Source organism: Burkholderia aenigmatica (assembly GCF_048627025.1).
Classification (GTDB): Bacteria; Pseudomonadota; Gammaproteobacteria; order Burkholderiales; family Burkholderiaceae; genus Burkholderia; species Burkholderia aenigmatica.
On sequence record NZ_CP184468.1, the window covers coordinates 2313873 to 2371126 of the forward strand.

The window sequence follows — 57254 nt, forward strand, 5'->3', positions numbered from 1 at the left end:
CATGCGCAGCGCGGACTGCACGCGCGCCTCGATGCCGGCGTGGCGCATTGCGTCCTGCAGCGCCAGCGCGTTCATCATCGTCGCGAGCATCCCCATGTAGTCTGCCGTCGCGCGATCCATGCCGGCCGCGCCACCCGCGACACCGCGGAAAATATTACCGCCACCGATCACGACCGCGAGCTGCGTACCGAGACGCACGACTTCGGCGATATCGGCCACCATCCGTTCGATCGTCGCGCGATTGATGCCGAAGGCATCGTCGCCCATCAGCGCTTCGCCGGAGAGTTTGAGAAGGACGCGTTTATAGGCATTGGACATAGGGGCTTCCGAGCGACGAGAGGATGACAACCACGAACTGTAGGGGCGAAATACTGATTCGGGCAAGCGCCGACGGTCGGACCGGGTTTCCCGGCCGGCCGGCGGCGGCGCCGACCGCGGCGGAGCGGACGCCCGCCGCGGATACTGCCTGACTGCTTACGGCTTACTGCTGCTTTGCTGCTGCGACTTGCGCGGCCACTTCGGCGGCGAAGTCGTCCTGGCGCTTCTCGATGCCTTCGCCGACGACGAACAGCGAGAACTTCTGCACAGCGGAATCCGCTGCCTTCAGCATCTGCTCGATCGTCTGCTTGTCGTTCTTCACGAACGTCTGGTTCAGCAGCGACACTTCCTTCAGGTACTTCTGGACGCTACCGTCGACCATCTTCGCGACGATCTCGGCCGGCTTGCCCGATTCCGCAGCCTTCTGCTCGGCCACGCGGCGTTCCGTCTCGATCAGTTCTGCCGGCACGTCAGCCGACGACAGTGCGACCGGCTTCATCGCCGCGATGTGCATCGCGACGTCCTTGCCGACCTGCTCTTCCGCACCCGTGTACTCGACGATCACGCCGATACGCGCGCCGTGCAGGTACGTTGCGATCTTGTTTGCGGTTTCGAAACGGACGAAACGGCGGATCGAGACGTTCTCGCCGATCTTGCCGATCAGTGCCAGGCGCACTGCGTCGACCGTCGAACCTTCGAGCGGCAGTGCCGACAGCGCAGCCACGTCAGCCGGGTTTTGCGTCGCAACGAGTTCTGCAACCGTCTTCGAGAATGCGAGGAAGTCGTCGTTCTTCGCGACGAAGTCGGTTTCGCAGTTCAGTTCGACCAGCGCGCCTGCGTTGCCGCCGACGAACGATGCGACGACGCCTTCTGCCGTCACGCGCGATGCCGCCTTGCTCGCCTTGTTGCCGAGCTTGACGCGCAGCAGCTCTTCAGCCTTGGCCAGATCGCCATCAGCTTCCGTCAGCGCCTTCTTGCACTCCATCATCGGTGCGTCGGTCTTTGCGCGCAGTTCTGCCACCATGCTTGCGGTAATTGCCGCCATCATTCGCTCCTTGAGTCTGTATTCACAACGCCGCCCGCTTGGACGCGAACGGCCGAGATTCGTTTCCGGACCCGCACCAAATCGGCGCGATCAGGTCCGGCGCACAAGCTTAAAAAAAGGGGGCCTGTTGAGAGCCCCCTTTTTGCGCCGGCTCGGGGCCAGTTACGCGTTTTCCTCGACGTACTCGTCGTCGCCGCGTGCAGCCTGGACCACTTCGTTGACCGCGTTTGCACGGCCTTCGAGGATCGCGTCGGCCACGCCTTCAGCGTACAGTGCGACTGCCTTGCTCGAGTCGTCGTTACCCGGGATCACGTAATCCACACCTTCCGGCGAGTGGTTCGTATCGACCACGGCGATGACCGGCACGCCCAGCTTATTCGCTTCGGTAACGGCAATCTTGTGGTAGCCGACGTCGACGACGAAGATTGCGTCCGGAATGCCGCCCATGTCCTTCACGCCGCCGATCGACTTCTGCAGCTTGGCGATTTCGCGTTCGAACAGCAGCGCTTCCTTCTTGCTCATCTTCTCGAGCTCACCTGCCTCGACTGCCGCTTCCATGTCCTTCAGGCGCTTGATCGATACCTTCAGCGTCTTGAAGTTGGTCATCATGCCGCCGAGCCAGCGTGCGTTGACGAACGGCATGCCTGCGCGCTGCGCTTCCTGAGCGATCGTGTCACGCGATTGACGCTTCGTGCCGACGAACAGGATCGTGCCGCGGTTCGCTGCCAGCTGGCGCACGTACTTCTGTGCGTCCGTGAACATCGGCAGCGTCTTTTCGAGGTTGATGATGTGAATCTTGTTGCGGTGACCGAAAATGAACGGAGCCATCTTCGGGTTCCAGAAGCGCGTCTGGTGACCGAAGTGGACACCCGCTTCCAGCATTTGGCGCATCGTAACTGCCATGTAAATTCTCCACGAGGGTTGGGTCTTAAGCCGGCCGCCGTACCGCCGCGCGAACCTGCCCCGGAGGGTCCGATTCCACGCGGCCGGCACCCTGGTTGCGCCGGCTTGCGATTCGACACGTGCAAAACGCCCGTGCCGTAAGCCTTTCACCGCCATGCCACCCCAAAACGGGGCAAGTGCGGCATTTGGATATCGACTTAGCCAAAGAGTATAGCACGCCGATTTGTCCGCTCTCAAGTCGCTCACCACTTTTGCTTGCCGCGCGGCGACGGGGCGGACAATCCGCGAAAACCCGCATCCGCACCGCCGGCAGGGGCTGCGACGCCTGCCAGAAGGTGCGATAATCCGTCAATTCACCGCATTCCAGGCATACCTCGATGGCTATTACGCTCAAAAACGAACACGATATCGCCGAGATGCGCGTCGCCTGCCGTCTCGCGAGCGAAGTGCTCGATTTCATCACCCCGCACGTCGTCGCGGGCATCACGACCGCCGAACTCGACCGCCTCTGCCATGAGTTCATGCTCAACGAGCAGGGCACGGTCCCCGCGCCGCTGAACTACCAGCCGCCCGGCTATCCGCCGTACCCGAAGGCCACCTGCATCTCGGTCAACGACGTGATCTGCCACGGCATCCCCGGCGAGAAGGTGATCAAGAACGGCGACGCGCTGAACATCGACATCACCGTGATCAAGAACGGCTACTTCGGCGACACGAGCCGGATGTTCATCGTCGGCGAAGGCTCGATCATGGCGAAGCGCCTCGTGCAGACCACCTACGAATGCATGTGGCTCGGCATCGACCAGGTCAAGCCCGGCGCGCACCTCGGCGACATCGGCTACGCGATCCAGAAGCACGCGGAAGCGCAGGGCTACAGCGTCGTGCGCGAATACTGCGGCCACGGCATCGGCACGGTGTTCCACGAGGATCCGCAGGTCGTCCACTACGGCCGTCCGGGCACGGGCATCGAACTGAAGGCCGGGATGATCTTCACGATCGAGCCGATGATCAACGCCGGCAAGCGCGACATCCGCACGATGCCCGACCAGTGGACGGTCAAGACGCGCGACCGCAGTCTGTCCGCGCAGTGGGAGCACACGGTGCTCGTCACCGAAACCGGCTACGAAGTGCTGACCGTATCGGCCGGCACGCCGGCGCGCCCCGTGTTCGCGCAACCGGCCGCCGCGGTCTGAGCGCCGCCGCGCCAGCCCGCCCTGCCCGCACCTGAACAGCCGCCCATGAGCGCTCACGCCGCCCCTTCGCCCGACGCGCTGTCGCGGCGCGCCGAATTCAAGGCCGCCAAGACGGAGATGCTCGAGCGCTTCCGCCGCGCGACGAACGTCGCATCGCTGATGCACGCGCTGTCGAAACTCACCGACGATGCGCTGAAGCGCGTATGGGACGACTGCGGGCTGCCCGCGACGCTCGCGCTCGTCGCCGTCGGCGGCTACGGGCGCGGCGAGCTCGCGCCCTATTCCGACGTCGACATCCTCGTGCTGCTGCCCGATGCGCACGACCCGGCGCTCGATGCGCGCATCGAGCGCTTCATCGGGATGGCGTGGGATCTCGGCCTCGAGATCGGCAGCAGCGTGCGCACGGTCGCGCAGTGCATCGAGGAGGCGTCGCAGGACGTCACGGTGCAGACCTCGCTGCTGGAAGCGCGCCGCATCGTCGGCAGCACCGCGCTGTTCGAGCGCTTCACGGTGCGCTACCACGAGGCGCTCGACGCCCGCGCGTTCTTCACCGCGAAGGTGCTCGAGATGCGCCAGCGCCACGCGAAGTTCCAGGACACGCCGTACAGCCTCGAACCGAACGTGAAGGAAAGTCCCGGCGGGCTGCGCGACCTGCAGACGATCCTGTGGATCGCGCGCGCGGCCGGTTTCGGCAGCAGCTGGCGCGAGCTCGACACGCGCGGCCTCATCACCGATCGCGAAGCGCGCGAGCTGCGCCGCAACGAGGGATTCCTGAAGACGCTGCGCGCGCGGCTGCACGTGATTGCCGGCCGCCGCCAGGACATGCTCGTGTTCGACCTGCAGACGCAGGCCGCCGAGAGCTTCGGCTACCAGCCGACGCAGGCCAAGCGCGCGAGCGAACAGCTGATGCGCCGCTATTACTGGGCCGCGAAAGCCGTCACGCAGCTCGCGACGATCCTGATCCAGAACATCGAGGCGCAGCTGTTCCCCGCGACGAGCGGCATCACGCGCGTGCTGTCGCCCGACCGCTTCGTCGAGAAGCAGGGCATGCTCGAGATCGTCGACGACGGCGTGTTCGAGCGCCACCCCGACGCAATCCTCGAAGCGTTCCTGCTGTACGAGACGACCCGCGGCGTGAAGGGCCTGTCCGCGCGCACGCTGCGCGCGCTGTACAACTCGCGCGAGATCATGAACAACGCGTGGCGCCGCGACCCGCAGAATCGCGACACGTTCATGCGAATCCTTCAGCAACCCGAAGGGATCACGCACGCGTTCCGGCTGATGAACCAGACGAGCGTGCTCGGCCGCTACCTGCTGAATTTCCGCCGCATCGTCGGCCAGATGCAGCACGACCTGTACCACGTGTACACGGTCGACCAGCACATCCTGATGGTGCTGCGCAACATCCGCCGTTTCGCGGTCGCCGAGCATGCGCACGAATATCCGTTCTGCAGCCAGCTGATCGGCAACTTCGAGCGTCCGTGGGTCCTGTATGTCGCGGCGCTGTTCCACGACATCGCGAAGGGCCGCGGCGGCGACCACTCGACACTCGGGATGACCGATGCGCGGCGCTTCTGCCGCGAACACGGAATCCCCGGCGACGACGCGGCGCTGATCGTGTGGCTCGTCCAGCATCACCTGACGATGAGCCAGGTCGCGCAGAAGCAGGACACGAGCGACCCCGAAGTCATCAAGCGCTTCGCCGAACTCGTCGGCAACGAACGGCGCCTCACCGCGCTCTACCTGCTGACCGTCGCCGATATCCGCGGCACGAGCCCGAAGGTGTGGAACACGTGGAAGGGCAAGCTGCTCGAGGATCTGTACCGCATCACGCTCGCGGTGCTCGGCGGCGCCAACCCCGACGCGCATTCGGAGCTGAAGTCGCGGCAGGAGCAGGCGCTCGCGCTGCTGCGCCTGGAAACCGTGCCCGACGACGCACACCGCGCGCTGTGGGATCAGCTCGACGTCGGCTTCTTCCTGCGTCACGACGCGGCCGACATCGCTTGGCAAACACGCGTGCTGTACCGGCACGTGAACGCCGAAACCGCGATCGTCCGCGCGCGGCCGTCGCCGATCGGCGACGCGCTGCAGGTGCTCGTGTACGTGAAGGATCGCCCCGACCTGTTCGCGGGCATCTGCGCGTATTTCGACCGCAACGGGCTGTCGGTGCTCGACGCACGCGTCAGCACGACGCGGCACGGCTATGCGCTCGACAACTTCATCGTCACGCAGACCGAACGTGACGTGCGGTACCGCGACATCGCGAATCTCGTCGAGCAACAGCTCGCGTCGCGGCTCACCGAAACCGCCCCGCTGCCGGAGCCGTCCAAGGGCCGCCTGTCGAGGCTGTCCCGGACGTTTCCGATCACGCCGCGCGTCGACCTGCGGGCCGACGAGCGCGGCCAGTACTACATCCTGTCCGTGTCGGCCAACGACCGGCCGGGCCTTCTCTATTCGATCGCGCGCGTACTCGCCGAGCATCGGATCGGCGTCCACGCGGCGCGGATCAATACGCTCGGCGAACGCGTCGAGGACATCTTCCTGCTCGCGGGTGCCGGCTTGTCCGACAACCGCCTGCAGATCCAGCTCGAAACCGAATTGCTGCGTGCGATCGCAGTCTGAATGAATTCCAGCGTTTATGCGCACCAAATTAACCGTCAAGAATCCGAAGCCGGCGTCGCCGACCCGCGCCCCTGTCCGCTCCGGCAGCCTCGTCGCCCGCAAGGCGGTGCGTCCCGCTGCGCCGCCCGCAGGGGACAAGCCGGCCCGCCCGAAGAAGGCCGCCCCGGCCGCCGCCGGCGAACGCACGTTCAAGCCGCGCGCTGCCGCGGGCGCCGAGCGCCCGGGCGCGGATCGCGCGCCGGCCAAGCGTGCGCCGCGTGACGGCGGTGCCGAACGCGGCACGCGTGCCCCTTATCGCGACAACGCGGCCGGCGAAGGTGCGAAGCGCAGCTTCGGCGACCGCCGCCCGTCGTCGGATCGCCCGCCGCGTCGCGATGACGACTCACGTCCGCGTCGCGCGGGTGGCGAAGGTGGCCCGCGCGCGCCGTATCGCGACAACGCATCCGGTGAAGGCGCGAAGCGCAGCTTCGGCGACCGTCGCCCGTCGTCGGATCGTCCGCCGCGCCGCGATGATGACTCACGTCCGCGTCGCACGGGTGGCGAAGGCGGCGCACGCGCGCCGTATCGCGACAACGCATCCGGCGAAGGCGCAAAGCGCAACTTCGGCGACCGTCGCACGTCGTCCGATCGTCCGCCGCGTCGCGATGACGACTCACGTCCGCGTCGCACGGGTGGCGAAGGCGGCGCACGCGCGCCGTATCGCGACAACGCATCCGGCGAAGGCGCGAAGCGCAGCTTCGGCGACCGTCGCACGTCGTCCGATCGTCCGCCGCGCCGCGATGACGACTCACGTCCGCGTCGCACGGGTGGCGAAGGTGGCCCGCGCGCGCCGTATCGCGACAACGCGTCCGGTGAAGGCGCGAAGCGCAGCTTCGGCGACCGTCGCACGTCGTCCGATCGTCCGCCGCGCCGCGATGACGACTCACGTCCGCGTCGCGCGGGTGGCGAAGGCGGCGCACGCGCGCCGTATCGCGACAACGCATCCGGCGAAGGCGCGAAGCGCAGCTTCGGCGACCGCCGCACGTCGTCCGATCGCCCGCCGCGCCGCAACGACGATGACCGCCCGCGCCGCGCAGGCGCCGACGACGGCAAGCGCCCGTCGTATCGCGACAAGCCCGCCGGTGAAGGCACGAAGCGCAGCTTCGGCGACCGCCCGGCCCGCCCCGCACGCGACGGCGAGCGCCGCTCGTTCGGCGCGGTCAAGACCGCGCAACCGGTCAAGCGCGCCGCAGCCGACGTCGACTACGGCGACGAATCGGGCCTGATGCGCCTGTCGAAACGGATGTCCGAGCTCGGCATGTGTTCGCGCCGCGAAGCCGACGAATGGATCGAAAAGGGCTGGGTACTCGTCGACGGCGAACGCATCGACACGCTCGGCACCAAGGTACGCGCCGACCAGAAGATCGAGATCGACGAACGGGCGAGCGCCGCGCAGGCCGCGCAAGTGACGATCCTGCTGCACAAGCCGGTTGGCTATGTGTCGGGCCAGGCGGAAGACGGCTACGAGCCGGCTGCCGTGCTGATCACGCGCGCGAACCGCTGGAGCGGCGACCATTCGCCGGTGCGCTTCTCGCCGCAGCACCTGCACGCACTCGCACCGGCCGGCCGCCTGGACATCGATTCGACCGGCCTGCTCGTGCTGACGCAGAACGGCGTGATCGCAAAGCAGCTGATCGGCGAGCAGTCGGATATCGACAAGGAGTACCTGGTGCGCGTGCGCTTCGGCGAACGGCTCATCGACATCGACCAGCACTTCCCCGCGGAATCGCTCGCGAAGCTGCGCCACGGCCTCGAGCTCGACGGCGTCGCGCTGAAGCCCGCGATGGTCAGCTGGCAGAACGGCGAGCAGTTGCGCTTCGTGCTGCGCGAAGGCAAGAAGCGCCAGATCCGTCGCATGTGCGAACTGGTGGGCCTCGACGTGATCGGCCTGAAGCGCGTGCGGATGGGCCGCGTGATGCTCGGCGCCCTGCCGCAGGGTCAATGGCGCTATCTGTCGGCCGACGAGACGTTCTGACCGCGGGCACGCCACACGCGTGCCACGCAATGAAAAAGCCCGCGCAAGCGGGCTTTTTTCTTGTCGGCGAGAAACGGGGCGCGCCGGGCAATCAGTCGTCGGAAGCCGGATCGAGCCCCGGGAACAGCACTTCCGTGAAACCGAAGCGCGTGAAATCGGTGATCCGCATCGGATACAGCTTGCCGATCAGGTGATCGTATTCGTGCTGGACGACGCGTGCATGAAAACCGTCGGCAACGCGATCGATCTTCTCGCCGTACTGGTCGAAGCCGCTGTAGCGCACCTTCGCGTAGCGGCTGACGACGCCCCGCATGCCCGGCACCGACAGGCAGCCTTCCCAGCCCTCTTCCATGTCCGGCGGCATGTACTCGACCTTCGGGTTGATCAGCACGGTCTCGGGCACCGGCGGCGCATCCGGGTAGCGGTTGTTGTTGCCGAAGCCGAAGATGATGAGCTGCAGCCCGATGCCGATCTGCGGTGCGGCCAGCCCGGCGCCGTTCGCATGGTGCATCGTCTCGAACATGTCCGCGACGATCTCGTGCAGTTCGGGTGTATCGAACCGCTCGACCGGCTTGGCGACTTCGAGCAGGCGCGGATCGCCCATCTTCAGGATCTCGCGAATCATGGCGTATTGCCCTCCAGGAGTTGGTGCAGGCCGTCTTCGTCCAGCACGGGGATGCCGAGTTCCTCGGCCTTCGCGAGCTTGCTGCCGGCTTCGGCGCCCGCGACCACGTAATCCGTCTTCTTCGATACCGAACCGGCCACTTTCGCGCCCGCCGCTTCGAGCATTTCCTTCGCGGCATCGCGCGTGAGCGTCGGCAGCGTGCCCGTCAGCACGACCGTCTTGCCGGCCAGCACGCCCTGCGGCGCCTTCGGCGCGGGCGGCCCTTCCGGCCACGTCACCTTGCCCGGCGCGCGCAACTGCTCGATCACGGTCCGGTTGTGCTCTTCCGCGAAGAACTGGTGGAGCGACTCGGCGACGATCGGCCCGACGTCGTTGACTTCGAGCAGTTCTTCGAGCGATGCGTCCATGATCGGCGTCAGCGAGCCGAAATGCTTCGCGAGATCCTTCGCCGTCGATTCGCCCACGTGACGGATGCCGAGCCCGTAGATGAAGCGCGCGAGCGTCGTGTGCTTCGCCTTCTCGAGCGAATCGAGCAGATTCTGTGCGGACTTCTCGGCGAACCGGTCGAGCTCGGCGAGCGTCGCAAAACCGAGATTGAACAGGTCGGCCGGCGTGCGCACGAGATTCAGCTCGACGAGCTGGTCGATGATCTTCTCGCCGAGCCCGTCGATGTCGAGCGCACGGCGCTGCGCGAAGTGCCACAGCGCCTGCTTGCGCTGCGCCGGACAGAACAGGCCGCCCGTGCAGCGCGCGATCGCCTCGTCCGGCAGGCGCTCGATCTTCGAGCCGCACACCGGGCATTCGGTCGGCATCACGAATTCGGCCGCGTCGGACGGACGCCGGTCGAGCAGCGCACCGACCACCTCGGGAATCACGTCGCCCGCGCGGCGCACGATCACGGTATCGCCGATCCGGATGTCCTTGCGGCGCACCTCGTCCTCGTTGTGCAGCGTCGCGTTGGTCACGGTCGCGCCGCCGACGAACACGGGCTCGAGGCGCGCGACCGGCGTGATCGCACCCGTGCGGCCGACCTGCACGTCGATCGCGACGAGTTTGGTCAGCGCTTCCTGCGCGGGGAACTTGTGCGCGAGCGCGAAGCGCGGCGCGCGCGACACGAAGCCGAGGCGCTCCTGTTCGTCGCGCCGGTTGACCTTGTAGACGACGCCGTCGATGTCGTACGGCAGCGACTCGCGCTTCTCGCCGATCCTGCGGAAGAACCCGAGCAAGCCTTCAGCGCCCTGCACGACCGCGCGCTCGCGGTTCACGGGCAGGCCGAGCGACTCGTACCAGTCGAGCAGCGCGCTGTGCGTATCGGGCATCGGCATCCCGTCGAGCACGCCGATCCCGTACGCGAAGAACGACAGCGGACGCTGCGCGGTGATCTTCGAGTCGAGCTGGCGCAGGCTGCCGGCCGCCGCGTTGCGCGGATTCGCGAATTCGCGCTGCTCGGCCGCACGCTGGCGTTCGTTCAGGCGTGCGAAATCGCGCTTGAACATCAGCACCTCGCCGCGCACGTCGAGCACGGCCGGCACGTGATCGCCCTTCAGCTTCAGCGGAATCGAGCGGATCGTGCGCACGTTCTCGGTCACGTCCTCGCCCGTCGTCCCGTCGCCGCGCGTCGACGCCTGCACGAATACGCCCTGCTCGTAGCGCAGCGAGATCGCGAGGCCGTCGAACTTCAGTTCGCACGCGTACTCGACGGGCTCCGTCACCGAACCGGCGAGATCGGTCGTCTTGTCGAGCGCGTCGGCGACACGCTTGTCGAATGCGGCGATGTCCTCGTCGGCGAAGCCGTTGTTCAGCGACAGCATCGGCGCGTCATGGACGACCGGCGTGAAGCCGCCGGCCGCCTCGCCGCCGACGCGCTGCGTCGGCGAATCGGGTGTCACGAGTTCGGGATGGTCGGTTTCGAGCTGCTGCAGTTCGCGGAACAGCCGGTCGTATTCCGCGTCGGGCAGATCCGGCTGGTCGAGCACGTAATAGGCGTAGTTCGCCCGCTCGAGTTGGTCGCGCAGCCACGCGGCGCGCGCGTCGGGCTGGCTGGCTGGCGGTTCGGCTTGGGTTCGGGCCATGCTGGCGGCAGAGTCGTTCTGAAAAATCGGAATTCCGATTATCTCAGTTTGACGCCGCAGCGGGGGCACGCGATGCGTGCCGCGCGGGCCCGCTGCAGTGCACACAAGCACGGTGCATTGCAGCGACGGGCGACGGCGCCGAAAGCCGCCGCCCGCCGGGCGCGCGTTACTGGCTGAACAGGCGGCGCGTGACCGGCGAACCGGCCGGGATGCCGGCTTCCTCGAGCTTCGCGTACAGCTTCATCAGTTGCTGATCGATCGCGACCAGCGTCGACTCCGGCAGCGGCCGGCGCGAATCGTCGACCACCCGTGCACCGATCCGTTCGGACAGCGATTTCGCGTAGTCGCACATCAGCCGGAACGGCAGGATGTCCTCTTCGGCCACCGGCACGTCGAGCACCAGCGTGATCATGTTGCCGCCCTTGTACGTGAGGTCGTCACGCAGGAAGTTCGTGTCGCCGAACTGCAGCATGAACACGGGGTTCTGCTTCGCGTCGAGCTTCACGAAACGCGTGCCGTCGCGCGACAGCAGCAGCCCGTCCTGCGACGCCACGGCCTGCACGTAGTTCGCCGACCACGGCGCGCCGTCCGACATCACGTTGACCGACAGCTGCGCGTCGCACTGCGCGGCAAAGGCGTCGAGCTCGCGCGCCATCGCGACCGTTTCCATCATGTCCGGGAATTCGGGTGCGCCGTCGATCGCGTCGGCGAACTGCTGGACGCCCGTCACGAATTCGGAGAACTCGAGCTCGTTCAGCGCGCCGCTGCGGTTCGCGAGCTGCGCGGCCGCACGCAGTTCCTCGTAGCGCACGCCGTTCTGCAGCAGCTCCCACTGGCCGCCTTCCGGCTTGCCTTCGATATGCACGGGCTTGCTGCCCGCGCGGCGCAGCCGCTGCGCGGCCGGCAGGATCTTGTCGCCCGGCAGCGGCCCGCCCAGGCGGATCGGCACGATGCAATCGATCCGGCGGTCGACGATCGCCGGCGGTGCCGACGAGATCGTCGTTGCAGCCGGCAGCACGGGTTCGGCCTGCTCGGCCGGTTCAGCGTGCATTTCATGCGCGGCGGCGGGCACGGCTTCGTCGCCGGCCACCGGCTCGACCGACTCGGCCGGCATGTCGACGCCGGTCGCCTCGGCCTGCAGATCGGCCGGCATGTCGGCAGGCGCTGCGCCACCGAACGTCGGCTCGACGCGCGCGACTTCGGCCGTCGTGCCGGCCGTGGCGGCCGCCGCGACCGGGGCCGCGGGTTCACGCCGCACCGGCTGACGCACCGGCTCGATGAACGGCAGTTCCTCTTCGCGTTCGGGGCGGTTCATCGCCTCGGCCGCTTCCTCCGGCATCGGGCGCGGCATCTTGCGCCGCACCTTCGCGCCCTGCCATGCGTTGTAGACCACGACGCCGCCCACCACGACGGCGCCCGCGCCGATCAAACCGAGTGTCAACTCGTCCATGCACGCTCCATCAGCAATTCTTGTTCGTCGGAACCGCGAACGGGCGCCCATGCGCCGCGCGAACGCAGTCCGGTTTCGTCAAACGTCAATTCTGGGCAAAACCCGCGGCGGTTTCCATGTCCACCGCGACGATCCGCGACACACCCTGCTCCTGCATCGTCACGCCGATCAGCTGCTGCGCCATTTCCATCGCGATCTTGTTGTGCGAGATGAACAGGAACTGCGTCTTGTCGGACATCGCGCGCACGAGGTTCGCGAAACGCTCGGTGTTCGCATCGTCGAGCGGTGCGTCGACCTCGTCCAGCAGACAGAACGGCGCCGGGTTCAGCTGGAACATCGCGAACACCAGTGCGGTCGCGGTCAGCGCTTTCTCGCCGCCCGACAGCAGGTGAATCGTCGCGTTCTTCTTGCCCGGCGGCTGCGCCATCACCTGCACGCCGGCATCGAGGATTTCGTCGCCCGTCATGATCAGCTTCGCCTGGCCGCCGCCGAACAGGCGCGGGAACAGGTCGCTGAAGTGACGGTTGACTTCGTCGAAGGTGCCCTGCAGCAGCGTGCGGGTTTCCTGGTCGATCTTGTGGATCGCGTCCTCGAGCGTCGTGATCGCGTCGATCAGGTCGGCCGACTGCGCGTCGAGGAACACCTTGCGCTCGCTCGCGGCCTTCAGCTCGTCGAGCGCGGCCATGTTCACCGGGCCGAGCGAGTTGATCGCGTTGTTCAGGCGCGTGACCTCGCCCTGCAGGTACGACGGCTTCAGATCCGGCGTGAGCTTCGCGGACAGCGCCACCTCGTCGACCTCGGCCGTCACGAGCTGCTCGGCGAACTGCTCGACCGACAGGCGCGCGGCCTGCTCCTTCAACTGCAATTCGGTGATGCGATCGCGCAGCGGCTGCAGCGAGCGCTCGGCGACGAGCCGCTGCTCGTCCGACGCGCGCAGCTTCGCGGTCAGGTCGTCGAGTTCGATCCGCGCAGCCTGCAGCGCCTCTTCCTTCACCGCACGAATCTCGAGCGCGTCCTGCAGGCCCGTGTGCGCGGTCTGCTCGTTGATCGTCTCGAGCTCGGCGCGCGCGTCTTCCAGCGACGCAGCAACACGCTCGCTCTGTTCGTGCGCGACCTGAATGCTGCGCTTGAGCTCGTCGATCCGCGTCACTGCATTGCGTGCGGCGAAGCGCGCGTCGTTCGCACCGCGCTCCAGGTCGCGTGCTTCCTGGCGCGCCTGCGTCAGCGACTCGTCGAGCGCTTCGAACGCGAGCTGGTTGTCCTCGAAGCGCGCCTGCAGTTCCGCGAGTTCGCCGTCGAAACGCTCGAAATTCGCTTCCGACTCCGCGCGCATCGCGCGCTGCTCTTCGATCTGCGCGCCGATTTCCTCGAGTTCCTCGCGGATCTGCGTGCTGCGCTGCGTGTAACGTTCGTGCGCCTGTGCAAGCTTCAGCACGTCCATCTGCAGCGCGTGCACACGCTGCGTCGCACGCTCGGCCTGTGCGCGCACGTCGCCGAGCGCCTGGGTGGCCTGCGTGTGCGCGGCTTCCGCGCGCACGGCGGCGGTGCGCGCCTCGTCGGCGAGCAGCGCCTGTGCGCGCACCTGGCGCGTCAGGTTTTCGATTTCCTGCTGGCGGGCCAGCATCCCGGCCTGCTCCGAATCGGCCGCATAAAGCTGCACGCCGACACGCGTGACGATATGGCCGGCCTTGACGACGAACGCGCCGCCTGCCGGCAGCTGCGTGCGCGTCGCGAGCGCCTGCGCGACGTCGTCGGCGACATACACGTTGCCGAGCCAGTCGTTCAGCACCGCGCGGATGCCCGCATCGTCGATGCGCACGAGCGACAGCACCGGACGCAGCCCGGCCACGGCCGCGGGCGGTTCGCCGGCCGCGGGCGGCGCGTAGAACGCGAGCTTCGCGGGCGGTGCGTCGGTGGCGAACGCCTTCACCCAGTCGAGGTTCGACACTTCGAGCGCGGCAAGGCGCTCGCGCAGCACGGCCTCGAGCGCCGCTTCCCAGCCGGCTTCGACATGCAGCTTCTTCCACAGACGCGGCAGCGCGCCGAGCTCGTGCTTGTCGAGCCACGGCTGCACCTTGCCTTCGGTCTGCACGTTTTCCTGCAACTGCTTCAGCGCGGCAAGACGCGCCTCGAGCTGGTGGATCTGCGCGGCTTCGGCCTGCACGCGCTCCTGCGCGGCACGGCGTTCGCCATCGAGGCGCGGCACCGTTTCCTGCGCGTCGGCGAGGCGCGCCTGCGCTTCGGCCAGGATCTCTTCCTGCTCGGCGAGCTGCATGCGCTGCTCTTCGAGCTGGGCCTCGTCCGGCGCGTCGAGCCCGCCCGCTTCGCTCTTCAGGCGCTCATGGCGCTGCTGGAGCTGCTGGAGCTGCTGGTCGGCGTTGCGCTGGTGCGCGGCTTCGAGCTTCAGCGACTGTTCGGTCTGCGCGATCCGCGCGCGCTCGTCGTTGAGCTGCGCCTGCGCATCGCGCCATTTGGCTTCGAGCGCCGGCAGCGCGTCGTGCTTCGCGGCTGCGTTGTCTTCGGCGAGCGCGGCCTTCTCGTCGGCCATCGCACGCGCCTCTTCGGCGTCCTCGAGCTCGTCCTGCGCCTTCTCGGCCTGCGCGCGCCATTGCTCGCGCTGCGCATTCAGCGCGGCGATCTGCGCCTGCACGCGATTGCGCGATTCGACGATGAACTTGATCTCGGCTTCGAGGCGGCTCACCTCGGCGTTCGCTTCGTAGAGCGAACCCTGCGCGCCCTGCATCGCATCGCTCGCCGAGTAATGCGCCACGCGCAGCGTCTCGAGCTGCGCCTCGACCTCGCGCAACTTCGCGGTCTGCGCCTCGAGGTCGATCTGCGCCTGTTCGATCGCGCGCTGCTGCTTCTGCTGCTCGCCGGCCGCCTCGTTCTTGCGCAGCAGCCACAACAGGCGCTGCTTCTCCTCGCCGTCGGCGACGAGTTCCTTGTACTTGGTCGCAACGACGGCCTGCGCCTCGAGCTTCTCGAGGTTCGCACCGAGCTCGCGGACGATGTCCTCGACACGCGTCAGGTTCTCGCGCGTGTCGTGCAGGCGGTTCTCGGTCTCGCGGCGGCGTTCCTTGTACTTCGACACGCCCGCGGCTTCCTCGAGGAACACGCGCAGCTCTTCCGGCTTCGCCTCGATGATCCGCGCGATCATGCCCTGCCCGATGATCGCGTACGCACGCGGCCCGAGGCCGGTACCGAGGAAGATGTCCTGGATGTCGCGGCGGCGTGCCGGCAGGTTATTGATGTAGTAACTCGACGTGCCGTCGCGCGTGAGCACGCGCTTCACGGCGATCTCGCCGTACTGGCCCCACTGGCCGGCTGCGCGGCCGTCGGAGTTGTCGAAGATCAGTTCGACGCTGGCCCGGCTGCCGGGCTTGCGGGCGGTCGAGCCGTTGAAGATCACGTCCTGCATCGACTCGCCACGCAGCTCGGACGCGCGCGACTCGCCGAGCACCCAGCGCACGGCGTCGATGATGTTGGACTTGCCGCACCCGTTCGGGCCCACCACGCCGACAAGCTGGCCCGGAACCTGGAAATGCGTGGGATCGACAAAGGATTTGAAGCCAGCGAGTTTGATCGAGCTCAGACGCACGGCGGTATCGGATGTGAAGAAGGTGTGAAACGGACGGAGCCGCACTGCGCGAGGCCGGACGGCCCATGCGCGCGATGCGCCCCGGAATTCAAAAGCGGGGCCGCGCGCATACAGCGTTGGGCCCCGCAAACGGCTTCCATCATACCATCGCGCGTGCACCGTCCCGACCGTCGCCGGGTTTGTCCGGTGCCGGCGCGGCACGATGGACCCGGCTCGACAGCAGCGTCGCCAGCACGATGCACACGCCGCCCGCCCACTCCCGCGCGGTCGGCAGCTCGTTCGCGAACACCCACGCCGACAGCGCGGTGATCACGATCTCGAACAGCATGATGATCGACGCACGGTTGGCCGGCACGCGCGCCAGCCCGTATTGCACGAGCAGGTTGTTGGACGCCATCGTCACGCCGATCGCGACGATGATCAGCGCGGCCGTACCGAGGTGGCCGCCCGCCGGCGCAGCCGGTATCCCCTCGAACAGCGACGCGATCGCGCCGAACACGGCCGCGCCGCCGAACAGCGTCGCGGTGCGCATTTCCGCACGCATCTCCGGCAGCTCGCGGCTCGCCTTGATCACGAGCACGTTGCTCATCGCGAAGCTCAACCCGGCCGCGAGCCCGGCCCATTCGGCCGGGCTGGCCGGCAGCGGCAGGCCAAGCTTCGGCGACCACAGCATCAGCATCGCGCCGCCGATCGACAGCGCTGCAAGCCCCGCGCCGGCCCAGGTCAGCCGCTCGCGCAGCAGGAAGTGCGCGTAGATCGCGGTCCACGCGGGGGTCAGGTAGAACAGCAGCATCACGCGCAGCACCTCGCCGTGGATCGTGCCCCACACGAACCCGAGGTTCGTCACGCCGGCCGTGACCGCGATGCCGGGCAGCACCCAGTGCCAGCGCAGCGTCGCGATCGTGCGGTGTCGCGCGACGATCACGAACAGGAAAGCGACGAGGCTCGTCAGCGCGCTCGCCAGCGTGCCCGTCACGCCGAGCGACGCCAGGATCCGCAGCGGATACCAGATCAGGCCCCATACCGACGCGCCGATCAGGATGGCCAGCGTCGGCAGACTGCCGCGTACCGCGTTATTCATTTGGTTCAATACCCTTTATTCAGCCGGCCCGGCCGCCGTTCCGGCAGGCCGTGACCGCATTCCGTCACGCTATAATCGTCCGTTGCGACCCGCGCGCCATCGGCGCCCGTTCGCAGCCGCGCGGCGCGCCCGCCGCTTCTTTCGCTCCAACCGGCCGCGATGGCCGCTTCGCCCGTGAACCCTCGACTCGACTCGCTCCAGCCCTATCCCTTCGAAAAGCTGCGCGCCCTGTTCAAGGACGTGACGCCCTCCGGCGCCCTCAAACCGATCAGCTTCGGCATCGGCGAGCCCAAACATGCGACCCCGGCGCTGATCCGCGACGCCGTGGTGGCCGCGCTCGACGGTCTCGCGTCGTACCCGGCCACCGCCGGCTCGGACGCGCTGCGCACGTCGATCGCGCACTGGCTCGAGCGCCGTTACGGGCTGCCGGCCATCGATCCGGCCACGCAGGTGCTGCCCGTGTCGGGGTCGCGCGAGGCACTGTTCTCGCTCGCGCAGACGGTGATCGACGCACGCCCGTCCGAACAGGGCGAGAAGGCGATCGTACTCTGTCCGAATCCTTTCTATCAAATTTACGAAGGCGCGGCGCTGCTGGCCGGTGCCGAACCCTATTTCGCGAACAGCGACCCGGCCCGCAACTTCGCGTGCGACTACGCATCCGTGCCCGACGAAGTCTGGGCGCGCACGCAACTGCTGTACGTGTGCTCGCCGGGCAACCCGACCGGCGCCGTGCTGACGCTCGACGACTGGCGCGAGCTGTTCGCGCTGTCCGACCGCCACGGTTTCGTGATCGCGTCCGACGAGTGCTATTCGGAAATCTATTTCGACGAAGCGGCGCCGCCGCTCGGCGGCCTCGAGGCCGCGCACCGCCTCGGCCGCGGCTTCGAGCGGCTCGTGATGCTGTCGAGCCTGTCGAAGCGCTCGAACGTGCCGGGCATGCGCTCGGGCTTCGTCGCGGGCGACGCGGCGCTGCTGAAGAAATTCCTGCTGTACCGCACGTATCACGGCGCGGCGCTGTCGCCGGTCTGGCAGCACGCGAGCATCGCCGCGTGGAACGACGAGGCGCACGTGCGCGAGAACCGCGCGCTGTACCTGCAGAAGTTCAATACGGTCACACCGATGCTCGCCGACGTGATCGACGTGAAACTGCCCGACGCCGCGTTCTACCTGTGGGCCAACGTGTCGCGCACCGGGCTGTCGGACACCGAGTTCGCCCGTCGCCTGTACGCCGACTATAATGTGACGGTTCTGCCCGGCTCGTACCTGGCGCGCGATGCGCACGGCACGAATCCGGGCCGCGATTTCATCCGGATCGCGCTCGTCGCGGGCACCCCCGAATGCGTCGAGGGCGCGCAACGCATCGTCGATTTCTGCCGGTCTCTCGCGCGGTAATCGTCCATCCCGAACACTTCATCCATCTCCTGCGAAAACGAACATGTCGCAACAACTTCAGCAAATCATCGATACCGCCTGGGACAACCGCGCCGAGCTGTCGCCGAAGGCCGCACCGGCCGACGTCCGCGAAGCCGTCGCGCACGCGATCGAGCAGCTCGACAAAGGCGCGCTGCGCGTTGCCGAGAAGATCGACGGCAACTGGACCGTGCACCAGTGGCTGAAGAAGGCCGTGCTGCTGTCGTTCCGCCTGGAGGACAACGCGCCGATGCCTGCCGGCGGCTACTCGCAGTTCTACGACAAGGTGCCGTCGAAGTTCGCGAACTACACCGCTGAAGATTTCGCCGCGGGCGGCTTCCGCGTCGTCCCGCCGGCCATCGCGCGCCGCGGCTCGTTCATCGCGAAGAACGTCGTGCTGATGCCGTCGTACACCAACATCGGCGCGTACGTCGACGAAGGCACGATGGTCGACACGTGGGCGACGGTCGGTTCGTGCGCGCAGATCGGCAAGAACGTGCACCTGTCGGGCGGCGTCGGCATCGGCGGCGTGCTCGAGCCGCTGCAGGCGAACCCGGTCATCATCGAAGACAACTGCTTCATCGGCGCGCGCTCGGAAGTCGTCGAAGGCGTGATCGTCGAGGAAAACTCGGTGATCTCGATGGGCGTGTACCTCGGCCAGAGCACCAAGATTTACGATCGCGAAACCGGCGAAGTCAGCTACGGCCGCATCCCGGCCGGCTCGGTCGTGGTCGCCGGCAACCTGCCGTCGAAGGACGGCTCGCACAGCCTGTACTGCGCAGTGATCGTCAAGAAAGTCGACGCGAAGACCCGCGCGAAGGTCGGCCTGAACGAGCTGCTGCGAGGCGACTGATGGCGAAGCGTACTGTGGTCGTCTACGGCATTCCGAACTGCGACACCGTGAAGAAGGCCCGCGTGTGGCTCGACGACCACGGCGTCGAATTCGAGTTTCACGACTTCAAGAAGCTCGGTGTCAGCGTGCCGCTCGTCGAAGACTGGCTGAAGGACGTGTCGCTCGACGCGCTCGTCAACAAGCGCGGCACGACGTGGCGCGGCCTGGACGACGCGATGAAGGCGGCCGCTGAAACGAAGTCCGGCGCGGTCGCGCTGATGATCCACAAGCCGTCGGTCATCAAGCGCCCCGTGCTCGTGGTCAACGGCCGCGTGAAGTCGCTCGGCTTCGCGGCCGATCAATACGCGGCGCTGTTTGCCGCATAGGGCTGCCCGCGCTGCGCCCGTCGGCGCAGCCCGACGTCTTGTCGCTGCCGGCCACCGCGCCGGCATTTTTTATCGAAAGTGGTCCGAACCATGTCCACCACCCTAGCCCTTACCGAACAGCTGATCTCCCGTGCGTCCGTGACGCCCGACGACCAGCATTGCCAGCAGATCATGACCGAGCGCCTTGTCGCGCTCGGCTTCGAATGCGAGACCATCGCGTCGCACGGCGTGACCAACCTGTGGGCCGTCAAGCGCGGCACCGACGGCCGCGACGGCAAGCTGCTCGCGTTCGCGGGCCACACCGATGTCGTGCCGACCGGCCCGCTCGAGCAGTGGAGCTCGCCGCCGTTCATCCCCGCCCATCGTGACGGCAAGCTGTACGGCCGCGGCGCGGCCGACATGAAGACGTCGCTCGCGGCGTTCGTCGTCGCGTCCGAGGAATTCGTCGCGGCCCATCCCGACCACCGCGGCGCAATCGCGTTCCTGATCACGAGCGACGAGGAAGGCCCCGCCACCGACGGCACCGTGAAGGTCGTCGAGCTGCTCGAAGCGCGCGGCGAACGCATGGACTACTGCATCGTCGGCGAGCCGACGTCGACCGCCGAGCTCGGCGACGTCGTCAAGAACGGCCGCCGCGGCTCGATGTCGGGCGAACTGGTCATCAAGGGCGTGCAGGGCCACATCGCGTATCCGCACCTCGCGAAGAACCCGATCCACCTGCTCGCGCCGGCGCTCGCCGAGCTCGCTGCCGAGCAGTGGGACGAAGGAAATGAATACTTCCCGCCGACCACCTGGCAGGTTTCGAACCTGCACGCCGGCACCGGCGCGACCAACGTGATTCCCGGCCACGCCGACCTGCAATTCAACTTCCGTTTCTCGACCGCCAGCACGGTCGAGGGTCTGCAGGCACGCGTGCACGCAATCCTCGACAAGCATGGCCTCGAATACACGCTGAAGTGGTCGGTGAGCGGCCTGCCGTTCCTCACGCCGCGCGGCGAGCTGTCGGGCGCGCTGGAAAACGCGATCCGCACCGAGACCGGCATCACCACCGAGCTGTCGACGACGGGCGGCACGTCGGACGGCCGTTTCATCGCGCGCATCTGCCCGCAGGTGATCGAGTTCGGCCCGCCGAACGGCAGCATCCACAAGATCGACGAGCACATCGAAGTGCGCTTCGTCGACCCGCTGAAGAACGTGTACCGCCGCGTGCTCGAACAACTGATCGCCTGATGGAGCCTCGCATGACGACACCTTTTGCAACTGTTCGCGACCTGCTGCGCTACGCGGTCACGCGCTTCTCGAAGGCGAAGCTCGCGTTCGGCCACGGCTCCGACAATGCGTACGACGAAGCGGCCTACCTCGTGCTGCGCACGCTCGACCTGCCGCTCGACACGCTCGAGCCGTTCCTCGACGCGCGGCTGCTGCCCGACGAAATCGCGGCCGTGCTCGCGGTGATCGAACGGCGTGCGGCCGACCGCGTGCCGGCCGCGTACCTCACGCATGAAGCGTGGATGCACGGCCACCGCTTCTACGTCGACGAGCGCGTGATCGTGCCGCGCTCGTTCATCGGCGAACTGCTCGACGACGGGCTGCAGCCGTACGTCGCCGATCCCGAGCAGGTCGGCGCGGTGCTCGAGCTGTGCACGGGCTCCGGCTGCCTCGCGATCCTCGCGGCGAGCGCGTTCCCGAACGCCGAGATCGACGCGGTCGACCTGTCCGACAAGGCGCTCGAAGTCGCGGAGATCAACGTGCGCGACTACGGCCTCGAAGACCGCATCGGGTTGCACCACGGCGACCTCTACGCGCCGCTGCCCGCGTTCCGCACCGACCCGGGCTCGCGCTACGACGTGATCCTGACGAACCCGCCGTACGTGAATGCGTCGTCGATGGCCGCGCTGCCGCCCGAATACCGGCACGAGCCGGAGATGGCGCTCGCGGGCGGCGACGACGGCATGGACATCGTGCGACGCATCGTCGCCGAAGCGCACCGCTGGCTGCACGACGACGGCGTGCTCGTCGTCGAGATCGGCAACGAGCGCGAAAACGTCGAAGCCGCGTTCGGCGGCCTCGAGCTCACGTGGCTGCCCACCAGCGCGGGCGACGACGCCGTCTTCCTGATTCAGGCGTCGGACCTGCCCCGCAAGGCCTGAGCCGTCCCGGCTCGCCCACCGTGCGGTGCACCGTTGCGCCGCACGGTTGGGTAAGATGCGCGTAGGCGGCCGCCCGGCCGCGCGACCTCAGGAGTCCGTCACGCGCCCATGACCCTCGACTGGCTACATCTCGGCACCCTGATCCTGACCATTCACGTGCTCGGGATCGTCGCGGCGTGCCACGCGATCATGAACACGCGCACGTCGCAAGGCGCGATCGCGTGGGCCGTCTCGCTCGCGGCCATGCCGTACCTGACGCTCATTCCGTACCTGTTCCTCGGCCGCAGCAAGTTCTCCGGCTACGTCGACGCCCGCCGCCACGAGCTGGAAATGTTGCGCATGCACACACCGCGCTCGCCCTGGCTCAGCACCGACGCGACCGACGGGCCGGCCGCCGACGCAATCGGCCAGGCGGCGGTGCTCGCGCTCACGCGGCTCGGCGGCATGCCGTTCCTCGGCGGCAATTCGGTGCGCACGCTCGTCAACGGCGACGCGACGTTCTCGGCGATCCTGGCGGCCATCGACGCCGCGCGCGACTACGTGGTGGTGCAGTTCTTCATCGTGCGCGACGATGCGCTCGGCCGAATGCTGCGCGACTCGCTGCTCGCACGCGCGGCGGCCGGCGTGCGCTGCTGCCTGCTGTACGACAGCATCGGCAGCTTCGACCTGCCGCACAGCTACGTCGACACCTTGCGCCGGGGCGGCGTCGAGGTTCATCCGTTCGCGACCAACCGGAAGTTCGTGAACCGCTTCCAGCTCAACTTCCGCAATCACCGCAAGATCGTCGTCGTCGACGGCAATCGCGCGTTCGTCGGCGGCCACAACGTCGGCGTCGAATATCTCGGCGCGAAGCCGCGCCTGTCGCCGTGGCGCGACACGCACATCGAGATCCGCGGCCCGGTGGTCGCGAGCATCCAGTACGTGTTCGCCGAAGACTGGCACTGGGCGACGCAGAAGCTGCCGCCGCTCGCCCTGCCGCCGCCCGCGCAGCCCGGTGACAACATGCATTGCCTCGCGGTGCCGATGGGGCCGGCCGACAAGCAGGAGACGGGCTCGCTGTTCTTCGTCGAGGCGATCAACGCCGCGCGCGAGCGGGTCTGGATCACCACGCCGTACCTCGTCCCCGACGAAGCCGTGATCTCCGCGCTGAAGCTCGCCGTGATGCGCGGCGTCGACGTGCGCATCCTGATCCCGAGCCGGCGTGATCACTACGTGGTATTCGAAGCGTCGAAGCTGTACGCGCGCGACCTGGTCGAGGCGGGCGTCAAGGTGTTCCGCTACCGGCCCGGCTTCCTGCACCAGAAGGTCGTGCTGATCGACCGCATCGCGGCAGCGATCGGTAGCGCGAATCTCGACAACCGCTCGTTCCGCCTCAATTTCGAGATCATGGTGCTGACCGTCGACCGCACGTTCGCCGACGAGGTCGAGGCGATGCTCGATGCCGATTTCGCGCAGGCGTACGAGGTCGATGCGACCGAATACCGCCAGTCGCCTGCGTGGCGGCGCATCGCGATGCACGTCGCGCGGCTGTTCGCACCGATCCTGTAAGGATCGCGACGACGGCCGCGGTGCGATCCGCCCCGCTGCCGCGAACGCCGCCAGCCGCCGTCACAGCAGCTTGTCGATATCCGCGGCGATTTCGTCGGGCTTGGTCGACGGCGCATAGCGCTTGACGATGCGCCCTTCGCGATCGATCAGGAATTTCGTGAAATTCCACTTGATCGCCTTGAGGCCGAGAATGCCGGGCGCCTCGTCGGTCAGGTAGCGGTACAGCGGATGCGCATGGTCGCCCTTCACGTCGATCTTCGCGAACATCGGGAACGTGACGCCGTAATTGCGCTCGCAGAACGCGCCGATCTGCGTGGCGTCGCCGGGCTCCTGCTTGCCGAACTGGTTGCAAGGGAAGCCGAGCACATAGAAGCCGCGCGACGCGTACTGGTCGTACAGCTTCTGCAGGCCCGCGTACTGCGGCGTGAAACCACACTCGCTCGCGGTGTTGACGATCAGCAGCACCTTGCCGCGATACGCATCGAGCGAGGCCGGCGCGCCGGCAAGCGTCTCTGCGCTGAACGAATACAGGGTGGACATCGGGCACTCCTTTTATGAAACCGGATCGACGTGGAGTCTAGGCGAAATTGCCCCATTGCGGCATCCGCCGAACGGCCAATGCCCGGCGCGAGCGGCGCGCAGTCTAGAATAGCGGTTTTGGCCAGTCATTTCCGCCGTGATCCGTTTCAATCAGTTCAGCCTTGCGCGCGGCACCAAGCCGCTGTTCGAGTCGACCTCCTTCGTGCTCAATCCCGGCGAGAAAGCCGGCCTGATCGGCGCGAACGGCGCCGGCAAGTCGACCCTGTTCTCGGTCCTGCGCGGCGAGCTGCACTCGGACGGCGGCGATTTCTCGATGCCGCCGTCGTGGCGAATCGCCCATGTGTCGCAGGAAACGCCCGCCGCCGATCGTTCCGCGCTCGACTACACGCTCGACGGCGACGCCGCGCTGCGCGAGATCGAGGCGCGCATCGCCGCCGCTTCCGCCGCGCATGACGGCGCCGCCGAAGCCGACGCGCACGCGGCGTTCGCCGACGCCGACGGCTACACCGCGCCCGCCCGCGCCGAGGCGCTGCTGCTCGGCCTCGGCTTCACGCTCGCGCAGACGCGCGAATCCGTCGCCAGCTTCTCCGGCGGCTGGCGCATGCGCCTGAATCTCGCGCAGGCGCTGATGTGCCGCTCCGACCTGCTGCTGCTCGACGAACCGACGAACCACCTCGACCTCGACGCGATCGTCTGGCTCGAGGATTGGCTGCACCGCTACCCCGGCACGCTGGTCGTGATTTCGCACGACCGCGAATTCCTCGATTCGATCTGCAACGTCACGCTGCACCTGGAAAACCGCCAGGTGAAGCGTTACGGTGGCAACTACTCGCAATTCGAAGTGCTGCGCGCGCAGCAACTGGCGCTGCAGCAAAACGCCTACGAGAAGCAGCAGAAGACGATCGAGCACCTGCAGAGCTTCGTCGACCGCTTCAAGGCCAAGGCGACCAAGGCCAAGCAGGCGCAGAGCCGGATGAAGGCGCTCGAGAAGATGGAGCTGATCGCGCCCGCGCACATCGCGTCGCCGTTCACGTTCGAATTCCGCACGCCCGATGCCGCGCCGAACCCGATGATGGTGATGGAAGACGTCCGCTGCGGCTACCACGCCGACGGCGGCGCGGAAATCCCGATCGTCGAGCGCGTCGCGCTGTCGATCCAGAACGGCCAGCGTATCGGCCTGCTCGGCGCGAACGGCCAGGGCAAGTCGACGCTGATCAAGACGCTGGCCGGCACGCTTGCGCCGCTGTCGGGGCACGTCCGCGACGGCAAGGGGCTGACGATCGGCTATTTCGCGCAGCACCAGCTCGAAACGCTGCGCGAGGACGATTCGCCGCTCGCGCATCTGGCGCGGCTCGCACCCGACACGCGCGAGCAGGAACTGCGCGACTTCCTCGGCGGCTTCAACTTCTCGGGCGACATGGCAACCACGCCGGTCGGGCCGTTTTCGGGTGGTGAAAAGGCACGCCTCGCGCTCGCGCTGATCATCTGGCAGAAGCCGAACCTGCTCCTGCTCGACGAACCGACCAACCACCTCGACCTCGAAACGCGTCATGCGCTGACGATGGCGCTCGCGCAGTTCGAAGGCACGCTGATCCTCGTCTCGCACGACCGCCACCTGCTGCGTGCGACGACCGACCAGTTCATGCTGGTGGCGAAGCACCGGCTGCAGCCGTTCGACGGTGACCTCGACGACTACCGCGACTGGCTGCTGCAGCACGCGGCCGAGCAGCGCGCCGCCGCGAAGGCCGACAGCGCGGCTTCTTCGGGTGCGGGCGCCGCAGCCAACCGCAAGGACCAGAAGCGTCAGGCTGCCGAGGAACGCCAGCGCCTGTCGGTGCTGAAAAAGCCGCTGCAGACGCGTATCACGAAGCTCGAAAAGGAAATGGAGACGCTGCACGCGGAGAAGGCGCGCCTCGACGCATTCGTCGCCGATCCGGCGAGCTACGAAGCCGAGCGCAAGACGGAACTGACCGACGCGATCCGCAAGCTCGGGGACGTCAACACGCGTCTCGAAACGGTCGAGGCCGGCTGGCTCGCCGCGCAGGAAGAGCTCGAACAGATCGGCTGAACGCTGTCGCGGCGCAGCCGGCCACTATGCCGATACGCCAGCCCGGCGTACCGGCGGCCTCTGCGCTGCGATACCTTGGTATCGCAGCACCTCAAAAACCATCTGGCCCTCAGTGGGCCCAGATGCGACAAGGCCGGGCGCACGGGCCCGGCCTGTTCATTCACTTACCGTCGTCACACCGCTCGCCGGCTGCTCGCCGCGCTTGCCGGATCAGCGGCGCGGCAACGTGTCGCGCGGCATCTGCTCGTCGTCGCCCATCAGGTGGCGGCGCCCTTCGGTCGGCCGCCGGATCGCGGCAGCGACCTCCGCTTCCGTCACGTCCTCGGACACGACCTTGCGCGCCAGGCGCCCTTCGTCGTCGATCCATTCGACGATCCGGCATCCGCCGCCCCAAGGTTGGCGAATCGGCTCCGACACGCGGCAGCCACGCAGGTTGTAAAGGCGTCCGCTCGGCGCTTCCCCATACGATTTCAACATAGGATCCCTTCGCATTGCGCGGTTCGACAATCCGGCAAAGGATAGGGAAAAGCGATGTCCGGCGGGTTACAGAACCCTACATATTCTTTACAACGAATTACGCGACAGATCGCCGGCAGGCACGGCCCGAGCGCCTGCCGGGCCGGTCACTCGAGATCGCGCACGCGGTCGATCGCCTGTTCGAGCCGATCGACGGCCATCACGTTCAGCCCTTCGATCGGCTGCTTCGGCGCATTCGCCTTCGGAATCAGCGCGGACGTGAAGCCGAGCTTCGCCGCCTCCCGCAAGCGTTCCTGCCCGCGCGGCGACGGCCGGATCTCGCCCGCCAGCCCCACTTCGCCGAACACGATCAACCCCTTCGGCAGCGCCTTGTTGCGCATCGACGAATGGATCGCGAGCAGCACCGCAAGGTCGGCAGCCGGCTCGGTGATCTTCACGCCGCCGACCGCATTGAGGAACACGTCCTGGTCGAAGCACGCGATGCCTGCGTGCCGGTGCAGCACCGCGAGCAGCATCGCGAGCCGGTTCTGCTCGAGGCCGACCGCGAGCCGGCGCGGGTTCGGCACGTGCGCCGTGTCGACGAGCGCCTGGACTTCGACCAGCAGCGGGCGCGTGCCTTCCTGCGTGACGAGCACGCACGAGCCAGGTACGACCTGTTCGTGCTGCGACAGGAACAGCGCGGACGGATTCGCGACACCGCGCAACCCGCGCTCGGTCATCGCGAACACGCCGAGTTCGTTGACCGCGCCGAAGCGGTTCTTGAACGCACGGACGAGCCGGAACGACGAATGCGTGTCGCCCTCGAAGTACAGCACCGTGTCGACGATGTGCTCGAGCACGCGCGGGCCGGCCAGGTTGCCCTCCTTCGTCACGTGCCCGACCATGATGATCGCGGTGCCCGACTGTTTCGCGATGCGCGTGAGCTGCGCCGCGCACTCGCGCACCTGCGCGACCGAGCCCGGCGCCGACGTGAGCGCTTCCGAATAGACGGTCTGGATCGAGTCGATCACGGCCACGTCCGGCCGTTCCGCGTCGATCGCGGCCTGGATCTTTTCGAGCTGGATCTCGGCGAGCAGCTTCAGTTCGTCCGCCACCGCACCGCCGTCGAGCAGCGCAAGCCGTTGCGCGCGCAACGCGATCTGCGCGGCCGATTCCTCACCGCTGATATAGAGCGCGCGCCGCTCGCTCGCGATGTCCGCGAGCGACTGCAGCAGCAGCGTCGACTTGCCGATGCCCGGATCGCCGCCGATCAGCACGACGCCGCCGGGGACCAGCCCGCCGCCGAGCACGCGGTCGAATTCACCGATGCCGGTCGAGAAGCGCGGCACATCGGCCGCTTCGATGTCGACGAGACGCTGGACGGGCGCCCGCTTCGCGAGCGACTGGAAACGATGGGCAGCCGGCGATTCGGAGACCGATTCAACCAGCGTGTTCCAGGCCTGGCATGACGGGCATTGGCCCTGCCACTTCGGGGTCTGTCCGCCGCACTCGCTGCAGACGTATACGGTTTTCTGTTTGGCCACGCGCGACGCCCTTATTCCGCGCGCACGGGCACGCGGCCGGCGACCGCGCACATCAGCTCGTAGCCGATCGTGCCGCAATGGCGGGCGACGTCGTCGATCGACAACGCGTTGCCCCACAGTTCGACGCGCGCGCCGACGCCGGCCTGCGGGCACGGGGTCAGGTCGACCGTGATCATGTCCATCGAGACGCGGCCGACGATCCGCGTGCGGATGCCGTCGACGATCACCGGCGTGCCTTCCGGCGCGACCCGCGGATAGCCGTCCGCGTAACCGCAGGCGACCACGCCGACCCGCATCGGCGCCTGCGCGGAGAACGTCGAGCCATAACCGATGGCCTGCCCCTTCGCGATCGTCTGCACCGCGATCAGCTCGGACGCGAGCGTCATCGCAGGCTTCAGCCCCGTGTCGGCGATATCGGACGACAGCCCGGACGGCGACGCGCCGTACAGCACGATCCCCGGCCGCACCCAGTCGAAGTGCGTATCCGGATGCCACAGCACGGCCGCCGAATTCGCGAGACTGCGCGCGCCGGCAATGTTTTCCGCACCGCGCTCGAACGTCGCGAGCTGCTCGGCGACGCCGCGCTCGTTGTCCGCATCCGAAAAATGGGTCATCAACGTGATCTGGCCGATGCCGGGGCACGCGCGGGCGCGTTCCCACGCGGCGCGATATTTCTCCGGCAGGTAGCCGAGGCGGTTCATCCCGCTGTTCATCTTGAGCTGCACGTTGACGGGCTTCGACAGCCGCGCCGTTTCCAGCATCCGCATCTGCTCGTCGTTGTGGACGGTCGTCGTCAGGCTGTAGCGGTCGATCACGTCGATGTCGGTCGAGCGGAAGAACCCTTCGAGCAGCAGGATCGGGCCGGCCCAGCCGAGCTCGCGCAGCTTGACGGCCTCGTCGAGGTCGAGCAGGCCGAAACCGTCGGTGCCGCGCAGGCCGGGAAATGCACGGGCGAGACCGTGGCCGTACGCGTTGGCCTTGACGACCGCCCAGACCTTGGACGGGCCGGCAAAGCGGCGGACGACGGAGAGATTGTTCGCGAGAGCGGCGGTGTGGATGGTGGCGGAGATCGGGCGCGGCATGGGAAATTTACGTAAAGACGCTTGCGAATCATCAGCTTACCGCGCCTTTTGAGCACTGAAGCCGACAATTTGCGGAACGATCGGGGAATCTTGCTAGTCCGAATTGGCGTATTTTCATGTTATAAAGCCGTGCGCACAACCCATTTCGAACGGAATAAGCCGATCGCATACCAGGCGGCCTACGCGGCCCTGCCGCAGCGACGAAAGCATCGCATCAGATGAAAAAAGGTTTTTACACCATCATGGCCGCGCAGTTTTTCTCGTCGCTGGCCGACAGTGCGCTCCTCATCGCCGCCATTGCCCTGCTGAAAGACCTTCACGCACCCAACTGGATGACACCGCTGTTGAAGCTGTTCTTCGTGTTGTCCTATGTGGTGCTGGCGGCGTATGTCGGCGCCTTCGCGGATTCGCGCCCGAAGGGCCACGTGATGTTCATCACCAACTCGATCAAGGTGATCGGCTGCCTGATCATGCTGTTCGGCGCCCACCCGCTGATCGCGTACGGGATCGTCGGCTTCGGCGCGGCGGCCTACTCGCCGGCCAAATACGGCATTCTTACCGAGCTGCTGCCGGCCGACCGGCTGGTCGCGGCGAACGGCTGGATCGAAGGCACGACCGTCAGCTCGATCATCCTCGGCACCGTGCTCGGCGGCGCGCTGATCAGTCCGCATATCGCGTCGCACGTCATCGCGCATACGCCGGCGTGGATCGGTACGCCAGCCGAAGCCGCGATCGCGGTCATCCTGTTGATCTACGTGATCGCCGCGCTGTTCAATCTGCGCATTCCCGATACCGGCGCGCGCTACCCGAAGCAGCAACACGGGCCGATCAAGCTGGTGGCCGACTTCGCCGACTGTTTCATGGTGCTCTGGCGCGACAAGCTCGGCCAGATCTCGCTCGCGGTCACGACGCTGTTCTGGGGCGCGGGCGCGACGCTGCAGTTCATCGTGCTGAAATGGGCCGAGGTGTCGCTCGGCATGTCGCTGTCCGAGGGTGCGCTGCTGCAGGCGGTCGTCGCCTTCGGCGTCGCGGCCGGCGCGATCGCCGCGGCCAGCCGGGTGCCGCTCAAGAAGTCGCTGACCGTCCTGCCGGTCGGCATCATCATGGGCATCGCGGTGATGCTGATGGCGTTCTATTCGCGCGACCTGTTCCCGCCGCACTGGGCCGCGCACCTGGGCCACCTGCGCCTGCCGGTTTACCTGATCATCGCGTACATCTTCCTGATCTGCGTCGGCGCGCTGTCCGGCTACTTCGTCGTTCCGATGAACGCGCTGCTGCAGCATCGCGGCCACGTGCTGCTGTCGGCCGGCCACTCGATCGCGGTGCAGAACTTCAACGAGAACCTGTCGGTGCTCGTGATGCTGTGCCTGTATGCGGTGCTCGTGTGGCTCGACGTGCCGGTCGGCGTCGTGATCGTGCTGTTCGGCACGTTCGTCTGCCTGACGATGTGGCTCGTGATGCGCCGCCACCAGGCGAACCAGCGTCAGTTCGACTCGGTCGCGCTGATCGGCGAATCGCGGCACTGACGCTACACTTCCCGTTTCCGTCCGCCAGCGCCGGTCTTCGAACCGGCGCGCTGCCCCGATGACGCACCCGATACCCAACATCCTGACGATCGCCGGCTCCGATTCGGGCGGCGGCGCCGGCATCCAGGCCGACCTGAAGACCTTTTCCGCACTCGGCACGTACGGCGCGAGCGTGATCACCGCGCTGACCGCGCAGAACACGCGCGGCGTGACGGGCGTGCATGCGCCGGATGCCGCGTTCGTGACCGCGCAACTCGACGCGGTGTTCGGCGATATCCGCATCGATGCGGTCAAGATCGGGATGCTTGCGAATGCGGCGATCGTGCACGCGGTCGCCGACGCGCTGCGCCGCTACGCGCCGCGCTTCGTCGTGCTCGACACGGTGATGATCTCGAAGAGCGCGCACGCGCTGCTCGCGCCCGATGCCGTCGACGCGTTGCGCGAGGCGCTGCTGCCGCTCGCGACGGTCGTGACGCCGAACCTGCCCGAAGCGGCCGCGCTGCTGAACGATGTGCCCGCAACCACGGAACCCGACATGGTCCGGCAAGGTCAGGCATTGTTACGGACGGGCGCGCGCGCCGTGCTGATGAAAGGCGGCCACCTGCCCGACGCGTCCGCGAGCCCCGACTGGCTCGTTGAAGCGACGCGCACCGTGCGGCTCGACGGCGCGCGCGTGCCGGTCAGCAACACGCACGGCACGGGCTGTACGTTGTCGTCGGCGATCGCCGCGCTGTTGCCGCAGCAGCCCGACCTCGAAAGCGCGGTGCGCGAAGCCAAGACCTATCTGACCGGCGCGATCGTCGCGAGCGGCCACCTCGACGTCGGCCACGGCGTCGGCCCTGTCCATCACTTCCATCGCTGGTGGTGAACGCCGGCTGACGCGGCGTCAGTGATCCTGTGCCGCGAACGCCTGTGCGCGTACCGGCCAGTCGTCCGGCACGACGAAGCCGCGCGCCCGTTCGCGCCACGTGCCGTCACTCCCCTTTTCATGAATGCCGATCAGCGCGGGGGCCTCGCGGGCCGTCAACACGGGGGGCAGCTCCAAAGCGGCCGCCAACGGCTCGGGGTCGAATCCGGCATCGGCGGCGACACGTCGCGGCGCCAGCCACGCCAGCCTCGGCAACACGCTCCATGCGGCGCCGGCACGCTGCGCGGCCGCCCAGGCCGGCCACTGCGCGTGCGTCAGCCAGAAACCGTGCGGGTGATCCGGCGCGATTTCCGCGGACACCGGCGGTAACGGCGCCTCGTACGGATAGAACAACCAGCCCTTGATGAACATCTGCGCGTCGGACGGCGCGCCGTAACCGAGCCGCGCAAACCCGTCGCGATCGCCGAGCCGCAGCTGGTGATCGAGCAACCGGCTGCGTTTGCGGTCGAACCGGTCGACGAGGTTGGGGCCGACGAAATCGGCGAGCGACGCACCGGCTTGCACCGGCGCGCACAGATAGCACTTCACCGCGAGTTCCCAGTGCAGGCGCCGCCCGTCCGGCGCGTCGACGAGAAAATCGACTTCGCCGAGCGTCTTGCCGTTGCTGCGCAGCGGCAGATTGGCCGCGACGAGCCGCAGCGACGGCCCGTGCGTCAGGAAATATTCGAGCAGGCATTCGGCGTAGCGGCCGAGCCGGGTGGGCCGGAACCCGTCGAGCGCGCGATGCAGCGGCTCGGGCTGCGCATCGAGCGCGGCGAGCCATGCTTCGACGGCCGACTGTCCGGCCGCATCCGGCCAAGGGCGTGCAAGCGGCGCGTCCGGTACCGCGGTGAGCAGGCTCGGGCTGGCCAGCAGCCAGCCCAGATCCCGAACCGCGACGTCGTGCAGCGTATCGACGAATGCGACCGCCGCGCCGGCCGTCATTGTCCGGCCGGCCCGTTCGCGTCGACGCCCTCTGCGCGCCGGAACGTGTCGCGCGCGAGGCACAGGTCGGCCCAGGCCTTCGACTTGTCCTGCAGGCTGCGCAACAGGTACGCCGGGTGATAGGTCACGATCACCGGCACGCCTTCGTACGTATGCACGCGACCGCGCAGCGACGCGATGCTCGCGTCCGTCTTCAGCAGGGTCTGCGCGGCGAAGCGGCCGAGCGCGACGATCAGCTTCGGCTTCACGAGCGCGACCTGGCGCTGCAGATAAGGCTCGCAGCTCGCGACCTCGTCCGGCTCCGGATTGCGGTTGCCCGGCGGCCGGCACTTGATCACGTTCGCGATGTACACGTTGTCGCCGCGCTGGAGCGACAGCGACTGCAGCATGTTGTCGAGCAGCTTGCCGGCCTGGCCGACGAACGGCTCGCCCTGCTTGTCCTCGTTCTCGCCCGGCGCTTCGCCGATCAGCATCCAGTCCGCTTCGCGGTCGCCGACGCCGAACACCGTGTTGGTCCGCTTCTCGCACAGCCGGCACTGCGTGCAGTTGGCCACGCGCGCGGCCAGCGCATCCCAGTCGAGTGCGGCAACCGGCGTACCGACGGGACGCGATTCGAGCACCGGCACGGGGTCGCCCGGCGGCGCCGCGTCGAACCACGCAAAATCGTCGGCGTCGGCAGGCGGTGTGTCGTCCATCGGCGGCATCGTGTCGGTCGACGCGATCGGCACAATCGGCTCGACCGGTGCCGGCGCGCGGTCGCCGTCGTCGACGCGCCGCGCCGGAGCAGCAGGCTCGCGAGCCGGCGCAGCATCGCGGCTACGCGCGACGGCCGGCGGCGCCTCGTCCTGCACCGGCGCACGCGCGGTGCGTGCAGGTCGCTCGATTGCGGCGGCCGGTGCGGCTTCCGCCATGCCGGTTTGCGCGGCGGCGGGCGCTTCGGCTGTCGCGCCCTCGTCCGTGCCCGCATCCGCGCTTTGCCCGCGCCGCACCCAGATCTGCGCGAGGCCTATTTCCTCGAGCGCCGCTTCAGCCCATGCCATGCGCGTCCCCTTCGTCCTTGTTCAGCGTCAGACGCATCACGATCGCGTCCTCCCGGCTGTGATGCTTCGCCGGGTAATAATTCTTGCGCCGGCCGATCGTCACGAAGCCGAAACGCTCGTACAGCTGGACCGCGCGCAGATTGGACGGCCGCACTTCGAGCAGCACGCCGTCGAGCCCCTCCGCGCGCGAAATGCGCACGGCCTCGCGCAGCAGCGCAAGGCCCGCCCCCGCGCGCTGCACAGCCGGCGCGACGCACAGGTTCAGCAGGTGCATCTCGTCGATCACGGGCATCAGCACGCAATAGCCGATCAGCGCACCCGTCACGTGCCGCAGGCACACGCCCAGGTAGCCGTTGCGCAACGAATCCTCGAAGTTGCCGCGGCTCCACGGGAATTCATACGCGACGTGCTCGATCGCGACGACCTCGTCGAGATCGGCATCCGTCATCGGCGCCAGATACCTGTCGCTCAGCAGTACGCCCGTCATCCCTTCGCTCCGCCCGTCTGCGCGGCCCGTGCCGCGACGCGCTCGGCGGTCGTCTGCGCAACCTTGTCGCGCACGTACTCCGGCGCGGCCTGATCGGCCGGCACCGCACGGCCGGCACGAAACGCGCGCAGGGCGGCATGGGCGACCGCCAGCGCGTGCGGCATCGCGTCGCCGTCGATCACGGCCGCGTGCGCCGCGGCCGGCAACTGCGCGCCGAACGCGGCGGCAGCATTGCCCGCGAGCGTGAACGGCGCATCGGGCACGCCGACGGCACCCGGTGCATCGAGCGAGGCCGGATGCAGCGTGCGCCAGTCGCCGACGCTGTCGTCCCACGCGAAGTCCGCCCAGTAGGCTTCATCCATCCGCGCATCCAGCGCGGCCAGCACGCGGTTCGTGCCCGGCGCGCGCAGCCGCGCGTGCTCGGCGCACGCGAGCAGCGTGCCGATCGGCACGACCGGCAGCCCGCACCCGAACGCGAGACCCTGGGTGATGCCCGTCGCGGTGCGCAGGCCCGTGAACGAGCCGGGGCCCGCGCCGAACGCGATCGCGTCGCAATCGGCGAGCGTCAGCCCCGATTCGGCGAAAAGCGCCTGGATGGCCGGCAGCACGCGCGTGCTCGACACGGCGCCCGTCAACTCGTGGCGGACCCAGGTTTGCGGGGTGGAAACGGCGTCATCGGCGTGGGCCGAGCGCAGCAGCGCGACCGAGCAGTATTCGGTCGACGTATCGATGGCGAGGAGCACTGTTTGCGTCATGGGCGACATTGTAATGCGGCGCCCCGCTCCCACGGGCGATCGGGCCCGATCCGTGCGTGTGCGCTGTGCCCGATGGCGGTTTGGAAGGATCGCTCGACCCCGCGCGGCGGTCCGCTTGTTAAGATCGCCCGACCTGAAACCCTTACGGAGACACCCGATGAGCGAACTCACCACCCAATTCGACCAGGCCCAGATCGACGTCAAGCAACTGACCGAACGTCCGGGCAACCTGACCCTGCTGCGCCTGTACGCGCTCTTCAAGCAGGCGACCGACGGCGACGCGCATGGCGACAAGCCGGGCTTCACCGACATCGTCGGCAAATACAAGTACGACGCGTGGGATGCACTGAAGGGCACGTCGCAGGATGCGGCGAAGCAGCAGTACATCGAACTCGTCGAATCGCTGAAGAACGGCACGGCTTCCTGACCGAATCGCCCCCGGCCGCAATAGGCAATCAAATCAGTGGCGCAGCGCAGCAAATCTCTTTATAATGCTGCCTGCGTCATCTTCCGCGCTCGGCTCGCAAGCCGTTCCGGCCTGACGCCTCGTAGCGTTAAGCTCCAATCCGGTTTAGAACCTGTCCCCTCCTGCTTCGACCTTCGCGGTCGTCACTTATCAGGCTGGCGGCCCCGCTCCTGAAGCGCGCCGCACCCAAAACAGCTTCTAATGCCTCATCCGCTGAAGGTTCGGCGGATTGCACCCGTTTCCCGATTTGCTCGCTGAATCCGACGACTTGGGTATGCGCGATTGGCGCCGACGTTTCACCCACTGTGTTTCAAGGATTGTTATGACTTCGAGCATCAACTCCAGCCCGCTCAACGCGATCGCCGACCAGGCGCTCGGTCTCGACGACGCCGCCGCACCGGCCGCGGTCGAACCGGCGTCGGACGAGCCGAACTTCGCGTCGCTCGGGTTGTCGCCGGAGATCGTCTCCGCGCTGCAGGCCGCCGGCTATGTGAAGCCGACGCCGGTCCAGCAGCGCGCGATTCCGGCCGGCATCGCCGGCCGTGACCTGCTGGTCTCGAGCCCGACCGGTTCGGGCAAGACCGCCGCATTCATGCTGCCCGCGATCGAACGTTTCGCGCAGCTCCAGAAGGCGCAGGCGCAGCAACCGCGCGCGCCGCGCGAACCGAACCAGGGCGACCGCCGCGCGCGCCGCCCGCAACCCGTCGCGCGCCCGGGCCTGCTCGTGCTGACGCCGACCCGCGAACTCGCGATGCAGGTCACCACGGCCGCAACGACCTACGGCAAGCACCTGAAGCGCCTGCGCACGGTCAGCATCCTCGGCGGCGTCGCCTACGGCCAGCAGCTGATGCTGCTCGCGAAGAACCCGGAAATCCTGGTCGCCACGCCGGGCCGTCTGCTCGACCACCTCGAGCGTGGCCGCATCGACCTGTCCGAGCTGAAGATGCTCGTGCTCGACGAAGCCGACCGCATGCTCGACATGGGCTTCATCGAAGACATCGAAACGATCGTCGACGCGACGCCCGAGTCGCGCCAGACGATGCTGTTCTCGGCGACGCTCGACGGCAAGATCGGTTCGCTGACGAGCCGCCTGCTGAAGGATCCGGAACGCATCGAGATCCAGCAGCGCCTCGAGTCGCGCGCGAACATCGCGCAGACCGTGCACTACGTCGACGACCGCGATCACAAGGATCGCCTGCTCGATCACCTGCTGCGCGACGACGCGCTCGACCAGGCGATCATCTTCACGGCGACCAAGATCGACGCCGACCAGCTCGCCGGCCGTCTCGCCGACGCAGGCTTCGAATCGGCTGCGCTGCACGGCGACCTGCCGCAGGGCGCGCGTAACCGCACGATCCGTGCGCTGCGCGAGCGCCGTGTGCGCGTGCTGGTGGCCACCGACGTCGCGGCACGCGGCATCGACATCCCGGGCATCACGCACGTGTTCAACTACGACCTGCCGAAGTTCGCGGAAGACTACGTGCACCGTATCGGCCGTACCGGCCGTGCAGGCCGTTCGGGCACGGCAGTGAGCCTCGTGCACCACGCCGAGCAAGGCGCGCTCAAGCGCATCGAGCGCTTCGTGCGCTCGCCGCTGCCGGTCAACGTGATCGAAGGTTTCGAGCCGCGCAAGGCGCCCCCGCGTAACGGCGGCAACGGCGGCCGCGGCCGTCCGGGCGGCGGTAACGGCGGTCGCCGTTTCGGCGGCAAGCCGGGCGGTGGCTATGGCGGCAACGGCAACGGCAACGGCCGCAGCTACGGCGGCGGCAATGGCGGCGGCTGGAGCGGCAAGCCGGGTGGCAGCCGTGACGGCGGCCCGCGTCGCGACGGTCAACGCAGCGGCGGCCCACGTCGCGGCAACGCGTCGTAAGCACGCACGGGCGGCCACTGGCCGCCCCACGGAGGGCAGACCCGCGGATAACCGCCCTGCCCATCCAGCCAACCGGCGCATCTGCGCCGGTTTTTTTTCGTCCCGCCCCACATTTCACGATACGGAAAATTTTTTTGTGTCGTAAAAAATCATGCTGCGCGGCACAACCCGGGCGATTGCGGGATGGAAAAAAGCATTTCTTATCTCGAAATCTAAGTTTCAAGATATTGATTTAAAACAACTAAAAATTTACCCCACTCCCCGACAAGCCCCCTGTCCCGCTCCGGTCGATTTGCCTAGACTCTTATACAAGACCTCGCGAACCGGAACACCCCGCTCCCGGCTTCGAGAACAGCCTCACCACTGTCAGATTCAACCCATCAGGCATCGCACCGCATCAAGGAGCTCATCATGTCGCGTCAGCAACAGGCACAGGAACTGCAACAGCAATGGGAAACCGATCCGCGCTGGAAGGGCATCAAGCGCAGCTACTCGGCTGACGACGTGGTCCGCCTGCGTGGTTCGATCCCGATCGAGCACACGCTCGCCAAGCGCGGCGCGGAAAAGCTGTGGAGCCTCATCAACCACGAGCCGTTCGTCAACGCACTCGGCGCACTGACCGGCAACCAGGCGATGCAGCAGGTGAAGGCCGGCCTGAAGGCCATCTACCTGTCCGGCTGGCAAGTGGCCGGCGACGCGAACGTCGCGGGCGAAATGTACCCGGACCAGTCGCTGTACCCGGCAAACTCGGTGCCGCTCGTCGTGAAGCGCATCAACAACACGCTGACGCGCGCCGACCAGATCCAGTGGTCGGAAGGCAAGAACCCGGGCGACGAAGGCTACGTCGATTTCTTCGCACCGATCGTCGCTGACGCGGAAGCCGGTTTCGGCGGCGTGCTGAACGCGTTCGAACTGATGAAGGCGATGATCGAAGCCGGCGCGTCGGGTGTCCACTTCGAGGACCAGCTCGCTTCGGTGAAGAAGTGCGGCCACATGGGCGGCAAGGTGCTGGTCCCGACGCGTGAAGCCGTCGCGAAGCTGTCCGCAGCGCGTCTCGCGGCCGACGTGATGGGCACGCCGACCGTGCTGGTTGCCCGCACCGACGCAGAAGCGGCCGACCTGATCACGTCCGACGTCGACGGCAACGACAAGCCGTTCCTGACGGGCGAACGCACGGTGGAAGGTTTCTTCCGCACGAAGCCGGGCATCGAGCAGGCGATCTCGCGCGGTCTCGCGTACGCGCCGTACGCCGACCTCGTCTGGTGCGAAACGGGCAAGCCGGATCTCGAGTACGCGAAGAAGTTCGCGGAAGCGATCCACAAGCAGTTCCCGGGCAAGATGCTGTCGTACAACTGCTCGCCGTCGTTCAACTGGAAGAAGAACCTCGACGACGCGACGATCGCGAAGTTCCAGAAGGAACTCGGCGCGATGGGCTACAAGTTCCAGTTCATCACGCTGGCCGGCTTCCACGCGCTGAACTACTCGATGTTCAACCTCGCGCACGGCTATGCGCGCACACAGATGAGCGCGTTCGTCGAGCTGCAGCAGGCCGAGTTCGCGGCAGCGGACAAGGGCTTCACGGCGGTCAAGCACCAGCGCGAAGTCGGCACCGGCTACTTCGACGCGGTGACGCAGACGGTCGAACGCGAAGCGTCGACCACTGCGCTGCACGGCTCGACCGAAGACGAGCAGTTCTTCGACGGCAAGAAGGTCGCGTAAGCAGCGCACGACGCGCAAGCGTCACGCCGATGCCGGCCCGTCACGCGACGGCGCGGCATCGGCCACCGGACAACAATCAGGGAGGAGACGGCAGGCGCGCGATGTCATGCGCGACCGGCCGCGCGGCCTGCGTGCCGCCAGCAACGACGCGCGCCGGCTTCGTCCGGCGCGCCCTTTTTCTGCGGCGTCGATCGCGTTGCCGTCCCGCGGCCACGGCCCCACCGCCCTACCGATAGACGATCACCGGAATTTTCGTATGGGTCAGCACGCGCTGCGTCTCGCTGCCGATCAGCAAGCTGCCGAGCCCGCGGCGTCCGTGGGACGCCATGAAGATCACGTCGCAGCCGCCGCGTTCGGCCGCCTCGATGATGCCGAGATACGGCGACGGATGGACACTCGTCCAGGTGTCGCAGTCGACGCCGGCAGTCTTCGCGGCCGATTCGACCTCGTCGAGATGCGCGCGCGCCTCGCGCTCGCTGCGCGCCCGGAAATCGGCGGGCGGCTCGATGATCACTTCGGAAAACGGCGAGTACGGATACTGCGGCAGGCACGCGTACGCCGTAACGCGCGCACCGACCGCGCGAGCCAGGTCGATCGCGCCGTCGATCGCCTTCTGCGACAGTTCGGAACCGTCGGTTGGAACGAGGATGTGCCGGAACATCGCGCCCTCCTTCGTCAATCGCACGCCGCTCGCCGCGATCCCGACCGGGCCGGCCGCGACGCGTCGGACATGCCTGCTACGAGTGTAGTGCGCGAAACCGCGCAATCGGCACCGGCAGCGGGTTCGCCCTCATATCGGAAACGCGCGGGCCTGCGCGGCCTACTCGCCCCAATATCCGGGCTGCTCGTAGGTGTGCTTCAGGTAATCGAGAAACAGCCGCACGCGCAGCGGCAGATGCCGGCGTTGCGGAAACACTGCGTGGATGCCGATCGGCGGAGCCGCGAAGGCGTCGAGCACGCTGACGAGACGGCCGGCCGCGATGTCTTCGCCGACCTCCCACCACGAGCGCCAGGCCAGGCCATGGCCGGCGAGGCACCACTCGTGCAGCACCGCGCCGTCCGAGCATTCCATCGTGCCGTTCACGCGGATCGACACGACCTTGTCGTCCTCCTGGAACGCCCAGCCGCGTTGCTGGTTCGCGTTTGCCGCGAGCGCGAGGCAGTTGTGCCGCGCCAGCTCCGCGAGCGTGGCCGGCGTGCCGCGCCGCGCGAGATACGCGGGAGAAGCGACGCACACGCGGCGATTCTCGCCGAGCTTCAGCGACACGAGCGACGAGTCGGGCAGCTCGCCGAGCCGCACCGCGCAATCGAAGCCCTCGTTGACGAGGTCGACCATCCGGTCGGACAGGTCGAGCGTGACCGACACGTCCGGATGCCCGACGCTGAATTCCGGCACGAGCGGCGCAACGTGCCGCCGGCCGAAGCCGGCCGGCGCGGAAATGCGCAGGTGGCCGCTCGCCTTGACGCCGCCGGCGGACACGCTCGCCTCCGCGTTCTGCATGTCGTTGATGACGCGCTGGCAATCCTCGAGGAACGCCGAGCCCTCGAACGTCAGCGTGAGCTTGCGCGTCGTGCGCACCAGCAGCTTGACGCCGAGCCGCTCCTCGAGCGCATCGAGACGGCGGCCGATGATCGCCGGTGCGACGCCTTCCGCGTGCGCGGCCGCCGACAGGCTGCCCTTTGCCGCGACCGCGGCGAACGTTTCGATCTGCTTGAACCGGTCCATGACTCGCAGGGGCGGCGCTGCCGCCCTTCAAATAGCTTAAACCGCTCAAGATTAGGTATATGAAAGTAAAAGATCAAGTGATGTTTAGCGTCTTTTTTAGCGCATACGATCACGAATAGAATTTACCTGACCTCTGAAACTGGAGCGCAAGGCTATGTCGGCCACAACGACACTCTCCTCTCCCGACGCAATCCTCTTCGACGCATTCGGCACGTTGTTCGACGTGCGTGCGGTCCTGGCCGCGGCGGAACAGATGTTTCCCGGTCACGGGGAACGGTTGTCGCAGCTGTGGCGACGCAAGCAGATCGAATACTCGCAGTTGCGCACGCTCGCCGATCCGGCCGGCGCGCGCTATCGCCCGTTCCGGGACATCACGCTCGATGCGCTGCGGTTCGCCGCGCGCCGGCTCGGGCTCGCGCTGAACAGCGCGGCCGAGAAGCGGCTGATGGACGAATACGCGTGCCTGTCCACCTATCCCGATACGGTGCCCGCGCTGCGCAAGCTGCGCGCGCTCGACCCGCGCCCGCCGCTCGGGATCCTGTCGAACGGCACGCCGCAGATGCTCGACATCGCGATCAAGAGCGCCGGCATGACCGGACTGTTCGATCGCGTGCTGTCGGCCGACACCGTGCGTGCGTACAAGCCGAGCCCGGCCGCCTACGCGCTCGGCACCGCCGCGTTCGGGCCGAACCGGCGCGGCATCGTGTTCGTGTCGTCGAACGCGTGGGACGTCGCCGGCGCCGTCTGGTTCGGCTACACGACGTTCTGGCTCAACCGCACGGGCGCGCCCGCCGAGGAACTCGGCGCGCCGCCCGACGGCACGGGCACCGGCATGGCCGACCTGCTCGCATTCCTCGCCACCCCGGCTCCGTCCGGCAGATCCGCAAACCGCACGCGCCCCGGCCCGGGTGCATGACGTTCGCAGCGCTGCCGCCTTCCCCCTTCACCGAAACCGCAACTGACCGACCAAGGAGATGAGACTCATGAGCACCCCGATCACGCTGCCGCAAGGCATGGCGATCACCGGCGACATCCAGCCGGGTTACGAAGCAATCCTGACGCCCGAAGCACTCGCGCTCGTCGCGGCGCTGCACCGCACGTTCGAACCGCGCCGCCAGGCGCTGCTGCAGGCGCGCGTCGAGCGCACGAAACGCCTCGACGCAGGCGAGCGCCCCGACTTCCTGGCCGAGACGAAGACGATCCGCGAAGGCGACTGGAAAGTCGCGCCGCTGCCGGCCGACCTGCAATGCCGCCGCGTCGAAATCACGGGCCCCGTCGAGCGCAAGATGATCATCAACGCGCTGAACTCGGGCGCCGATTCGTACATGACGGACTTCGAGGATTCGAACGCGCCGAGCTGGACGAACCAGATCGACGGCCAGATCAACCTGAAGGACGCGGTGCGCCGCACGATCTCGCTCGAGCAGAACGGCAAGTCGTACCAGCTGAACGACAAGGTCGCGACGCTGATCGTGCGTCCGCGCGGCTGGCACCTCGACGAAAAGCACGTGACGGTCGACGGCCAGCGCGTGTCCGGCGGCATCTTCGATTTCGCGCTGTTCCTGTTCCATAACGCGAAGGAACTGCTCGCGCGCGGCTCGGGCCCGTACTTCTACCTGCCGAAGATGGAAAGCCATCTCGAGGCGCGCCTGTGGAACGACATCTTCGTCGCCGCGCAGGAAGCCGTCGGCGTGCCGCGCGGCACGATCCGTGCGACGGTGCTGATCGAGACGATCCTCGCCGCGTTCGAGATGGACGAGATCCTGTACGAACTGCGCGAACACAGCTCGGGCCTAAACGCCGGCCGCTGGGACTACATCTTCTCGGCGATCAAGAAGTTCAAGAACGACCGCGACTTCTGCCTCGCCGAGCGTTCGAAGATCACGATGACGGTGCCGTTCATGCGCGCGTACGCGCTGCTGCTGCTGAAGACCTGCCACAAGCGCAACGCGCCGGCGATCGGCGGGATGAGCGCGCTGATCCCGATCAAGAACGATCCGGAAGCGAACGACAAGGCGATGGGCGGCGTGCGCTCGGACAAGCAGCGCGACGCGACCGACGGCTACGACGGCGGCTGGGTCGCGCACCCGGGCCTCGTGCCGATCGCGATGGAAGAATTCGTCAAGGTGCTCGGCGACCAGCCGAACCAGATCGCGAAGCAGCGCGACGACGTGCAGGTCGAAGGCAAGAACCTGCTCGACTTCCAGCCGGAAGCGCCGATCACCGAAGCCGGCCTGCGCAACAACATCAACGTCGGCATCCACTACCTCGGCGCATGGCTCGACGGCAACGGCTGCGTGCCGATCCACAACCTGATGGAAGATGCGGCCACGGCCGAGATCTCCCGCTCGCAGGTGTGGCAATGGATCCGCTCGCCGAAGGGCGTGCTCGACGACGGCCGCAAGGTCACGGCCGAACTCGTGCGCGAATATGCGAAGGCCGAGCTCGACAACGTGAAGCGGTCGGTCGGCGGCAACACGCAGCCGTACGAGCGCGCCGCGGCGATCTTCGAGCAGATGTCGACGTCGGAAGGCTTCACCGAATTCCTGACGCTGCCGCTGTACGAGGAAATCTGACGAAGCTGCCCGCCGCGACCGGTGCCGGCCCTGCGTCGGCGCCGATCGCATGCGATGACGGCATCAAAAAAGCGCCCCTCGGGGCGCTTTTTCTTTTGCGGCAAGATCAGCTACTGCGGCTGCCGCACAACCGGTCACACGGCTTCCCGCTCCCGCCGGTGCTGAACCCAGTCGCCCGACGCAATGCGCGGACGCCCGGCTGTCGCGTGCGCGGCGACCGGATAATACAGGCAGGCGTACTGCCGGCCGCCGAGTTCGACGGTCACGTCTTCCGGCTTGAACAGCGAGTCGACACCCGGATAGACGCGCTCGATCTCGTCGAGCACGGGAACGAGCCGGTCGTCGACCTCGTAGACGTCGCCCCAGACGAGCGACTGGCCGGCCGCCCCGGCGATCATCCCCGGATAGGTACCGAAATCGTACAGTTCGCCCGGCAGCGCGGCGGCGCCAAGCAGCGTCGGCGCAGCAATCCCGTGCCTGGCGGCCGCGTGGCCGATGTCGTTGGCCTCCCCGTTTCTCAAGGTGCCGTAGACGAATACGTAACGCATCGTGGTTCTCCTCTTCGATTCGTATGTTGCCGTGTTCGGGCGCGATTCGCGCGGAATCGCCCACGCATCGATAGACCGCGATACCGGCCAGATGGTTCGAGCCCTCGAGCTCGCCCGGCTCCGGGCCGCCCCGAAATCGCCGGGCTCCCATACAAAGTTCATTTGAACGCGGCATGATCGCCCGACAAACCGCCGCATGCGCTTTCGCGGCGCCTTCTACAATAACGGCATCGCCGCCGCGCTGCCCGAATCGTCCATGAATCCGCCCGCCCAAGCCGACGTATCGAACCCGTACGTCATCGACATTCCGCCCGAATTCGCGCCGACCACCGTCCATCCGATGCGCGTGCGCGCACGGCAGGTCAATACCGGGTATCGCATCCCGCTGCACACGCATGCGTGGGCGCAGCTCGCGTACGCGTCGCGCGGCGTGCTGCGCGTCGCGACGACCGGCACGACATGGATGGTGCCGCCGTCCCGCGCGATCTGGGTGCCGCCGCACGTGACGCACGAGGTCGTGATCGTCGAAGAGGCGTATTTGCGCACGCTGTACATCGACGAGTCGATCGTGCCCGACGGGCTCGATGCGTGCCGCGTGGTCGAAGTGACGGGCCTTCTGCGCGAGCTGATCGTCGCACTCGACGCGCGCGACCTGAGCACCGCGCGCGAGCGCCTGCTGTGCGGGCTCGTGCTCGACGAGCTGAGCCACGCCGAACCGCTGCCGCTCGCCGTGCCGATGCCCGACGAAAAGCGGCTGCGCATGCTGTGCGAATCGGTACTCGCGCACCCGGCGCACGCGGAGTCGCTTGAACACTGGGCCAGCGAGGTCGGCGCGAGCACGCGTACGATTTCGCGGCTGTTCAAGCAGGAACTGGGGGTGAGCTTTTCGCAGTGGCGTCAGCAGGCGCTGCTGGCACGGGCCATTCCGCTGCTGAACCAGGGGCGCCCGCTGTCGCATATCGCGCGCGAACTCGGGTACCAGAGCCAGAGCGCCTTTTCGGCGATGTTCCGGCGTGCATTCGGCGAAAGCCCGCGTGCATTCATGCTGCGCGGCTACGAGCACCGCGGCCCGGAAGGCCGCCTCGTGGACGACGAAACCCCGGACGACGACGCGATCAGCGCCGCCCGCTGAACGCCCCGCTCCGGTCGCCGACCGTCAGACCGGCCGCACCATGTGGCGGATCGAGCCCAGTTGCGCGAGCCGCGACCCGGCAACCTGATAGCCCATGCGCAAGTAGAGACGCGCGGCAGGATTGTCGACGAACACGCGCAGTTGCAGCTCGTGCAGCCCGCGCGCACGCGCCCAGCGGTGCGACATGTCGAGCATGTAGGTGCCGGCACCCTGCCCGCGATGGCCGGCCGCGATCTGTACGTCGCGGATGTGCAGCGAGTCGCCCTCCTCGGTCACGCGCAGCACGCCGATGCGTTCGCCGTCGGCCTCGAGGATGAAGTTCTCGGATTCGCGCCAGCTCGCGTAGAACAGGTCGCTGCGCCACACGAGCCCATGGCGCTTGTAATAGCCGCCCATGTTGCCGTGCGTCAGCGCTTCGGCAAACGGAAAATCGCCAGCCTCCGCGGGCCGGAGCTGATACAGGAGTCGCAGGTCGGTCGGATCGAGCATCGCGCAGGGGTCAAGAACGCATCCCGCCACGATAGCGCAGTCGCGTGCGGATGCAATCGCGGATTTCTCGTAGCGGCTCGACGTCGGATGACCGGAAGTTACGCGCAGCCAGCGGGCGCAACCGGAAGCGCAAATGAAAAAGCCCGCACAAGGCGGGCTTCTTCATTTTCTGGCGGAGCGGACGGGACTCGCCTACATCCCGCAGGCCGCGGCTGCGCTTGCAAGCGCAGCCCTTCGAGTCCCGCCGGAAGCCGCGCAGGCGGCTTCCTCCACTCCGCAGTCTCGCGCCCGCGAGCGGGCGCAACCGGAAGCGCAAATGAAAAAGCCCGCACAAGGCGGGCTTCTTCATTTTCTGGCGGAGCGGACGGGACTCGAACCCGCGACCCCCGGCGTGACAGGCCGGTATTCTAACCGACTGAACTACCGCTCCAGTCTTGCTGCTTGCCTGGCAGGCGTCGGTTACTTCCTGCCGGCGCATCGTTTGTTCGAACGACGCCGAAATCTGGCGTCCCCTAGGGGATTCGAACCCCTGTACTCACCGTGAAAGGGTGATGTCCTAGGCCTCTAGACGAAGGGGACAACGTACTGCTTACATCTTTAATGCAAAAGCCCGTTCAAAAAACGTTCTTTGAACGGGCTTCGTTCTGGCGGAGCGGACGGGGCTCGAACCCGCGACCCCCGGCGTGACAGGCCGGTATTCTAACCAACTGAACTACCGCTCCAGCTTTCTTACTCCCACCTGCAGGACACCGTCACGCTCCTGCCTGTGTTGCGACACTTCTACGAAACGCCGCTGAATCTGGCGTCCCCTAGGGGATTCGAACCCCTGTACTCACCGTGAAAGGGTGATGTCCTAGGCCTCTAGACGAAGGGGACAACGTACTGCTTACATCTTTAATACAAAAGCCCGCTCAAAAACGTCTTGAACGGGCTTCGTTCTGGCGGAGCGGACGGGACTCGAACCCGCGACCCCCGGCGTGACAGGCCGGTATTCTAACCGACTGAACTACCGCTCCAGCTTTCTTACCCTCACCTGCAGGACGTCGGTTACGTTCCTGCAAGCGTTGCGACACTTCTATGAAACGCCGCTGAATCTGGCGTCCCCTAGGGGATTCGAACCCCTGTACTCACCGTGAAAGGGTGATGTCCTAGGCCTCTAGACGAAGGGGACAAAATCTTTTCAGATCTGTCTGACTTTCGCTATTCACTTTTCAATCAACAGCGAAGGCCGAAATTCTAACTGCTTTGAATCATTTTGTGAAGCATTTATTACTACCACTGCTGCTTCGCAAATCAATCCAGCTTGTTCTGATGGTGGAGGTAAGCGGGATCGAACCGCTGACCTCTTGCATGCCATGCAAGCGCTCTCCCAGCTGAGCTATACCCCCTTGCAGAACAGAAATGAGATTATATGGAGCTACTTTGAACTTGTAAATACCCTTTTTGCGATTCGAGCGAAATTTTTTGCGAAGCTGCCGCGATGTCACGCACGGGCAGCTTCGCTCGCCCCCGAACCTCAGGCCAGCGCGGCCTCGATGCGCGACACCACGACGTCGCGACCGAACAGCACGAGCACCGCATCGATCGACGGCGTGTGCGTCGTACCCGCCACCAGCAGACGCACCGGCATCGCGAGTTGCGGCATCTTCAGCTTGTGCGTGCCGAGCGTCGCCTTCAGCGCGGCGGACACCGCTTCCTTCGTCCAGTCGGCCGCCTTCAGCGCCGCGACGAGATCGGCCAGCGCCGGACGCACGACATCCGTCACGTGCTGCGCAAGCGCATCGGCTTCCGGAGCCGGCACACGGTAGAACATCGTGGCGCCTTCCGCGATCTCCTTGACCGTCGTCGCGCGATCCTTCATCAGCCCGACCACGGCTTCGAGCGCGGGGCCCGTCGCGATCACCGCATCGTCGATGCCGAGTGCGGCGAGGAACGGCTTCGCCAGTTCGGCCAAGCGTGCGTTGTCCGCTTCCTTGATGTAATGCGCGTTCAGCCAGCTCAGCTTGCTGTGGTCGTACTGCGCGGGCGACTTGCCGAGATGCTCGAGATCGAACCATTCGACGAACTGCTCGCGCGTGAAGATCTCGGCATCGCCGTGCGACCAGCCGAGGCGCGCGAGATAGTTGACGACGGCTTCCGGCAGGAAGCCCGCGTCGCGGTACGCCATCACGCTCATCGCGCCATGCCGCTTGCTCATCTTCTCGCCCTGCTCGTTCAGCACGGTCGGCAGGTGCGCGTAGACGGGCGGCTCGCCGCCGAGCGCATTCAGGATGTTGATCTGGCGCGGCGTGTTGTTCACGTGGTCGTCGCCACGGATCACGTGCGTGATGTCCATGTCCATGTCGTCCACCACCACGCAGAAGTTGTAGATCGGCGTGCCGTCCGGGCGCGCGATCACGAGGTCGTCGAGTTCCTCGTTCGAGATCTCGACACGCCCCTTCACGGCGTCGTCCCACACGACCGTGCCCGTCAGCGGATTGCGGAAGCGCAGCACCGGCTTCACGCCGGCCGGCGGCTCCGGCAGCACCTTGCCGGGCTCCGGACGCCACGTGCCGTCGTAGCGCGGCTTCAGGCCGGCCTCGCGCTGGCGTTCGCGCAGCGCGTCGAGCTCCTCGGCCGACATGTAGCACGGATATGCGAGACCCTTCTCGAGCATCTGCGCGAGCACCTCGCGATAGCGGTCCATCCGCTGCATCTGATAGATCGGACCTTCATCGAAATCCAGGCCGAGCCATTGCATCCCTTCGAGGATCGCGTCGACCGCTTCCTGCGACGAGCGCTCGACGTCGGTATCCTCGATGCGCAGCACGAACGTGCCCTTCATCTTGCGGGCGAACGCCCACGGATAGAGCGCGGAGCGGATGTTGCCGAGGTGGATGAAGCCGGTGGGACTCGGCGCGAAGCGGGTACGGACAGGACGGGTCATAAACGGTAACTCGAACGCCTGGGGCGCATGAATGATTCGACGCGGGATCGACGGCGGCAGCCCGGACAGCAATGGGGCCGGCGACGCCCGGAACGGGAAAGAAGCCGGAATTATACTCGCGCCGGACATCGCGCCAAGCGCGCCGCTTGCTTTATGATGTGCGCGCCGCGGCCGCCAGCCGGCGCGGCACCGGCCGCACGGAACCCGCTGCGCGGCCGCTCGGAACCTATCGCCGCCGCGGGCCGTGTAACCCGCCGCCAAGCCGCCGGAGAACCATTCGATGTCGTCCCCTCGCCTGTCGCGCCGCCATTTCACGATCGCCGCCGCGTCCGCCAGCCTCGCCGCCTGCACGTCGTTCGGCGACAAATCCCGCCCCACCACCGCACAGCCGCAGGAAAAGCCCGTGAAGATCGGCATCGCGCTCGGCGGCGGCGCCGCGCGCGGCTTCTCTCACATCGGCGTGCTGAAGGCGCTCGAAGCGCGTGGCATCCCGGTCGAAATCGTTGCGGGCACGAGCGCGGGCTCGGTGGTCGGCGCGCTCTATGCGTCGGGCATGAGCGCGCTGCAGATCAACAAGATCGCGCTCGACATGGACCAGGCGGCAATCAGCGACTGGGCGCTGCCGTTCCGCTCGCGCGGGCTGCTGCAGGGCGTGGCGCTGCAAAACTTCCTGAACAAGACGCTCAACAACCGGCCGATCGAAAAGATGGCGAAGCCGCTCGGCATCGTCGCGACCGATCTGCAGAACGGTCAGCCGATCCTGTTCCAGCAGGGCAACACGGGGCTCGCGGTGCGGGCGTCGTGCAGCGTGCCGTCGGTGTTCGAACCGGTGAAGATCGGCAACCGCGAGTATGTCGACGGCGGCCTCGTGAGCCCGGTGCCCGCTTCGTACGCGCGCAAGATGGGCGCGAGCTTCGTGATCGCGGTCGACATCTCGGCCCGGCCCGACGGCGCGGCCACCAACAACCCGATCGAGATGCTGCTGCAGACCTTCACGATCATGGGCCAGACGATCAAGACCTACGAGCTCGACAAGTACGCGGACGTCGTGATCCGCCCGAGTCTCAACGCGATGGGCGGCAGCGACTTCAACCAGCGCAACGCCGCCATCCTCGCGGGCGAGGAAGCCGTCGCGCGCATCATGCCGGAACTGCAGCGCAAGCTCGCGGCAGCGCGTGGCGTGGCTGCCGCGTAAGCACACCGTGCGCTGGCCGGCGCGCGCCGCCGGCCTGTGTACGGCGAGGCGGCTGCCGGCTCACCGTTTGCACCGCCCCAAAACAAAAAACCCTGCCGCCTTTCGGTGACAGGGTTTTTTCGATCCGGCCGGACTGGCCGTCGAACGTCAGTTGTTGCCGTTCGCCGAATCGTCGCCGATCGTCGCGCGCACGCGCTGACGCAGATCTTCCGGCTTCATCGGGAATTCCGATTCGATCCGGCGCGCGCCGGTGAAACGCTTTTCCCAGTAGCCGCTGTCGAGATCGTCGACGCGGACGGTGCTACCCGTCGACGGCGAGTGCACGAACTTGTTGTCGCCGATGTAGATGCCGACGTGCGAGAACGTACGGCGCATCGTGTTGAAGAACACGAGGTCGCCCGGCTTCAGGTTGCTCATGCTCACCTTCTCGCCGACGCGGCTCATCTCTTCCGCGCGACGCGGCAGCGACATGCCGAGCGTGTCCTGGAACACGTAGCGCACGAAGCCGCTGCAGTCGAGGCCCGAATCCGGCGAGTTGCCGCCCCAGCGGTAGCGCACGCCGATCATGTTCAGCGCGCCGACCACCACGTCGCCCGCCTTGCCGGCCATGCCGGCGAGGAACGACTTCGCACCGCCGCTCGACGGCTGCGCGCTGGTCTGCTGGAGGGAGGAACCCGACCCGATCTGAGTCGAATTGGTGACATTCTGGTTAAAACTGCTGACTTCGTCGGCGAACGCGCCGGGAGCTGCTGCGAACAGGGCGCCGATGAACAGCCCGGCGATGGTGCGCGCGCATGCCTGGGTCAGGGATCGATGCTGCATTGGTCGATGGAATGTGCTTAAAAATCAGCTGATTGGCGGAAAATTTCGGTCGATACTAGCCAGCGCGTAATCGTTTGTCAAAACAAATTAATAAATACAATCGAGATGGTCAGACCATTGGCGGCCTATCACGCTTTCCAGACCGCTTTCAACAGCTTTTGTGTGTAAGGATGTGTCGGTTTGGTGAAGATGTCGGCCACCTCGCCCGACTCCACGATCGCCCCGCCCTGCATCACCGCGACGCGGTGCGCCATCGCCCCGATCACCTCGAGATCGTGGCTGATGAATACATAGCCGAGGTTGTATTTCTGTTGCAAATTCGCGAGCAGTTTCAGCACCTGCTGCTGGATCGACACGTCGAGCGCGGACGTCGGCTCGTCGAGGATCAGGATGCGCGGCTCCAGCACCAGCGCGCGCGCGATCGCGATCCGCTGGCGCTGCCCGCCCGAGAATTCGTGCGGATACCGGTGCAGCACCGTGCGGTCGAGGCCGACTTCGCGCAGCACCGCGAGCGACTTCGTGCGACGCGCATCGGGCGTCATGTCCGGGCGATGCAGCTCGAGCCCCTCGCCGACGATCCGCTCGATCGTATGACGCGGCGAAAGCGAACTGAACGGATCCTGAAAGACGACCTGCATGTTCGAGCGCAGCGCGGTCTGCTCGCGGCCGCGATAGGTCGACAGCGCGCGCCCCTGGAATTCGATCGTGCCGCCAGCCGTCTTCTGCAGGCCGAGCAGCGCCATCGCGAGCGTCGACTTGCCCGACCCCGATTCGCCGACGATGCCGAGCGTCTCGCCCTGCCGCACCGACACCGACACGTCCGCGACCGCCGTCACGGGCACCGTGCCGAACCAGCCCGCGATGCCCGGCCGCTTGCGTGCGAACTGCACGCTCACGTGGTGCGCGTCGAGCACGACGGGCGCGATGGGCATCACCGGCGCGACCGTGCGTTGCGGCCGGCTGTTCAGCAGTCGCTGCGTGTACGGATGCTCGGGGTCCGCGAAGATCCGCTCGACGGGCCCGCTCTCGACGAGCCGGCCGTGCTCCATCACCGCGACGCGATCCGCGAAGTGCCGCACGAGATTCAGGTCGTGCGTGATCAGCAGGATCGCCATCCCGCGCTTTTCCGCTTCCTCGCGCTGCAGTTCCAGCAGCAGATCGACGATCTGCGCGCGGATCGTCACGTCGAGCGCGGTGGTCGGTTCGTCGGCGAGCAACAGGCGTGGCCGGCACGCGAGCGCCATCGCGATCATCGCGCGCTGCCGCTGGCCGCCCGACAACTGGTGCGGATAACTGTCGACCCGCTTCTCCGGCTCCGCGATGCCCGTGCGCGCGAGCAACGCGATCGCCCGCTTGCGTGCCTCGACAGCCGAGACGCCGTCATGCAGCACGATCGTCTCGCCGATCTGCACGCCGATCGTATACAGCGGGTTGAGCGCCGTCATCGGCTCCTGGAAGATCATCGCGATGTCCGAGCCGCGCAGCCCGCGCATCTCGCGCTCGCTCTTCGCCACCAGATCCTGCCCCGCGAAGCGGATCGTGCCGCTCACGTCGGCGTCGCGCAGCAGCCGCAGAATCGACAGCGCGGTGACGCTCTTGCCCGAACCCGACTCGCCGACCAGCGCGACGCGCTCGCCGCGGCCGATCGCGAGCGTCACGTCGTCCACCACGACCGTGTCGCCGAAGCGCACATGCAGATGCTCGAGCGACAGCAGCGGCGCTTGCTGCGTCGGTACGGTCGACTCGCTCATCGCTGGCCTCCCGCCGCGCGCACCGAATCGGCGATCCGCGTGTCGAGTGCGTTGCGCAGCGCATCGCCCATGAAGGTCAGCAGCAGCAGCGTCGCGACCAGCACGCCGAAGGTCGACAGCGAGATCCACCAGGCGTCGAGATTGCCTTTGCCCTGCGCGAGCAGCTCGCCGAGGCTCGGGGTCGGCGGCGGCACGCCGAGCCCGAGGAAATCGAGGCTCGTGAGGGCCAGGATCGAGCCGCTCATCCGGAACGGCAGGAACGTGATCACCGGTGTGAGACTGTTCGGCAATACGTGGCGCCAGATGATCTGCCCGTTCGTGAGCCCCATCGCGCGCGCCGCGCGCACGTAGTCCTGCGTGCGGTTGCGCAGGAATTCCGCGCGCACGTAATCGGCGAGCCCGATCCAGCCGAACAGCGACAGCAGCACGATCAGCAGCAGGAAACTCGGCTCGAAGATCGACGCGAAGATGATCAGCAGGTACAGCTCGGGCAGCGAGCTCCAGATCTCGATCAGCCGCTGCCCGACGATGTCGATGCGTCCGCCGAAGAAGCCCTGCACCGCGCCCGCGGCAATTCCGAGCAGCGTGCCGATCACGGTCAGGATCAGCCCGAACTCGACCGACACGCGGAACCCGTACACGAGCCGCGCAAGCAGGTCGCGCCCCTGCGCGTCGGTGCCGAGCCAGTTCGCGCGCGACGGCGGCGCAGGGTTCGGCACGTTCGAGAAGTAGTTCAACGTGTCGTAGTAGTAACGGTTCGGCGGGTAGACGACGAAGTTGCCGGGCGCCTCGAGCCGCTTGCGCACATACGGATCGAGATAGTCGGCCGGTGTCGGGAAATCGCCGCCGAAGGTCGTCTCCGGATACGCATGGAACAGCGGGAAATAGTACTGGCCGTCGTAACGCACGACGAGCGGCTTGTCGTTCGACCACAGCGGCGCGGCCACGCTCGCGGCGAAGGCCACGAAAAAGATCACGAAGCTCCAGTAGCCGAGGCGCTGCTGCCGGAAGCGCTGCCATACGCGGCGCGCGGGCGACGGCGACACGCGGGCGCGCGCCGCGTCGATGCGGGAAGACACGACGGTCCGGTTCATCGCGCACCTCGCCCGGTGACGCCGGGCATGCAGACGGACGGTTTCATGTCAGCGCTCCAGGGTGTCGAATTGAATGCGCGGATCGACCCACACATAGCAGAGATCGGAGATCAGCTTGGTCGCGAGCCCGATCAGCGTGAACAGGTACAGCGTGCCGAGCACGACCGGATAGTCGCGCCGCACGACCGATTCGTACGACAGCAGCCCGAGGCCGTCGAGCGAGAACAGCGTCTCGATCAGCAGGCTGCCGGTGAAGAACGCGCCGATGAACGCAGCCGGGAAGCCGACGATCAGCGGCAGCATCGCGTTGCGGAACACGTGCTTCCACAGCACGCTGCGCTCGGAGAGCCCCTTCGCGCGCGCGGTCAGCACGTATTGCCGGCGGATCTGGTCGAGGAACGCATTCTTCGTGAGCATCGTGACGACCGCGAAGCTGCCGACGACCGAGGCCGTGATCGGCAGCGCGATGTGCCACAGGTAATCGAGCACCTTGCCGACGAGCGACAGCTGCGCGAAGTTGTCCGACGTGAGCCCGCGCAGCGGGAACAGCTGCCAGAACGAGCCGCCGCCGAACAGCACGAGCAGCAGCACGCCGAGCACGAAGCCCGGAATCGCATAGCCGACGAGCACGACGAGGCTCGTCGCGACGTCGAACGGCGAACCGTTGCGCACCGCCTTCGCGATGCCGAGCGGCACCGATATGAGGTACGTGAGGAAGAACGTCCACAAACCGATGCTGATCGACACGGGCAGCTTCTGCACGATCAGCGACCACACGCTCTGGTGGCGGAAATAGCTGTCGCCGAGATCGAAGCGTGCGAAGCGCTTCAGCATCAGCCAGTAGCGTTCGAGCGGCGGTTTGTCGAAACCGTACAGCGCCTTGAGCTGCGCGAGCTGCTGCGCGTCGACGCCGGTATGCGCACGCATCCCGAATGGCGCCGCACCCGGTTCCGTCGCGCCCTTGCGCAATTCCTGCACGGCCTGTTCGACGGGGCCGCCCGGCACGAACTGGATCACCGCGAACGTGAGGGTCAGCACGCCGATGAGCGTCGGGATCATCAGCAGCAGGCGTTTGAGGATGTAGCTCCACATAGGGCGTCGACTCGCGATCGGTAGGCGGGGTTGGACGTTAGGGCGGCGTGGCTCAGTGATCGGGCTTCGCCCACCAGGTCGACACGACCCAGCCCTCGGCCGAATAGTACAGCGGCAGCGTCTGCGGATAGGCCAGCGTGCGCTTGTACGCGATCCGGTGCGTCGTGCTGTACCACTGCGGGACCGCGTAGTAGCCGTGCATCAGCACGCGGTCGAGCGCGTGCGTCGCGTCGAGCAGCTCGTCGCGCGTCTGCGCGACGGCGAGCGCGTGCAGCAGTACGTCGACGGCCGGTGACTTCAGGCCAATGACATTGTCCGACCCCGGCTCATCCGCGAACTTGCTGGCATAACGTGCGAACTGCTCGGCACCCGGCACCTGCACCCCGACGTAACGGATCGGTGTCACGTCGTAGTCAAACGCGTCCAGGCGCTTTTGCAGCAGCGCGTAATCGGCCGTGCGAAAGCGTACGTCGATGCCGAGCTTCGCAAGATTGCGCTGGTAAGCCGCCACGATCGCCTTGAACGGGGAGCCCGCGTCGTCAAGGATCTCGAATGTGAAGGGCTCTCCCCGCGCGTTGCGCAACGCGCCGTCACGATAGGTCCAGCCCGCCTGCTCGAGCAACGCACGCGCCTTCAGCAAGTTCGCGCGCAGCGAATTGGGCGGGTTCGTACTCGGCTGCACGACCATCGGACCGAACACGGCCGGATCGAGTTGCGCGCGCAACGGTTCAAGCAGCTTGAGTTCGCCCGCCCCCGGCAAGCCGGTTGCCTGCAAGTCGGTATCGGCAAAGTAACTGTCGAGGCGCGTATAAGCGCCATAGAACAGTTGACGGTTCAGCCATTCGAAGTCGAGCGCGAGATCGAGCGCCTGGCGCACACGCACATCGCGAAACAGCGGCCGGCGCAGGTTCATGAAGAAACCCTGCATGCCCGCGCCGTTGTGCTGCCGAAACTCGCGCTTGATCAACTCGCCACTGTCGAAACGCTTGCCGATATCCTGCCGCACCCAATTGCGCGCAATGTTCTCGACAAGCACATCGTATTCGCCTGCCTTGAACGCCTCGAGCCGCGCGACACCTTCTCCGTAGAGCTTGTAGGCGATCCGCTCGAAGTTGTTGGTGCCCACCCGTACCGGCAGGTCGGCGCCCCAGTATGCCGGGTCGCGCCGATAGGTGATGTTCCGGCCGTTGTCGTAACGCTCGATCAGGTACGGGCCGCTGCCGATCGGCTGCTCGAACGCGAGCTGGTCGAACGGGATGCGCGAGCCGTCCGCGCGCAATCCCCACTTGTGCGAGAACACCGGTACACCGCCGGCGATCAGCGGCAGTTCGCGGTTCGCGCTGCGGAACTCGAAGCGCACGGTGGCCGGATCGACGACCACGGCCTTCGTGATCTCTGCGAAATACGCGCCGAACTGCGGCGCGGCCAGCTTGCTCTTCAGCGTATCGAACGAGAACTTGACGTCGTCGGCGGTGACACGATCGCCGTTCGAGAAACGTGCGCGCGGATTCAGGTGGAACGTGACCGAACGGCGGTCCGGCGCGATGTCGATGTCGTCGGCGAGCAGCCCGTACGCGGACGCCGGCTCGTCCGAGCTGCCGGTCGCGAGGCTCTCGAACAGCATGTCGATGCCCGGCGCGGCATTGCCGCGCATCGTGAACGGGTTGAACTTGTCGAACGACGTCAGCCGGTTCGGGTTCGCCAGCACGAGCGTGCCGCCCTTCGGCGCATCGGGGTTGACGTAGTCGAAATGCTTGAAGCCCGGCGGATATTTCGGCTCGCCGTACTGTGCAATGGCGTAGGCCGCGTGCGCAGCGGTCGCGGCCAGCACCGCTTGCAGCGCGAACACCGCGGCCGTGCGGCCGGCAGCCCGTACGGCACGCATCGCACCGGAGCGGACACGCGCGGCGGCGGCCCGGGGCGAACCCTTCGTCATAGAGGCCCTGTCGGTCGAATGAGGGTAGTAACGAGGGACGATTCTACCCATTCAAGCCGGCGAGCCAAAAGAAAACCGCCACGCGGGCGGTTTCTTCACGAGCGGATCGCGGGCGCGCGCATCAGGCGGGCGCGCCCTGCCGATCAGTGCCAGCCGTTGTGGCGGCCGTTGTCCCAGTGGCCACGATCGCCGCGATCACCCCCCCAGCCGCGGCCGTGATGGCGGTACCACTCGTCACGGCCCCAGTAGCGACGGCCGTCCCAGTAGCGGTCGCCATGCCAGCCGATCACGATGGTCGGCCCCGGCGCGTAGACAGGGGCCGGCGCGTAGACCGGCGCAGGCTGATAGACGACCGGCGGCGGAGGCGGCGGCGCATACACGGGTGCGGGCGCGACGTAGACCGGCGCCGGAACGCCGAGATTGATCCCGACATTGACTCCTGCCATTGCTGCGCCCGACACGAGCAAGGCCGTCATACCGGTCAAGAGCGAGGCAACACGCAAAGTCTTCATGGATTCCTCTTCTGGTTGTTTCATGTGTGATTCGACTATAACGGCAAGCGCCGTCTCCGCATATTTCCACTTTGTAAGAACTGATGCGCCGCATCGCAACGAGGAGCCCGCGCTAACGTCTTGTAACAATCGACGCCCGTCCTGCCCCTCGCGCCCGTTTCCTAAAACATCTTTCATCCTGGCCGGCGCCCCGCGTTAAGCGGCGCCACGCACACTGCGCGAGCCGAATCGGGCTCCCGCCGCGCTTCGGCACTTCGCTGACAGGCCGGCGCCCCGCGCCGGCGGAGAACTCGCCGATGCTGAAACTCGTCCGACTGGCGCTCGCGCGCCCCTACACGTTCATCGTCCTCGCACTGCTGATCCTGATCGCGGGGCCGCTCGCGGCGCTGCGCACGCCGACGGACATCTTCCCCGACATCCGGATTCCGGTCATCAGCGTCGTGTGGAATTACTCGGGCCTGCAGCCGGCCGACATGGCCGGGCGCATCGTCACCTACTACGAGCGCACGCTCGGCACGACGGTCAACGACGTTGCGCACATCGAGTCGCAGTCGTTCCGCAGCTTCGGGATCGTCAAGATCTTCTTCCAGCCGACCGTCGACATCCGCACCGCGACCGCGCAGGTCACGTCGATCTCGCAGACCGTGCTCAAGCAGATGCCGCCGGGCACCACGCCACCGCAGATCCTCAACTACAACGCATCGACCGTGCCCGTGCTGCAGCTGGCGCTGACGAGCGACACACTGAACGAACAGCAGCTCGGCGACTACGCGACCAACGTGATCCGGCCTCAGCTGCTGTCC

The 57254-nt window shown here is 66.9% G+C and carries 47 protein-coding genes and 7 tRNA genes (2 of these 54 cut by a window edge); 20 read left to right on the forward strand and 34 right to left on the reverse strand.

What is annotated here, in order from left to right; all coding sequences use genetic code 11:
* The 3 genes from pyrH to rpsB all read right to left on the reverse strand — a co-directional run.
* On the reverse strand, window positions 1-318 hold the start of the coding sequence (gene pyrH, locus ACN8ZM_RS10825) for a UMP kinase (RefSeq protein ID WP_011352459.1). Its footprint begins 396 nt before the window's first position; 318 of the gene's 714 nt are visible here — the first part of the coding sequence; its start codon is at window positions 316-318; its stop codon lies beyond the left edge, outside the window.
* Window positions 319-481: 163 nt separating this feature from the next.
* Entirely contained in the window at window positions 482-1363 is an 882-nt protein-coding gene (gene tsf / locus ACN8ZM_RS10830) for a translation elongation factor Ts (protein ID WP_043190814.1), read from the reverse strand.
* A gap of 162 nt (window positions 1364-1525) precedes the next feature.
* A complete protein-coding gene (rpsB, locus tag ACN8ZM_RS10835) occupies window positions 1526-2266 on the reverse strand; it encodes a 30S ribosomal protein S2 (RefSeq protein WP_006752149.1) in 741 nt (246 codons plus the stop codon).
* Window positions 2267-2643: 377 nt separating this feature from the next.
* Between rpsB and map the strand changes: the two genes are divergently transcribed.
* Genes map through ACN8ZM_RS10850 form a run of 3 tightly spaced genes read left to right on the forward strand, consistent with a single transcriptional unit; the run spans window position 2644 to window position 8095 of the window.
* On the forward strand, window positions 2644-3459 hold the full coding sequence (map, locus tag ACN8ZM_RS10840) for a type I methionyl aminopeptidase (RefSeq protein ID WP_089450837.1): 816 nt from the start codon (window positions 2644-2646) through the stop codon (window positions 3457-3459).
* A gap of 45 nt (window positions 3460-3504) precedes the next feature.
* On the forward strand, window positions 3505-6081 hold the full coding sequence (locus tag ACN8ZM_RS10845) for a [protein-PII] uridylyltransferase (protein ID WP_301768685.1): 2577 nt from the start codon (window positions 3505-3507) through the stop codon (window positions 6079-6081).
* A gap of 16 nt (window positions 6082-6097) precedes the next feature.
* A complete protein-coding gene (locus ACN8ZM_RS10850) occupies window positions 6098-8095 on the forward strand; it encodes a pseudouridine synthase (RefSeq protein ID WP_420209961.1) in 1998 nt (665 codons plus the stop codon).
* Between the two features lie 91 nt (window positions 8096-8186).
* Here ACN8ZM_RS10850 and def read toward each other — a convergent pair whose 3' ends face one another.
* The 5 genes from def to ACN8ZM_RS10875 all read right to left on the reverse strand — a co-directional run bounded on the left by def (window position 8187) and on the right by ACN8ZM_RS10875 (window position 16921).
* Window positions 8187-8720 carry a peptide deformylase gene (gene def, locus ACN8ZM_RS10855; RefSeq protein WP_011352465.1) on the reverse strand — a complete coding sequence of 178 codons (534 nt, stop codon included), beginning with the start codon at window positions 8718-8720 and terminating at the stop codon, window positions 8187-8189.
* Entirely contained in the window at window positions 8717-10792 is a 2076-nt protein-coding gene (gene ligA / locus ACN8ZM_RS10860; RefSeq protein ID WP_043189276.1) for an NAD-dependent DNA ligase LigA, read from the reverse strand. Before ligA ends, def begins: the two co-directional genes overlap by 4 nt.
* A 166-nt stretch (window positions 10793-10958) precedes the next feature.
* Window positions 10959-12242 (reverse strand): cell division protein ZipA C-terminal FtsZ-binding domain-containing protein, encoded by a 1284-nt coding sequence (locus ACN8ZM_RS10865; protein ID WP_420209962.1) that lies wholly within the window; start codon window positions 12240-12242, stop codon window positions 10959-10961.
* An 85-nt stretch (window positions 12243-12327) separates the two neighbouring features.
* Window positions 12328-15840, reverse strand: a complete 3513-nt coding sequence (gene smc / locus ACN8ZM_RS10870) for a chromosome segregation protein SMC (protein ID WP_043189297.1) — start codon at window positions 15838-15840, stop codon at window positions 12328-12330.
* Between the two features lie 139 nt (window positions 15841-15979).
* Window positions 15980-16921, reverse strand: a complete 942-nt coding sequence (locus tag ACN8ZM_RS10875) for a DMT family transporter (protein ID WP_175024983.1) — start codon at window positions 16919-16921, stop codon at window positions 15980-15982.
* 159 nt (window positions 16922-17080) lie between these two features.
* Here ACN8ZM_RS10875 and dapC point away from each other — a divergent pair, with 159 nt between their 5' ends.
* The 6 genes from dapC (at window position 17081) to cls (ending at window position 23247) form a co-directional block, all read left to right on the forward strand.
* On the forward strand, window positions 17081-18313 hold the full coding sequence (gene dapC, locus ACN8ZM_RS10880) for a succinyldiaminopimelate transaminase (protein ID WP_071334682.1): 1233 nt from the start codon (window positions 17081-17083) through the stop codon (window positions 18311-18313).
* Between the two features lie 43 nt (window positions 18314-18356).
* Window positions 18357-19184 carry a 2,3,4,5-tetrahydropyridine-2,6-dicarboxylate N-succinyltransferase gene (gene dapD, locus ACN8ZM_RS10885; RefSeq protein ID WP_014896723.1) on the forward strand — a complete coding sequence of 276 codons (828 nt, stop codon included), beginning with the start codon at window positions 18357-18359 and terminating at the stop codon, window positions 19182-19184.
* The gene (locus ACN8ZM_RS10890) at window positions 19184-19549 is read left to right on the forward strand and encodes an ArsC family reductase (RefSeq protein WP_043189257.1); all 366 of its coding nucleotides are present in this window, start codon (window positions 19184-19186) and stop codon (window positions 19547-19549) included. Before dapD ends, ACN8ZM_RS10890 begins: the two co-directional genes overlap by 1 nt.
* Before the next feature lie 90 nt (window positions 19550-19639).
* The gene (dapE, locus tag ACN8ZM_RS10895; protein WP_420209963.1) at window positions 19640-20779 is read left to right on the forward strand and encodes a succinyl-diaminopimelate desuccinylase; all 1140 of its coding nucleotides are present in this window, start codon (window positions 19640-19642) and stop codon (window positions 20777-20779) included.
* An 11-nt stretch (window positions 20780-20790) separates the two neighbouring features.
* Window positions 20791-21699: a 50S ribosomal protein L3 N(5)-glutamine methyltransferase gene (gene prmB, locus ACN8ZM_RS10900; protein WP_043189252.1), complete on the forward strand. Its 909-nt coding sequence runs from the start codon at window positions 20791-20793 to the stop codon at window positions 21697-21699.
* Between the two features lie 108 nt (window positions 21700-21807).
* Entirely contained in the window at window positions 21808-23247 is a 1440-nt protein-coding gene (gene cls, locus ACN8ZM_RS10905; protein ID WP_420209964.1) for a cardiolipin synthase, read from the forward strand.
* A gap of 60 nt (window positions 23248-23307) precedes the next feature.
* On the opposite strand, the gene ACN8ZM_RS10910 is transcribed toward cls, so the two are convergent.
* Complete coding sequence (locus ACN8ZM_RS10910; RefSeq protein ID WP_043189246.1) at window positions 23308-23787, reverse strand: glutathione peroxidase; 480 nt, start codon at window positions 23785-23787, stop codon at window positions 23308-23310.
* Between the two features lie 136 nt (window positions 23788-23923).
* Here ACN8ZM_RS10910 and ACN8ZM_RS10915 point away from each other — a divergent pair, with 136 nt between their 5' ends.
* Window positions 23924-25855, forward strand: coding sequence for an ATP-binding cassette domain-containing protein (locus tag ACN8ZM_RS10915; RefSeq protein WP_043189242.1), 1932 nt, complete (start codon window positions 23924-23926; stop codon window positions 25853-25855).
* A 210-nt stretch (window positions 25856-26065) separates the two neighbouring features.
* On the opposite strand, the gene ACN8ZM_RS10920 is transcribed toward ACN8ZM_RS10915, so the two are convergent.
* From ACN8ZM_RS10920 to alr, 3 genes are all read right to left on the reverse strand, one after another.
* Entirely contained in the window at window positions 26066-26332 is a 267-nt protein-coding gene (locus ACN8ZM_RS10920) for a DUF2866 domain-containing protein (RefSeq protein ID WP_039342663.1), read from the reverse strand.
* Window positions 26333-26478: 146 nt separating this feature from the next.
* Window positions 26479-27855 carry a DNA repair protein RadA gene (radA, locus tag ACN8ZM_RS10925; protein ID WP_043189232.1) on the reverse strand — a complete coding sequence of 459 codons (1377 nt, stop codon included), beginning with the start codon at window positions 27853-27855 and terminating at the stop codon, window positions 26479-26481.
* 11 nt (window positions 27856-27866) lie between these two features.
* Window positions 27867-28937, reverse strand: a complete 1071-nt coding sequence (alr, locus tag ACN8ZM_RS10930; protein WP_043189230.1) for an alanine racemase — start codon at window positions 28935-28937, stop codon at window positions 27867-27869.
* A gap of 218 nt (window positions 28938-29155) precedes the next feature.
* Between alr and lplT the strand changes: the two genes are divergently transcribed.
* Window positions 29156-30463 (forward strand): lysophospholipid transporter LplT, encoded by a 1308-nt coding sequence (gene lplT / locus ACN8ZM_RS10935; protein ID WP_043189228.1) that lies wholly within the window; start codon window positions 29156-29158, stop codon window positions 30461-30463.
* A gap of 58 nt (window positions 30464-30521) precedes the next feature.
* A complete protein-coding gene (gene thiD, locus ACN8ZM_RS10940) occupies window positions 30522-31331 on the forward strand; it encodes a bifunctional hydroxymethylpyrimidine kinase/phosphomethylpyrimidine kinase (RefSeq protein WP_420209965.1) in 810 nt (269 codons plus the stop codon).
* Between the two features lie 18 nt (window positions 31332-31349).
* Here the strand turns inward: thiD and ACN8ZM_RS10945 are convergent, their stop codons facing one another.
* Genes ACN8ZM_RS10945 through tsaB form a run of 4 tightly spaced genes read right to left on the reverse strand, consistent with a single transcriptional unit; the run spans window position 31350 to window position 34606 of the window.
* On the reverse strand, window positions 31350-32315 hold the full coding sequence (locus tag ACN8ZM_RS10945; RefSeq protein ID WP_420209966.1) for a DUF1853 family protein: 966 nt from the start codon (window positions 32313-32315) through the stop codon (window positions 31350-31352).
* Window positions 32312-33355, reverse strand: a complete 1044-nt coding sequence (locus tag ACN8ZM_RS10950) for a uracil-DNA glycosylase (protein WP_420209967.1) — start codon at window positions 33353-33355, stop codon at window positions 32312-32314. The genes ACN8ZM_RS10945 and ACN8ZM_RS10950 overlap by 4 nt, the downstream gene beginning before the upstream one ends.
* Window positions 33342-33842 (reverse strand): ribosomal protein S18-alanine N-acetyltransferase, encoded by a 501-nt coding sequence (gene rimI / locus ACN8ZM_RS10955; RefSeq protein WP_089450848.1) that lies wholly within the window; start codon window positions 33840-33842, stop codon window positions 33342-33344. The genes ACN8ZM_RS10950 and rimI overlap by 14 nt, the downstream gene beginning before the upstream one ends.
* Complete coding sequence (gene tsaB, locus ACN8ZM_RS10960) at window positions 33839-34606, reverse strand: tRNA (adenosine(37)-N6)-threonylcarbamoyltransferase complex dimerization subunit type 1 TsaB (RefSeq protein ID WP_043189216.1); 768 nt, start codon at window positions 34604-34606, stop codon at window positions 33839-33841. Before tsaB ends, rimI begins: the two co-directional genes overlap by 4 nt.
* Window positions 34607-34754: 148 nt before the next feature.
* Between tsaB and ACN8ZM_RS10965 the strand changes: the two genes are divergently transcribed.
* The 3 genes from ACN8ZM_RS10965 to aceA all read left to right on the forward strand — a co-directional run bounded on the left by ACN8ZM_RS10965 (window position 34755) and on the right by aceA (window position 38652).
* Window positions 34755-35024, forward strand: a complete 270-nt coding sequence (locus ACN8ZM_RS10965; RefSeq protein WP_043189214.1) for an acyl-CoA-binding protein — start codon at window positions 34755-34757, stop codon at window positions 35022-35024.
* A gap of 361 nt (window positions 35025-35385) precedes the next feature.
* Entirely contained in the window at window positions 35386-36933 is a 1548-nt protein-coding gene (locus ACN8ZM_RS10970; protein WP_043189212.1) for a DEAD/DEAH box helicase, read from the forward strand.
* Between the two features lie 411 nt (window positions 36934-37344).
* Complete coding sequence (aceA, locus tag ACN8ZM_RS10975) at window positions 37345-38652, forward strand: isocitrate lyase (protein ID WP_043189211.1); 1308 nt, start codon at window positions 37345-37347, stop codon at window positions 38650-38652.
* A gap of 226 nt (window positions 38653-38878) precedes the next feature.
* Here the strand turns inward: aceA and ACN8ZM_RS10980 are convergent, their stop codons facing one another.
* On the reverse strand, window positions 38879-39313 hold the full coding sequence (locus tag ACN8ZM_RS10980) for a universal stress protein (protein ID WP_043189208.1): 435 nt from the start codon (window positions 39311-39313) through the stop codon (window positions 38879-38881).
* A gap of 159 nt (window positions 39314-39472) precedes the next feature.
* Window positions 39473-40378: a LysR family transcriptional regulator gene (locus tag ACN8ZM_RS10985; RefSeq protein WP_043189205.1), complete on the reverse strand. Its 906-nt coding sequence runs from the start codon at window positions 40376-40378 to the stop codon at window positions 39473-39475.
* 154 nt (window positions 40379-40532) lie between these two features.
* On the opposite strand from ACN8ZM_RS10985, the gene ACN8ZM_RS10990 reads away from it, so the two are divergent.
* A complete protein-coding gene (locus ACN8ZM_RS10990; RefSeq protein ID WP_089450852.1) occupies window positions 40533-41294 on the forward strand; it encodes a haloacid dehalogenase type II in 762 nt (253 codons plus the stop codon).
* A gap of 67 nt (window positions 41295-41361) precedes the next feature.
* Window positions 41362-42954, forward strand: coding sequence for a malate synthase A (aceB, locus tag ACN8ZM_RS10995; protein ID WP_043189200.1), 1593 nt, complete (start codon window positions 41362-41364; stop codon window positions 42952-42954).
* Between the two features lie 134 nt (window positions 42955-43088).
* Here aceB and ACN8ZM_RS11000 read toward each other — a convergent pair whose 3' ends face one another.
* Window positions 43089-43502, reverse strand: coding sequence for a gamma-glutamylcyclotransferase family protein (locus ACN8ZM_RS11000; protein WP_420209968.1), 414 nt, complete (start codon window positions 43500-43502; stop codon window positions 43089-43091).
* Between the two features lie 256 nt (window positions 43503-43758).
* Between ACN8ZM_RS11000 and ACN8ZM_RS11005 the strand changes: the two genes are divergently transcribed.
* Window positions 43759-44634 (forward strand): AraC family transcriptional regulator, encoded by an 876-nt coding sequence (locus ACN8ZM_RS11005; RefSeq protein ID WP_301768676.1) that lies wholly within the window; start codon window positions 43759-43761, stop codon window positions 44632-44634.
* A 24-nt stretch (window positions 44635-44658) separates the two neighbouring features.
* On the opposite strand, the gene ACN8ZM_RS11010 is transcribed toward ACN8ZM_RS11005, so the two are convergent.
* From ACN8ZM_RS11010 to gltX, 9 genes are all read right to left on the reverse strand, one after another.
* A complete protein-coding gene (locus tag ACN8ZM_RS11010; RefSeq protein WP_027787064.1) occupies window positions 44659-45123 on the reverse strand; it encodes a GNAT family N-acetyltransferase in 465 nt (154 codons plus the stop codon).
* A gap of 353 nt (window positions 45124-45476) precedes the next feature.
* Window positions 45477-45553 (reverse strand) — tRNA-Asp (locus tag ACN8ZM_RS11015).
* A gap of 73 nt (window positions 45554-45626) precedes the next feature.
* Window positions 45627-45702, reverse strand: a tRNA-Glu gene (locus ACN8ZM_RS11020).
* A gap of 66 nt (window positions 45703-45768) precedes the next feature.
* Window positions 45769-45845 (reverse strand) — tRNA-Asp (locus ACN8ZM_RS11025).
* A gap of 78 nt (window positions 45846-45923) precedes the next feature.
* Window positions 45924-45999: transfer RNA gene (locus ACN8ZM_RS11030), tRNA-Glu, on the reverse strand.
* Between the two features lie 63 nt (window positions 46000-46062).
* Window positions 46063-46139, reverse strand: a tRNA-Asp gene (locus ACN8ZM_RS11035).
* Window positions 46140-46218: 79 nt separating this feature from the next.
* Window positions 46219-46294, reverse strand: a tRNA-Glu gene (locus tag ACN8ZM_RS11040).
* A gap of 141 nt (window positions 46295-46435) precedes the next feature.
* Window positions 46436-46511: transfer RNA gene (locus tag ACN8ZM_RS11045), tRNA-Ala, on the reverse strand.
* Window positions 46512-46639: 128 nt separating this feature from the next.
* Complete coding sequence (gltX, locus tag ACN8ZM_RS11050) at window positions 46640-48049, reverse strand: glutamate--tRNA ligase (protein ID WP_420209969.1); 1410 nt, start codon at window positions 48047-48049, stop codon at window positions 46640-46642.
* Window positions 48050-48329: 280 nt separating this feature from the next.
* Between gltX and ACN8ZM_RS11055 the strand changes: the two genes are divergently transcribed.
* Window positions 48330-49244 carry a patatin-like phospholipase family protein gene (locus tag ACN8ZM_RS11055; protein ID WP_301769572.1) on the forward strand — a complete coding sequence of 305 codons (915 nt, stop codon included), beginning with the start codon at window positions 48330-48332 and terminating at the stop codon, window positions 49242-49244.
* 147 nt (window positions 49245-49391) lie between these two features.
* Here the strand turns inward: ACN8ZM_RS11055 and ACN8ZM_RS11060 are convergent, their stop codons facing one another.
* The 6 genes from ACN8ZM_RS11060 to ACN8ZM_RS11085 all read right to left on the reverse strand — a co-directional run bounded on the left by ACN8ZM_RS11060 (window position 49392) and on the right by ACN8ZM_RS11085 (window position 56451).
* Window positions 49392-50066, reverse strand: coding sequence for a C40 family peptidase (locus tag ACN8ZM_RS11060; RefSeq protein ID WP_006481953.1), 675 nt, complete (start codon window positions 50064-50066; stop codon window positions 49392-49394).
* Window positions 50067-50194: 128 nt separating this feature from the next.
* Window positions 50195-51817: an ABC transporter ATP-binding protein gene (locus ACN8ZM_RS11065; protein ID WP_420209970.1), complete on the reverse strand. Its 1623-nt coding sequence runs from the start codon at window positions 51815-51817 to the stop codon at window positions 50195-50197.
* Window positions 51814-52911 (reverse strand): ABC transporter permease, encoded by a 1098-nt coding sequence (locus ACN8ZM_RS11070; protein WP_043189186.1) that lies wholly within the window; start codon window positions 52909-52911, stop codon window positions 51814-51816. The genes ACN8ZM_RS11065 and ACN8ZM_RS11070 overlap by 4 nt, the downstream gene beginning before the upstream one ends.
* Window positions 52912-52959: 48 nt before the next feature.
* Complete coding sequence (locus ACN8ZM_RS11075; protein ID WP_043189184.1) at window positions 52960-54003, reverse strand: microcin C ABC transporter permease YejB; 1044 nt, start codon at window positions 54001-54003, stop codon at window positions 52960-52962.
* 52 nt (window positions 54004-54055) lie between these two features.
* Complete coding sequence (locus ACN8ZM_RS11080; protein ID WP_420209971.1) at window positions 54056-55939, reverse strand: extracellular solute-binding protein; 1884 nt, start codon at window positions 55937-55939, stop codon at window positions 54056-54058.
* 143 nt (window positions 55940-56082) lie between these two features.
* Window positions 56083-56451, reverse strand: a complete 369-nt coding sequence (locus ACN8ZM_RS11085; protein WP_011352503.1) for a hypothetical protein — start codon at window positions 56449-56451, stop codon at window positions 56083-56085.
* A 296-nt stretch (window positions 56452-56747) separates the two neighbouring features.
* Here ACN8ZM_RS11085 and ACN8ZM_RS11090 point away from each other — a divergent pair, with 296 nt between their 5' ends.
* Window positions 56748-57254 carry the beginning of an efflux RND transporter permease subunit gene (locus ACN8ZM_RS11090; protein ID WP_420209972.1) on the forward strand. It continues 2712 nt past the right edge of the window, so 507 of the gene's 3219 nt are visible here — the first part of the coding sequence; the start codon lies at window positions 56748-56750; the stop codon falls past the right edge of the window.

Excerpts from the sequence above, each read along its gene's own strand:
- dapC (WP_071334682.1), top strand. The coding sequence starts at position 17,081 with ATGGCCGCTTCGCCCGTGAACCCTCGACTCGACTCGCTCCAGCCCTAT.
- ACN8ZM_RS10875 (WP_175024983.1), bottom strand. The coding sequence starts at position 16,921 with ATGAATAACGCGGTACGCGGCAGTCTGCCGACGCTGGCCATCCTGATC.
- ACN8ZM_RS11000 (WP_420209968.1), bottom strand. The coding sequence starts at position 43,502 with ATGCGTTACGTATTCGTCTACGGCACCTTGAGAAACGGGGAGGCCAAC.
- rpsB (WP_006752149.1), bottom strand. The coding sequence starts at position 2,266 with ATGGCAGTTACGATGCGCCAAATGCTGGAAGCGGGTGTCCACTTCGGT.
- aceB (WP_043189200.1), top strand. The coding sequence starts at position 41,362 with ATGAGCACCCCGATCACGCTGCCGCAAGGCATGGCGATCACCGGCGAC.
- ACN8ZM_RS10980 (WP_043189208.1), bottom strand. The coding sequence starts at position 39,313 with ATGTTCCGGCACATCCTCGTTCCAACCGACGGTTCCGAACTGTCGCAG.
- cls (WP_420209964.1), top strand. The coding sequence starts at position 21,808 with ATGACCCTCGACTGGCTACATCTCGGCACCCTGATCCTGACCATTCAC.
- ACN8ZM_RS10945 (WP_420209966.1), bottom strand. The coding sequence starts at position 32,315 with ATGACGGCCGGCGCGGCGGTCGCATTCGTCGATACGCTGCACGACGTC.
- ACN8ZM_RS10865 (WP_420209962.1), bottom strand. The coding sequence starts at position 12,242 with ATGGACGAGTTGACACTCGGTTTGATCGGCGCGGGCGCCGTCGTGGTG.
- tsf (WP_043190814.1), bottom strand. The coding sequence starts at position 1,363 with ATGGCGGCAATTACCGCAAGCATGGTGGCAGAACTGCGCGCAAAGACC.
- ACN8ZM_RS11065 (WP_420209970.1), bottom strand. The coding sequence starts at position 51,817 with ATGAGCGAGTCGACCGTACCGACGCAGCAAGCGCCGCTGCTGTCGCTC.
- ACN8ZM_RS10890 (WP_043189257.1), top strand. The coding sequence starts at position 19,184 with ATGGCGAAGCGTACTGTGGTCGTCTACGGCATTCCGAACTGCGACACC.
- rimI (WP_089450848.1), bottom strand. The coding sequence starts at position 33,842 with ATGACGGGCGTACTGCTGAGCGACAGGTATCTGGCGCCGATGACGGAT.
- ACN8ZM_RS10970 (WP_043189212.1), top strand. The coding sequence starts at position 35,386 with ATGACTTCGAGCATCAACTCCAGCCCGCTCAACGCGATCGCCGACCAG.
- thiD (WP_420209965.1), top strand. The coding sequence starts at position 30,522 with ATGACGCACCCGATACCCAACATCCTGACGATCGCCGGCTCCGATTCG.
- aceA (WP_043189211.1), top strand. The coding sequence starts at position 37,345 with ATGTCGCGTCAGCAACAGGCACAGGAACTGCAACAGCAATGGGAAACC.
- ACN8ZM_RS10985 (WP_043189205.1), bottom strand. The coding sequence starts at position 40,378 with ATGGACCGGTTCAAGCAGATCGAAACGTTCGCCGCGGTCGCGGCAAAG.
- ACN8ZM_RS11080 (WP_420209971.1), bottom strand. The coding sequence starts at position 55,939 with ATGACGAAGGGTTCGCCCCGGGCCGCCGCCGCGCGTGTCCGCTCCGGT.
- ACN8ZM_RS11075 (WP_043189184.1), bottom strand. The coding sequence starts at position 54,003 with ATGTGGAGCTACATCCTCAAACGCCTGCTGCTGATGATCCCGACGCTC.
- ACN8ZM_RS10990 (WP_089450852.1), top strand. The coding sequence starts at position 40,533 with ATGTCGGCCACAACGACACTCTCCTCTCCCGACGCAATCCTCTTCGAC.
- ACN8ZM_RS10845 (WP_301768685.1), top strand. The coding sequence starts at position 3,505 with ATGAGCGCTCACGCCGCCCCTTCGCCCGACGCGCTGTCGCGGCGCGCC.
- dapD (WP_014896723.1), top strand. The coding sequence starts at position 18,357 with ATGTCGCAACAACTTCAGCAAATCATCGATACCGCCTGGGACAACCGC.
- ACN8ZM_RS11060 (WP_006481953.1), bottom strand. The coding sequence starts at position 50,066 with ATGCAGCATCGATCCCTGACCCAGGCATGCGCGCGCACCATCGCCGGG.
- ACN8ZM_RS11010 (WP_027787064.1), bottom strand. The coding sequence starts at position 45,123 with ATGCTCGATCCGACCGACCTGCGACTCCTGTATCAGCTCCGGCCCGCG.
- ACN8ZM_RS11005 (WP_301768676.1), top strand. The coding sequence starts at position 43,759 with ATGAATCCGCCCGCCCAAGCCGACGTATCGAACCCGTACGTCATCGAC.
- ligA (WP_043189276.1), bottom strand. The coding sequence starts at position 10,792 with ATGGCCCGAACCCAAGCCGAACCGCCAGCCAGCCAGCCCGACGCGCGC.
- ACN8ZM_RS10920 (WP_039342663.1), bottom strand. The coding sequence starts at position 26,332 with ATGTTGAAATCGTATGGGGAAGCGCCGAGCGGACGCCTTTACAACCTG.
- alr (WP_043189230.1), bottom strand. The coding sequence starts at position 28,937 with ATGCCGCGCCCGATCTCCGCCACCATCCACACCGCCGCTCTCGCGAAC.
- ACN8ZM_RS11085 (WP_011352503.1), bottom strand. The coding sequence starts at position 56,451 with ATGAAGACTTTGCGTGTTGCCTCGCTCTTGACCGGTATGACGGCCTTG.
- ACN8ZM_RS10950 (WP_420209967.1), bottom strand. The coding sequence starts at position 33,355 with ATGGCATGGGCTGAAGCGGCGCTCGAGGAAATAGGCCTCGCGCAGATC.
- tsaB (WP_043189216.1), bottom strand. The coding sequence starts at position 34,606 with ATGTCGCCCATGACGCAAACAGTGCTCCTCGCCATCGATACGTCGACC.
- dapE (WP_420209963.1), top strand. The coding sequence starts at position 19,640 with ATGTCCACCACCCTAGCCCTTACCGAACAGCTGATCTCCCGTGCGTCC.
- prmB (WP_043189252.1), top strand. The coding sequence starts at position 20,791 with ATGACGACACCTTTTGCAACTGTTCGCGACCTGCTGCGCTACGCGGTC.
- ACN8ZM_RS10910 (WP_043189246.1), bottom strand. The coding sequence starts at position 23,787 with ATGTCCACCCTGTATTCGTTCAGCGCAGAGACGCTTGCCGGCGCGCCG.
- ACN8ZM_RS11070 (WP_043189186.1), bottom strand. The coding sequence starts at position 52,911 with ATGAACCGGACCGTCGTGTCTTCCCGCATCGACGCGGCGCGCGCCCGC.
- def (WP_011352465.1), bottom strand. The coding sequence starts at position 8,720 with ATGATTCGCGAGATCCTGAAGATGGGCGATCCGCGCCTGCTCGAAGTC.
- gltX (WP_420209969.1), bottom strand. The coding sequence starts at position 48,049 with ATGACCCGTCCTGTCCGTACCCGCTTCGCGCCGAGTCCCACCGGCTTC.
- map (WP_089450837.1), top strand. The coding sequence starts at position 2,644 with ATGGCTATTACGCTCAAAAACGAACACGATATCGCCGAGATGCGCGTC.
- ACN8ZM_RS11055 (WP_301769572.1), top strand. The coding sequence starts at position 48,330 with ATGTCGTCCCCTCGCCTGTCGCGCCGCCATTTCACGATCGCCGCCGCG.
- lplT (WP_043189228.1), top strand. The coding sequence starts at position 29,156 with ATGAAAAAAGGTTTTTACACCATCATGGCCGCGCAGTTTTTCTCGTCG.
- ACN8ZM_RS10850 (WP_420209961.1), top strand. The coding sequence starts at position 6,098 with ATGCGCACCAAATTAACCGTCAAGAATCCGAAGCCGGCGTCGCCGACC.
- ACN8ZM_RS10965 (WP_043189214.1), top strand. The coding sequence starts at position 34,755 with ATGAGCGAACTCACCACCCAATTCGACCAGGCCCAGATCGACGTCAAG.